Annotated in this window: 39 protein-coding genes and 3 pseudogenes (1 of these 42 running past the window's edge); 26 read left to right on the top strand and 16 right to left on the bottom strand. The window is 60.5% G+C overall.

Annotation, left to right across the window (positions count from 1 at the left end; all coding sequences use genetic code 11):
• On the bottom strand, positions 1 to 167 hold a 167-nt coding region (locus tag FHT85_RS27610), incomplete at its 3' end, for a GntR family transcriptional regulator (RefSeq protein ID WP_183774612.1).
• A 194-nt stretch (positions 168 to 361) separates the two neighbouring features.
• Here FHT85_RS27610 and FHT85_RS27605 point away from each other — a divergent pair.
• The 6 genes and pseudogenes from FHT85_RS27605 to FHT85_RS27580 all read left to right on the top strand — a co-directional run.
• A complete protein-coding gene (locus FHT85_RS27605; protein WP_112411170.1) occupies positions 362 to 2,308 on the top strand; it encodes an ABC transporter substrate-binding protein in 1,947 nt (648 codons plus the stop codon).
• A gap of 91 nt (positions 2,309 to 2,399) precedes the next feature.
• Positions 2,400 to 3,386: an ABC transporter permease gene (locus FHT85_RS27600; protein WP_112411167.1), complete on the top strand. Its 987-nt coding sequence runs from the start codon at positions 2,400 to 2,402 to the stop codon at positions 3,384 to 3,386.
• A 9-nt stretch (positions 3,387 to 3,395) separates the two neighbouring features.
• A complete protein-coding gene (locus FHT85_RS27595; RefSeq protein WP_112411166.1) occupies positions 3,396 to 4,517 on the top strand; it encodes an ABC transporter permease in 1,122 nt (373 codons plus the stop codon).
• Positions 4,518 to 4,524: 7 nt separating this feature from the next.
• The gene (locus FHT85_RS27590) at positions 4,525 to 6,246 is read left to right on the top strand and encodes an ABC transporter ATP-binding protein (RefSeq protein ID WP_112411165.1); all 1,722 of its coding nucleotides are present in this window, start codon (positions 4,525 to 4,527) and stop codon (positions 6,244 to 6,246) included.
• A 126-nt stretch (positions 6,247 to 6,372) separates the two neighbouring features.
• Positions 6,373 to 7,560, top strand: a complete 1,188-nt coding sequence (locus FHT85_RS27585; protein WP_112339213.1) for a galactarate dehydratase — start codon at positions 6,373 to 6,375, stop codon at positions 7,558 to 7,560.
• Between the two features lie 114 nt (positions 7,561 to 7,674).
• Positions 7,675 to 7,848 (top strand): annotated as a pseudogene (locus FHT85_RS27580) (alkane 1-monooxygenase); the annotation flags it as partial.
• A 134-nt stretch (positions 7,849 to 7,982) separates the two neighbouring features.
• Here the strand turns inward: FHT85_RS27580 and FHT85_RS27575 are convergent.
• The 4 genes from FHT85_RS27575 to FHT85_RS27560 are packed head-to-tail and all read right to left on the bottom strand — an operon-like array spanning position 7,983 to position 11,414.
• A complete protein-coding gene (locus tag FHT85_RS27575) occupies positions 7,983 to 8,969 on the bottom strand; it encodes a branched-chain amino acid ABC transporter permease (protein WP_162709677.1) in 987 nt (328 codons plus the stop codon).
• Positions 8,966 to 9,874 carry a branched-chain amino acid ABC transporter permease gene (locus tag FHT85_RS27570; RefSeq protein ID WP_112339215.1) on the bottom strand — a complete coding sequence of 303 codons (909 nt, stop codon included), beginning with the start codon at positions 9,872 to 9,874 and terminating at the stop codon, positions 8,966 to 8,968. The genes FHT85_RS27575 and FHT85_RS27570 overlap by 4 nt, the downstream gene beginning before the upstream one ends.
• Entirely contained in the window at positions 9,871 to 10,620 is a 750-nt protein-coding gene (locus tag FHT85_RS27565; protein ID WP_112411164.1) for an ABC transporter ATP-binding protein, read from the bottom strand. Before FHT85_RS27565 ends, FHT85_RS27570 begins: the two co-directional genes overlap by 4 nt.
• Positions 10,617 to 11,414, bottom strand: coding sequence for an ABC transporter ATP-binding protein (locus FHT85_RS27560; RefSeq protein WP_112411163.1), 798 nt, complete (start codon positions 11,412 to 11,414; stop codon positions 10,617 to 10,619). Before FHT85_RS27560 ends, FHT85_RS27565 begins: the two co-directional genes overlap by 4 nt.
• Before the next feature lie 121 nt (positions 11,415 to 11,535).
• Between FHT85_RS27560 and FHT85_RS27555 the strand changes: the two genes are divergently transcribed.
• From FHT85_RS27555 to FHT85_RS27520, 8 genes are all read left to right on the top strand, one after another.
• Positions 11,536 to 12,270 carry a GntR family transcriptional regulator gene (locus FHT85_RS27555; RefSeq protein WP_112411162.1) on the top strand — a complete coding sequence of 245 codons (735 nt, stop codon included), beginning with the start codon at positions 11,536 to 11,538 and terminating at the stop codon, positions 12,268 to 12,270.
• A complete protein-coding gene (locus tag FHT85_RS27550; RefSeq protein ID WP_112411161.1) occupies positions 12,267 to 12,755 on the top strand; it encodes a DUF3830 family protein in 489 nt (162 codons plus the stop codon). Before FHT85_RS27555 ends, FHT85_RS27550 begins: the two co-directional genes overlap by 4 nt.
• A gap of 1 nt (position 12,756) precedes the next feature.
• Complete coding sequence (locus FHT85_RS27545) at positions 12,757 to 13,110, top strand: TIGR04076 family protein (protein ID WP_112411160.1); 354 nt, start codon at positions 12,757 to 12,759, stop codon at positions 13,108 to 13,110.
• A 5-nt stretch (positions 13,111 to 13,115) separates the two neighbouring features.
• Positions 13,116 to 14,171 (top strand): aldo/keto reductase, encoded by a 1,056-nt coding sequence (locus tag FHT85_RS27540; protein WP_112411159.1) that lies wholly within the window; start codon positions 13,116 to 13,118, stop codon positions 14,169 to 14,171.
• Positions 14,168 to 14,596 carry a hypothetical protein gene (locus FHT85_RS27535; RefSeq protein WP_112411158.1) on the top strand — a complete coding sequence of 143 codons (429 nt, stop codon included), beginning with the start codon at positions 14,168 to 14,170 and terminating at the stop codon, positions 14,594 to 14,596. The genes FHT85_RS27540 and FHT85_RS27535 overlap by 4 nt, the downstream gene beginning before the upstream one ends.
• Positions 14,597 to 14,648: 52 nt before the next feature.
• Positions 14,649 to 15,905: an ABC transporter substrate-binding protein gene (locus FHT85_RS27530; RefSeq protein ID WP_112411157.1), complete on the top strand. Its 1,257-nt coding sequence runs from the start codon at positions 14,649 to 14,651 to the stop codon at positions 15,903 to 15,905.
• A 135-nt stretch (positions 15,906 to 16,040) separates the two neighbouring features.
• Positions 16,041 to 17,339 (top strand): NAD(P)/FAD-dependent oxidoreductase, encoded by a 1,299-nt coding sequence (locus tag FHT85_RS27525; protein ID WP_112411156.1) that lies wholly within the window; start codon positions 16,041 to 16,043, stop codon positions 17,337 to 17,339.
• 719 nt (positions 17,340 to 18,058) lie between these two features.
• Positions 18,059 to 18,763, top strand: coding sequence for a DUF899 family protein (locus tag FHT85_RS27520; protein WP_112339224.1), 705 nt, complete (start codon positions 18,059 to 18,061; stop codon positions 18,761 to 18,763).
• 697 nt (positions 18,764 to 19,460) lie between these two features.
• Here FHT85_RS27520 and FHT85_RS27515 read toward each other — a convergent pair.
• From FHT85_RS27515 to FHT85_RS27505, 3 genes are read right to left on the bottom strand one after another with little or no spacing between them, the layout of a single operon-like run.
• A complete protein-coding gene (locus tag FHT85_RS27515) occupies positions 19,461 to 21,767 on the bottom strand; it encodes a xanthine dehydrogenase family protein molybdopterin-binding subunit (RefSeq protein WP_112339225.1) in 2,307 nt (768 codons plus the stop codon).
• Positions 21,764 to 22,753: an FAD binding domain-containing protein gene (locus FHT85_RS27510; protein WP_112411169.1), complete on the bottom strand. Its 990-nt coding sequence runs from the start codon at positions 22,751 to 22,753 to the stop codon at positions 21,764 to 21,766. The genes FHT85_RS27515 and FHT85_RS27510 overlap by 4 nt, the downstream gene beginning before the upstream one ends.
• Complete coding sequence (locus FHT85_RS27505) at positions 22,750 to 23,283, bottom strand: 2Fe-2S iron-sulfur cluster-binding protein (RefSeq protein ID WP_112411154.1); 534 nt, start codon at positions 23,281 to 23,283, stop codon at positions 22,750 to 22,752. The genes FHT85_RS27510 and FHT85_RS27505 overlap by 4 nt, the downstream gene beginning before the upstream one ends.
• A 475-nt stretch (positions 23,284 to 23,758) precedes the next feature.
• Between FHT85_RS27505 and FHT85_RS27500 the strand changes: the two genes are divergently transcribed.
• Genes FHT85_RS27500 through FHT85_RS27465 form a run of 8 tightly spaced genes read left to right on the top strand, consistent with a single transcriptional unit; the run spans position 23,759 to position 32,122 of the window.
• Positions 23,759 to 24,793 carry an ABC transporter substrate-binding protein gene (locus FHT85_RS27500; RefSeq protein ID WP_112411153.1) on the top strand — a complete coding sequence of 345 codons (1,035 nt, stop codon included), beginning with the start codon at positions 23,759 to 23,761 and terminating at the stop codon, positions 24,791 to 24,793.
• 5 nt (positions 24,794 to 24,798) lie between these two features.
• Positions 24,799 to 25,614, top strand: a complete 816-nt coding sequence (locus FHT85_RS27495) for an ABC transporter ATP-binding protein (RefSeq protein ID WP_112411168.1) — start codon at positions 24,799 to 24,801, stop codon at positions 25,612 to 25,614.
• Entirely contained in the window at positions 25,611 to 26,444 is an 834-nt protein-coding gene (locus tag FHT85_RS27490) for an ABC transporter permease (protein WP_112339229.1), read from the top strand. Before FHT85_RS27495 ends, FHT85_RS27490 begins: the two co-directional genes overlap by 4 nt.
• A 28-nt stretch (positions 26,445 to 26,472) precedes the next feature.
• A complete protein-coding gene (locus FHT85_RS27485; protein ID WP_112411152.1) occupies positions 26,473 to 27,831 on the top strand; it encodes an FAD-dependent oxidoreductase in 1,359 nt (452 codons plus the stop codon).
• Positions 27,828 to 28,985 carry a CaiB/BaiF CoA transferase family protein gene (locus FHT85_RS27480; RefSeq protein WP_112411151.1) on the top strand — a complete coding sequence of 386 codons (1,158 nt, stop codon included), beginning with the start codon at positions 27,828 to 27,830 and terminating at the stop codon, positions 28,983 to 28,985. Before FHT85_RS27485 ends, FHT85_RS27480 begins: the two co-directional genes overlap by 4 nt.
• Entirely contained in the window at positions 28,982 to 29,758 is a 777-nt protein-coding gene (locus tag FHT85_RS27475) for an enoyl-CoA hydratase-related protein (RefSeq protein ID WP_112339232.1), read from the top strand. The genes FHT85_RS27480 and FHT85_RS27475 overlap by 4 nt, the downstream gene beginning before the upstream one ends.
• A gap of 35 nt (positions 29,759 to 29,793) precedes the next feature.
• Complete coding sequence (locus tag FHT85_RS27470; protein WP_112339233.1) at positions 29,794 to 30,717, top strand: LysR family transcriptional regulator; 924 nt, start codon at positions 29,794 to 29,796, stop codon at positions 30,715 to 30,717.
• Between the two features lie 7 nt (positions 30,718 to 30,724).
• Entirely contained in the window at positions 30,725 to 32,122 is a 1,398-nt protein-coding gene (locus FHT85_RS27465; protein ID WP_112411150.1) for an amidohydrolase family protein, read from the top strand.
• A gap of 16 nt (positions 32,123 to 32,138) precedes the next feature.
• Here FHT85_RS27465 and FHT85_RS27460 read toward each other — a convergent pair whose 3' ends face one another.
• From FHT85_RS27460 to FHT85_RS27430, 7 genes are all read right to left on the bottom strand, one after another.
• Positions 32,139 to 33,029 carry a dihydrodipicolinate synthase family protein gene (locus FHT85_RS27460; protein ID WP_112411149.1) on the bottom strand — a complete coding sequence of 297 codons (891 nt, stop codon included), beginning with the start codon at positions 33,027 to 33,029 and terminating at the stop codon, positions 32,139 to 32,141.
• A gap of 19 nt (positions 33,030 to 33,048) precedes the next feature.
• Complete coding sequence (gene fdxA / locus FHT85_RS27455; RefSeq protein WP_112411148.1) at positions 33,049 to 33,393, bottom strand: ferredoxin; 345 nt, start codon at positions 33,391 to 33,393, stop codon at positions 33,049 to 33,051.
• Between the two features lie 358 nt (positions 33,394 to 33,751).
• A complete protein-coding gene (locus FHT85_RS27450) occupies positions 33,752 to 34,177 on the bottom strand; it encodes a type II toxin-antitoxin system VapC family toxin (RefSeq protein ID WP_112411147.1) in 426 nt (141 codons plus the stop codon).
• On the bottom strand, positions 34,177 to 34,431 hold the full coding sequence (locus FHT85_RS27445) for a type II toxin-antitoxin system Phd/YefM family antitoxin (RefSeq protein WP_112411146.1): 255 nt from the start codon (positions 34,429 to 34,431) through the stop codon (positions 34,177 to 34,179). The genes FHT85_RS27450 and FHT85_RS27445 overlap by 1 nt, the downstream gene beginning before the upstream one ends.
• A 1,235-nt stretch (positions 34,432 to 35,666) precedes the next feature.
• A complete protein-coding gene (locus FHT85_RS27440) occupies positions 35,667 to 36,338 on the bottom strand; it encodes a GNAT family N-acetyltransferase (protein WP_112411144.1) in 672 nt (223 codons plus the stop codon).
• 189 nt (positions 36,339 to 36,527) lie between these two features.
• Positions 36,528 to 37,319, bottom strand: coding sequence for an aldolase (locus FHT85_RS27435; protein ID WP_112411143.1), 792 nt, complete (start codon positions 37,317 to 37,319; stop codon positions 36,528 to 36,530).
• A gap of 17 nt (positions 37,320 to 37,336) precedes the next feature.
• Entirely contained in the window at positions 37,337 to 38,038 is a 702-nt protein-coding gene (locus FHT85_RS27430; RefSeq protein WP_112411142.1) for a haloacid dehalogenase type II, read from the bottom strand.
• Positions 38,039 to 38,127: 89 nt separating this feature from the next.
• Here FHT85_RS27430 and FHT85_RS27425 point away from each other — a divergent pair, with 89 nt between their 5' ends.
• The 3 genes and pseudogenes from FHT85_RS27425 to FHT85_RS27415 all read left to right on the top strand — a co-directional run.
• Positions 38,128 to 39,003 carry a LysR substrate-binding domain-containing protein gene (locus FHT85_RS27425; protein WP_112400618.1) on the top strand — a complete coding sequence of 292 codons (876 nt, stop codon included), beginning with the start codon at positions 38,128 to 38,130 and terminating at the stop codon, positions 39,001 to 39,003.
• Between the two features lie 84 nt (positions 39,004 to 39,087).
• Positions 39,088 to 39,305 (top strand): annotated as a pseudogene (locus FHT85_RS27420) (chromate resistance protein ChrB domain-containing protein); the annotation flags it as partial.
• A gap of 10 nt (positions 39,306 to 39,315) precedes the next feature.
• Positions 39,316 to 39,588 (top strand): annotated as a pseudogene (locus FHT85_RS27415) (chromate transporter); the annotation flags it as partial.
• Between the two features lie 94 nt (positions 39,589 to 39,682).
• Here FHT85_RS27415 and FHT85_RS27410 read toward each other — a convergent pair.
• Positions 39,683 to 40,405: an SDR family oxidoreductase gene (locus FHT85_RS27410; protein ID WP_112401154.1), complete on the bottom strand. Its 723-nt coding sequence runs from the start codon at positions 40,403 to 40,405 to the stop codon at positions 39,683 to 39,685.
• Positions 40,406 to 40,545: 140 nt separating this feature from the next.
• Here FHT85_RS27410 and FHT85_RS27405 point away from each other — a divergent pair, with 140 nt between their 5' ends.
• Positions 40,546 to 40,990, top strand: partial view of an AraC family transcriptional regulator gene (locus FHT85_RS27405; protein ID WP_112401158.1) — the beginning only. Its footprint extends 476 nt past the window's final position; the window shows 445 of its 921 coding nt (coding positions 1-445); it begins with the start codon at positions 40,546 to 40,548; its stop codon lies beyond the right edge, outside the window.

Raw genomic sequence — 40,990 nt, 5'->3', positions numbered from 1 at the left:
ACAACAGGCCGTGACGCGCCGAACATTTCCGCGAGCTTGGCTTCCGCCGGCAACCGCTCGTTCACAGGAAAGGTTCCATCCGCAATCATCGCGACGATCCTCTCATAGATGATGTCGCCGAAGCGCGTCACGCCCACACCGGAATCGTTGGCGACAGAGAGTTTCATCATCGTCCTTCGTGAATGGCGGCGCAGGCATAGCGCACCTGCGCGTTCAGAATTACAAAATATGTAAAAATATGTCAACTATTGTAATTATCTGAGAATGTAATATGGTCGCGACGCGGTGCATGGCGACGGGACGGGAGCCGGTCGCATCGGTCGAGGCAAAGCCCGGCCGAAATCAAAATGGGAGGGATTCGATGCGCGATGAAATATTGTCCCGCGGCGTGAGTAGACGCGCCGTCCTGGGAGGTATGGCGGGGATGGCAGCCCTGTCTCTGGCCGGTCGTGTCAACGCTGCCGATGCAGGTGGCGAGGCGCCCGCCCTGGCTGCGCTCGTCAAGGAAGGCAAGCTGCCGCCGCTGGCCGACCGCTTGCCGAAAAAGCCAATGGTGATCACCCCTTACGAGAAGGTCGGAACCTATGGCGGCACACTACGGCGTGGCTTGCGCGGCTCGTCCGACCATAATGGCATTCTGCGCATGGTGGGCAATCAGAGCCTGGTGCGCTGGAACCTCGAGTTTACCCAGGTCCTGCCGAACCTCGCCGAACGCTGGGACGTCAATGCCGACGCTTCGCAATTCACCTTCTACCTCATTCAAGGCGCTCGCTGGTCCGACGGCCATCCCTTCACGGCCGACGACGTCGTTTTCGCCATCGAAGACTGCGTCAAGAATACCGATCTCTATAGCGCGGCGCCGGCGCAACTGTCCGTCGCCGGCAAGGCCGTCAGTGTCACGAAGATTGACGACTATACGGTGAAATTCACCTTTGCCGCTCCGAACGCGCTCTATCTGGAAAATCTCGCAACCCCGCTCGGCCAGCACCCGACGCTGTTTCCGAAGCACTATTGCAGCCAGTTCCTGCCTAAATACAATCCGAACATCGCCGAGGATGCGAAGAAGGCCGGCGTCAGCAATTGGCCCGAACTCTTCCGCGCCCGCTGCGGCGACATCGAAATCCCCTCGCGGTGGGGCAATCCCGACAAACCGACGCTCGATCCCTGGGTCGTCAAGGAACCCTATACCGGCGGTGCAACCCGCGTCGTCATGACGCGCAACCCATACTTCTGGCAGGTCGATACATCAGGCAACCAGCTTCCCTATGTCGACGAGATCAATTTCGGCATCTCGCAGGATGTGGAATCGCTGATGCTGAATGTCATCTCCGGCAAGATCGATATTCAAGAGCGCCATATCAGCGTGCTCGCCAACAAGCCGACGCTTTCGCAGAACATGAAGAAGGGTGACTATCGCCTTCTAACTCTTATTCCTTCTACTTCGCAGCAATGCCAGATCTACCTCAACATCACCCATAAAGATCCGGCCATGCGCAAGATGTTTGCAGACAAGTCGGTCCGGCAGGCGCTCTCGCTCGGTATCAACCGACAGGAGATCATCGACATCGTCTACTTCGGGCAGAGCCAACCCTACCAGGCCGGGCCGCGACCGGAGCATCCCTGGTACAACGAGAAATATGCTCGCCAGTTCACCGACTACGATCCGGACAAGGCCGGCGCCATGCTGGACCAGGCCGGTTATGGCAAGAAGGATGCGAACGGCTTCCGGCTCCGGCCGGATGGTCAGAAGATGTTCTTCACCGTCGACGTCATTCCGACCCTCTATCCCGATCTGGTCGATGCTCTCGAGCTGGTGAAGGCACATTGGGCACAGATCGGCGTCGACATGAAAGTCAACACGATCGAGCGGGCGCTCTACTATACGCGCGGCGACGACAACGCCCATGATGCCCAAGTCTGGCCAGGCCCTGGCGGCCTCGATCCGATGCTCGATCCGCGCGACTTCTTCGCTTTCCACCCGCAAGGCTCGCGCTACGCAATCCCATGGTCGGTCTGGTACACCTCGAACGGCAAGCAGGGCGAGGAACCGCCGGAAAGCCAAAAGAAGCGTATGAAACTTTTCGATGAGGCGCGCTCGACGGCCGATCTCGACAAGCGCGGCGCGGTCATGAAGCAGATTTTTGATATCGCCGCCGAAGAATTTGAAACTGTTGGCCTTTGCCTCGCCGTCGGCGGGTTCGGCATCATCCGCAACAATCTGCACAATGTTCCCGAAAAGCAGCCGGACAGCTGGTCGTGGCCCAATCCGGGACCGGCCATGCCGCAGCAATTCTTCTTTACCAGCTGATCACACCGATCCGGCGCCGCCTTGCATGGGCGGGCGGCGCTTTCCCATCATGCGGAGCTGCCCGCGGCAGCGCTCACTGCGAGAAACAGCCATGCTGGTCTTCATCGGTAAACGCCTTTTATGGATGATCCCATCCCTTTTCGCGGTCAGCTTTCTAGCCTTCGTGCTGATCCAGCTGCCTCCCGGCGACTATGTGACGACATATATCGCCACGCTCGCCTCTTCGAATGAAGTGGTCGATCAGAACACGGCCGCGCAGCTACGCGAGCGCTTCGGCCTCGATCAGCCGATGCTCATTCAATATCTGAAATGGATGTGGGGCATTCTTTCGCGCGGCGATTTCGGTATCTCGTTCGAATGGCAACAGCCGGTCTCAGGCCTTATCTGGGAGCGCATGGCGCTGACGCTCATTCTGGCGCTTGCGGCGCTGATTGCCACCTGGGCGATCGCGCTGCCGATCGGCGTCTATTCCGCCGTCAAGAAATACTCGATCGGCGATTATCTCTTTACCGCCTTCACCTTTCTCGGACTTGCCATTCCCTCCTTCCTGCTGGCGCTGGTGCTGATGTATATCGCCGCGGTCGAGTTCGGCCAGGATGTCGGCGGCCTGTTTTCCTCTCAGTTCGAGACGGCACCCTGGAGTATCGCCAAGACGGTGGATCTCCTGTCGCATTTGTGGCTGCCGGTCGTCATCCTTGCAGTTTCATCGACCGCAAGCCTCATCCGCGTCATGCGCGCCAATATGCTGGACGAGCTGCCAAAACCCTATGTGACGACGGCACGGGCAAAAGGCCTCTCCGAGTTCCGGCTGCTGGTCAAATATCCGCTGCGCATTGCCCTCAATCCGTTTATTTCCACCATCGCTTGGCTGCTGCCCAATCTCATTTCCGGGTCGGTCGTCGTGGCGATCGTCCTCAACCTGCCAACGGCGGCGCCCTTGCTGCTGCAGGCGCTGATGGCACAGGACATGTATCTCGCCGGCGCTTTCGTGCTGCTGATCTGCGCGCTCACGCTGATCGGGTCACTCATCAGCGACATTCTGCTTGCCCTCGTCGATCCCCGCATCCGGTTGGAATAGGAGCAGCCCATGGCCGATATCGCCGTCACGACCCTGCGCCCCGACCGCGCCGCCGTCGCCTCGCAATGGCAGCTGATCTGGTGGGCCTTCCGCCGCCACAAGCTTGCCATGGTCGCCCTTATCGTCACCGTGATGATGTATATCGTCGCGATCGTGCCGGGCTTCTTTGCCATAAACGATCCCAATCAGCAAAACGCGCGCGCAACCTTCCACCCGCCGCAAAGGGTGCATTTATTTGACACGGATAACGGCTTTTCCCTCGGGCTTCACTATTATCCGCTGAAGCTAACCCGCGATCCGGAGACACTTGCACCGATCTTCAAGGAGGATACGACGAAGCCCGTCTCCATCAGCCTGTTCGGGAGAGGCTATGAGTATTCCGTGCTCGGGCTCTTCACGAGCAACATCCATCTCTTGGCATCTTCCGACAAGTCGACGCCTCTTCTTCTGTTCGGCGCAGACCGGCTCGGGCGCGACGTCTTCAGCCGCACCGTTCAGGGCTCACAGATTTCACTGTCGATCGGCCTCGTCGGCGTCTTCTTTTCGCTTCTGCTCGGTATCGTTCTTGGTGGGGTTTCCGGCTATTACGGTGGAAAGCTCGACTTTTTCATCCAGCGCCTGATCGACTTTGTACTGTCGCTGCCCACCATCCCCATCTGGCTCGCCATGGCGGCAGCGCTACCGCAAGGCTGGCCGGCGGCACTGCAATATATGATGATCACGATCATCCTGTCCTTGACCGGCTGGGCTCAGCTTGCCCGCGTCGTACGCGGCCGCTTCCTATCGCTGCGGACGGAAGAATTCGTCGCCGCCGCAAGGCTCGACGGCGCCAGCGAGGGGCGCATCATCTTCCGCCACATGCTGCCGAGTTTTGCCAGCCACATCATCGCTTCCATCACGCTTGCCGTGCCGGCGATGATTCTGGCCGAGACGTCGCTTTCCTTCCTCGGGCTCGGCCTCCAGCCGCCGACCATCTCCTGGGGTGTGCTGCTGCGCGAGGCGCAAAACATCCGCTCGATCGCAACGGCACCGTGGCTCTTCCTGCCGGGTGTCGCCGTCGTCATCGCCGTCATGGCCCTGAACCTTCTCGGCGACGGCTTGCGCGACGCGGCCGATCCCTACAACAAATGAGGCGGGAATGACCGATATCGTTTCCATGAACACCGCTCGTCCGCTGCTGCAGGTCAAGAATCTCACCGTCGACTTCCCGTTGCGAACCGGCACCTTTCGCGCGGTCGACAATCTCTCCTTTGCCATCGAGCCGGGAAAGACGCTCTGCGTCGTCGGGGAGAGCGGATCCGGCAAATCGGTCACCGCGCGCTCTATCCTGCAGATCGTCGACGCCCCCGGCCGCATCACCGGCGGCTCGATCATTCTCAACGGCATCGGCGGCAGTTCGGTCGATCTCGCCAAGCTCAATCCGCGCGGGCGGCACATCAGATCCATCCGCGGGCGCGATATCGCCATGATCTTCCAGGAGCCGATGGCCTCGCTCTCGCCGGTCCACACGGTCGGCGACCAGATCATGGAGGCGCTGCGTCTTCACACGCGCATGAGCAAGGCGGAAGCACGCGCCGAGGCGATCTCGCTTCTAAAGCAGGTGGAAATCCCCGCTCCGGAAAAAGCCATAGACCGCTACGCCTTTCAATATTCGGGCGGCATGCGCCAGCGCGCCATGATCGCCATGGCGCTTGCCTGCAAGCCGCAGCTGCTAATCGCCGACGAACCGACAACGGCGCTCGACGTGACGACACAGGCCGAAATCCTCGACCTCATTGCCCGGCTGCAGAAGGCCACTGGCATGGCGGTGCTGTTCATCACCCACGACATGGGTGTGGTCGCACAGATCGCCGACGACGTGCTCGTCATGCACAATGGCGTGGTTAAGGAATATGGTCCGGTCGAGCAGATCTTCCATGCTCCGAAGGACGATTATACCCGCATGTTGATCGGTTCCGTGCTGAAGCTCGAAAGGAAGGCGGAAATCCGTCTGGCGCGACCGCCTCTCGATAAAGGCGCAGCCCCGATCCTCGAGTTGCGCAATGTCTCGATGGCCTTCGGCGAGGTCCGCGCCCTCGATGATGTCTCGATCTCGCTCTTGCCGCGCGAGACGCTCGGCATCGTCGGCGAGAGTGGGTCCGGCAAAACGACGATGGGTCGCTCGATCATGCGCCTTATCGATCCAAGCGCAGGCGAAATCCTTTATCGCCGCGCCGATGGCGATATCACCGACTTGGCGCGCGCAAAGGGGGCGTCCCTTGCGGCCGCACGCCGCGAGCTGCGCATGGTGTTCCAGGACCCGTTCGGCTCGCTCAATCCGCGCATGACCGTCTCGCAGATCATCGGCGAACCATTGCTCGTCAACGGCGTCGCCAAGGGCCACGCGCTCGATGAGCGCGTCTGCCATCTGATGGAGCAGGTCGGGCTCGATCCAAGGGCGCGCGAGCGCTATCCGCATGCCTTCTCCGGCGGCCAGCGCCAGCGTATCGGCATTGCCCGCGCCATCACGCTCAATCCGCGCATCATCGTTGCCGACGAGGCGACATCGGCTCTCGATGTCTCCGTGCGTTCACAGGTCCTCGATCTTCTGATGCGCCTGCAGGACGAACTTGGCCTCGCCTATATCTTCATCAGCCATGATATCGGCGTCATTCGCTACATGTGCGACCGCGTCGGCGTCATGTACAAGGGCCGCCTGGTCGAGGTTGGCGATGCCGACAAGGTCTGCAATTCACCCGACCATGCCTATACGCAGGCGCTGATTTCGGCGATCCCGCGCCCCGACCCTCGCGATCGCGATCGCTCGCGACGCTTTCGCTATGTCGAGCCGGAAACCGTGAAGAACGGAAGCGCTGCGTGATGGCCTTATTCAACCAGGCCGGAACGCTTATTTGCCGCGCTCGGATTTCGCCGCAGCACGGCAAGGATCTCCCCACCTGCGGCACCTCCCATGCCGCATTTATAACCACCGATAGAAGGAAGTAAGATGAAGATCGACCGCATGCGGGTATTCATGACCCGCGACAAGGATCGCCCGCGCGTTATCGTGGCGCTGGATACGGATGACGGACTGACCGGCTGGGGCGAGTGCTACAACCACGGCCCGGATTTGGCGCTGCCGCCGATCCTCGACTATCTCTATGGCTTCATCGCCGGCCAGGATCCGAGCCGGATCGACTATCTCATCAACCTCTTGATCCAGCAGAGCCGCTTCCCGCCCGGCGCGCTTGGCCTTTCGGCCATTTCCGCGCTCGACCATTGCCTTTGGGATCTCTCGGCAAAGGCTCTCAATGTCCCGGTCTACAAGCTGCTCGGCGGTGCGGTTCGCGATCGCATCAAGGTCTATGCCGGCGTTTATACCGCACCGGATGCGCCAGCGGCACGCGACGAGCTCGATCGACTGAACGTCGAATGGGGTTTTACCGCCTTCAAGCTCAGCCCCTGGCGCATCGACATGCATGCCCATCGCTGGGGCAATGTCGTGAAGGCATCGGCTGACTATTTCCGCTCGCTGCGCGAGACCGTGCGCGACGATTATGAGATCGCCTTCGACGCCCATGCCAAGATCTTCGAGCCGATCGCCGCCCGCCAGCTTGGCAATGCGCTGGCGCCCTATGACCCGCTCTTCTACGAGGAGCCGCTGCGTCCGGAAAACATCGAGATGTGGGGCGAACTGAAACAGGGCCTCAATTGTGTGCTCGCGACCGGCGAGTCCCTCTATAACCGCAACGAGTTCCTGCGTCTGCTGCAGGTCAAGGGCGCCGACCTCATCCAGCCGGATATCTGCGTGGTCGGCGGCATCAGCGAGATGCGGCGCATCGCGACGATTGCCGAAGCGCATTTCGTCGGCGTCGCTCCACACAACCCGATGGGGCCGCTCGCGACCGCCGTCAATGTGCACTTCTCCGCCGCCGCGCAGAACTTCAAGATCCTCGAATACCGGCTGCCGAAGGGCCAAGCCTATGTCTATGGCGGCAACGAGGTCGAGCAGCGGCAGGGGGAAACCCGCTATGTCGTCGATCCCTATCTGCCGAAGGACGGCTATCTCGAGTTGAGGCCGGACCGACCCGGCTGGGGCGTCGACATGGATGAGAAGGCCATGGAAGAGGAAGGCTATATTCATTGGCAGCGGCGCGTGCCGAAGCGTCCGGATGGTTCGTATGCCTTTGCGTGAGCTTGGCATCAGCGTCACCTGAAAAATCGGGGCGGCCATTGGGCCGCCCCTCTCATTTGGTGGATGCTTTTGCTCGCGTGCGTTTGGCGAGAGCGTCCTCGAGAAGGAGCGTTGAGGATAGGCTCCGGCGGAGTGATGCTGCAGCATTACAGCGCCTATAGGGTTGCTGAGAACTTCAATCTGCTGGCGGCGCTAGCGCCGGGCCGCGTCGATCTCGGAGTCGGCAAGGCGCCAGGCGGTCTTCCGCTTTCGACCGGTGCGCTTCAGAAAGCATATGATCCCGCCCGCCTCGCACCTGCCCTCTCCTGACGAAAGAAGGTCAATTTAGCGCGACTGTTTCATGGCCTACCAGAAGTCAACACGTTTTGCGCCTGCGCCAAGCCGAAAGCTGGATCAACGCTCCAACTCCTTCAGGCGCTGGGCTATGAGCCGGCGCTGCTCTCATCCACTGCCGGTTTTTGTTGCGGCGCGGCCGCCAAGCGCCGCCGCGGCATATCGCCGAAGAGGCCGCCGGGACGCACCAGCAGGATGATGCAGAGCATGACGCCGATTGCTACGATCTGCAGCGATGCCGCACGAGCCTGCTGCTCTGGCGAAAAGAGGATACTCGTCAGCGCACCGGAGCCGGCCCAGATCGCCCAGACCAGAACACTGCCGATGATAGCACCCTTGTTGCTGCCAGAGCCGCCGACGATCAACATGACCCAGACCTGAAAGGTCAGGATAGGAAGGTAATTGTCCGGTGCGATGAAGCCGATGAAATGTGCCTGCATGGCGCCGGCCAGTCCCATGATCGCACCGCCGACGGCAAAGGCCTGTACGCGATAGAAGCGAGCGTTTTTGCCGAGAGAAATGGCGGCGCGCTCGTCCTCACGCAACGCCTTGAGAACACGCCCCCAGGGGCTTTTCGCCAGATGCTCCAGCGCAAAATAAACGATCAGCATCACGACAGTCACGACGCTGAGATTCGCCAAGTTGAAAAGAAGTGGCGTTTCAGCAAGGCCAGAAAATGGGCGAGGAATGAAGCCGATGCCAAAGGGGCCGCCGGTCAGCTTCTGCGCATTCAGCGCCACGAGCTGGACGACGACTGCCACGCCGAATGTGGTAATCGCCAGATAATCGGATTTCAGCCGGAGCGTCGCCACGCCGATGACGGCGGCGGCAAGACCGGCGACAATCATCGCACCGAGCCAACCGACGAGGATCGGCAGATCGAACCCGCCGAACCGCCCGGCCGTATCGGGCGTCGTCAGCAGGGCCGAGGTATAGGCGCCGATCGCTACGAAGCCGGCGAGCCCGACATTGAAGAGGCCGGTCAGGCCCCATTGCAGGTTCAGGCCGAGCGTAATGAAGGAAAAAATCAACGCGGTCGTCAGGAAGAAAGCGCCGTATCCAATAATGTCCATCATCGCTCCTTCACTCCGAAAAGGCCGATCGGCCGGATGAACAGCACCGCCATCAGGATGATGAAAGAGATGGCGGCACGCCATTCCGCGCCGATAAGCTGAACCGCGGCCGCTTCGGCAAGGCCGATGATCAAGCCACCGAGAACCGCGCCCGGCACGCTGCCGATACCGCCGAGAATGGCGGCGGCAAACATCGGCAATAGCATGTCGAAACCCATCAGCGGACGGATCTGTACGAGAATGCCGATCATGACGCCGGCAACGCAGGCGAGCCCTCCACCGATCAACCATGTGACGCGCACGACCTTGGCGACATCGATGCCAACGACACGGGCAAGTGCCGGGTTTTGGCTCAGCGCCTGCATGGAGCGGCCCGTCTGCGTCCTCGTCATCAGCATATGCACGCCGAAGACCAGAAGCGCCGTGACGATCAAAAGAGCAATCTGATCGGGCGTGATGCGAATGCCGAAGCCGATGGGCATGGCGATCTGGATGGCGCGGCTAAAGTAGGTCGGGCGCGATGTGAAGAGAAACTCAAGAAGGCTGCGCAGCGCCATGGAAGCACCAAAGCTCGCCATGACGACGATAATCGACTGGCCCTTGGCGCGCAGTCTCGCAAACAGCACCTTGTCGAGCGCGAGGGCAAGGAGGCCGGTAAAGCCCATCGCCACGATCACGGCCACGATCAGCGGCCAGCCGAAGGAGAGCGGGCCGATGGGTGCGACCTTACCAAAGATTGCGCCGATGGCGCTCACCACAGCAAGCGTCGCATAGGTGCCCCAAGCCATGAAGTCGCCATGGGCGAAGTTCGAGAAACGCAGGATCGAATAGGTGAGCGTCACGCCGATGGCGCCAAGACCGATCATCGAGCCCGTCAGCAAGCCGTCGACGATAAATTGCAGATTCATGCCGAACCTCCCTTTATGGAAGATGCTGGTCGCTGACCGAGATAGAGTTCGGCAACGACAGGGTCGTTCCAAAGCTCGGAAGCCACGCCTTCATGCCTGTCCTTGCCCTCGACGAGGACATAAGCGCGATCGCCAATCGCAAGTGCCGCCTTGGCATTCTGCTCGACCAGCAGAATAGTGACGCCAGATTTTCGGATTTCCGTCAGCATGTCGAAGACCATCGAAACGAATTTTGGCGAGAGGCCCGCCGAGGGCTCATCGAGCACGAGAAGCTTCGGGTGAACGATGAGGGCGCGCGCGACGGCCAGCATCTGCCGCTGCCCCCCGGAAAGATTGCCGGCGGCGATGCGGCGATGACGAGCAAGATCCGGAAAGGTCGCATACATTTCTTCGATGCGAGCAGGCACGTCTTTCGGCTTCAAAATGCCGCCGGCGACCTTCAGATTATCCTCGACGGACATCAGCGGAAAGACATTCTCCGTCTGCGGCACGAAGGCGAGGCCGAGCCGCACCATGATGTGCGCAGGCGTACTCGTAATATCCCTGCCGGCCAGTTCGACCGTGCCGCTTTCGACCGGAACGAGACCGGCAATCGCCTTGATGAAACTCGATTTGCCGGCGCCATTGGGGCCGAGCACAACGACGATTTCCTTCTCCCCCACCGCAATCGAGGCACCGCGCACGATCGGAACACCCGGCTCGTAGCCGGCAATGAGATTTCGAACGCTCAAAACCGGTTCGCTCACGCCGCGCCTCCCAAGTAGGCCTCGATCACACGCGGATCGCGGGCGACCTCTTCCGGCGTGCCCTCGCAAAGAAGCTGGCCGCTCGCCATCACAAGCACGCGGTGACACAGGCGGGTGACCATATCGATATTGTGTTCGATCAGAAGAAAGGTGACGCCGCGCTGATTGATATCGCGGATGCGGTCGATGATCGTCTCGAGAAGCGTCGCGTTGACGCCGGCGGCTGGCTCGTCGAGCAGGATGAGGGCAGGATCGGCCATCATGACGCGGGCAAGCTCCAGAAGCTTGCGCTGGCCGCCCGACAACACGCGGGCCGGCTCGTGCGCCAGACGCGTCAGGTGAACGAGGTCGAGCAACTCCATCGCCTTGGCATGGGCGGCCTTCTCTTGCGCGACGACTTTCCACGACCGCAGGAAATTCGACAGCAGCTGCTCTCCCGCCTGGTCCTGGGCAGCCAGCATGACATTGTCGAGAAGCGTCAGATTGGGAAAAGGCCGCGGGATTTGGAAGGTACGACCGAGGCCGCGACTAATCCGGCGATGCGCCGCCTCGCCTGCGACTTCGGCGCCGTTCAGAACGATTTCGCCGCTGCTCGGCGCAACACTGCCGGCCAAAAGGTCGAACATCGTCGTCTTGCCGGCGCCGTTCGGACCGATCAAGCCGAGGATCTCGCCCTGGCGCACATGCAAGGAAACGTCGTTGACCGCCACGAGACCGCCGAAACGCCGCACTACGTTTCTGGCTGTCAGGACGGGCCGGGCTTCCTCCCCATGCCGTTCAGTTGTCGTACTCATGAGATCCCTCTAGCCGGAAGCGATCGTTGCCACTCCCTGATTATTTGATTTGTGATCACACTTGCATTGATCACGCTAATCAGCTTTAATCCTCTTCGCAAGCCGAAAAAAGGGATTTCGAATGCAAAAGGCCACCGCCGACAAGAGCGATCCGATTGCCGCACAGCTTGCGCCAGTGGGGCGAGAAACCGTTCAGGACCGGGTCTATCTGGAGCTGCGCCGCGCGCTGATCGGCGGGCTGTTCGAGCCGAGCCAGGTGCTGACGATCCGCGGTCTTGCCGACGCGCTGATGACCAGCACCATGCCAGTGCGCGAGGCTCTCGGTCGGCTGATCACGGAAAAAGCGCTGGAAGCTCTCCCCAACCGGTCCGTTCGCGTACCGCCGATCACGCTGGAGCGCATGGACGACCTTCTGCGCGCCCGCATCTTGATTGAGGGCGAGGCGATCGCGCTTGCAGCAACCCGCATGACACCGCGCCAGATTACGACGATCGAGAGCATGCTCGGTGAATGGGACGAGATGCGCGCGCTGAAGCACAAGAAGGACGTCGACCGCGAGGTGACGCTCAATCAAGCCTTTCATTTCGAGATCTATCGCGCCTGCGGTTCGGCCGTGCTGATCCCGATGATCGAAAGCCTTTGGCTGCAATCCGGCCCCTGTATCCGCGTCGCCATTTACGCCTTCTCGGATGCCGGCGAGGTCGACACCGCCCATTATCACCGCACGATCGTCAAGGCGATCGCCGCGCAGGATGCAAAGGGAGCCCGCGATGCGCTGGTGGCAGACATCAGCCGGCCGTTCACCTTCCTGCGCAGCAAACTGGAAGCCGAAGCCAAGAAGGGCCAATCCGTATGAGCCAACGCGCCATCAAGATCTCCGAACCCCGCTCCGGTCTCAGTCTCTTGGCACCTCTGCTGGAAGCCAAGGCGCCCGATAATGCCGCCTTTTTCTGGAATTATCTCAGTGAAACGCGCGTAGTCGGTGGCATTCACGCCATGTGGACCGGCCCGGAAATCTCATGCCCGATCCCGCCGGCGCATCTGAAGGGTGCTTCCTATGCGAACGCCCTGCCCGCCGAAAACGCAACGCTGACGCCGCAGCCAGGTGATATCGTGCTGAGCTACGTGCCGCCGCGCATGTGGGGCGGCAATCCAGATGCGATCTTCGATATCGGTCTGTTCTATGGACCCGGCGCCCGCTTGCTCTTCCCGATCGGCTGGCTTGCCGGCAGCGTCGTCGCACAGGTGCGCCCCGAGGAGCGCGAGCACTTCGCGGCAGCCTGCGGCGTCATCCGCCGCAACGGCGCCTGCGACGTCACCTTCGAGCGCGCGGAGATCTGAGATGACAGCTGCAAGCGACGACAGTTTCGAGCTCTTCGACCTTCGAGTGGAAGCGGTCATTCCCGAGGGCAAGCCGATCTATTGCGGCGCCAAGCCGGGCGACTATTTCGAACTCAAGGGCGAAATGCTGTCCCTGCCTGCGGGGCAGGGCTTTTCGATCTACTCCATTTCAGCCGTCCTGCCGCTGCTGGCGGCCAAGCAACGGCCCACTCACAAGAACGACTGGATGACCTCGGACGCGGAAATCGCCTGCCCCGACCCGAACTGCGCGAGCCGGCTGCGCATCGTCAGGACGGGCAAGCGGCGGTTCAGCCATGCCGAAACGACGGCTGTGCCGTTGCCCGAAGGAGAATGAACGGTATGACCGCCAAGATTTTTGAGCTCAGCCCCGGATACAGGATTTCCCGCGTCATCCGCGGTGGCTGGCAGCTTGCCGGAGGACATGGCGCCATCGATCGTACCCAGGCCGTGACCGACCTGATCGCCGCTTACGACGTCGGCATCCGCACCTATGACTGCGCCGACATCTATACGGGCGTCGAGGAGCTGATCGGCGAGGCGCGCGAGCGGCTTCGCAACGAGCGCGGCACGCAAGCCGCAGGTGCGATGAAGGTCCACACGAAGCTGGTGCCGGATCTGGAAAAGCTCGCAACCATTAGCCGCAATTATATTCGTGGCATCGTCGACAAGTCGTTGCGAAAGCTGAAGACCGAACAGCTTGATCTGGTCCAGTTTCACTGGTGGGACTACTCCACGCCCGGCCATCTCGAAGCCCTGAGCTGGCTGGACGAGATGCGCCGCGAAGGCAAGGTCCGAAATGTCGGCACGACCAATTTCGATACGCCTCATATTGCCGAGATTCTGAAAGCCGGCATTCCACTCGTCAGTCAGCAGCTGCAATATTCCGTTCTCGACCAGCGGCCATCGCGTAGCCTCGCGAAACTAGCGGCGGAGAACGACGTGAAGTTCCTCTGCTACGGTTCGGTGGCCGGCGGCTTCCTGAGCGACAAATGGCTGGGGCAGCCGGAACCGGAAATGCCGCTCGAGAACCGCTCTCTCGTCAAATACAAGCTGATCATCGATGACTTTGGCGGCTGGGAGCTGTTTCAATCACTGCTCGGCACGCTGAAAGCCGTCGGCGATCGTCATGGAGTCGATATCGCCACGATCGCCAGCGCCTGGGTGCTGGAGCAGCCGCAGGTGGCCGCAGTCATCGTCGGCGCCCGTAATCAGGCACATGCGCTCGCCAACGCCAAGATCATGGATATCGCCCTATCGGACGACGACCGCCGGCAGATTGCGAGCATCATCGCCCAAAGCCCTGGCCTTGAAGGCGATGTCTACACGCTGGAGCGCGATCGCACCGGTAGGCACGGTTCAATCATGCATTACAACCTGAATGCGGGGAAGGTATGAGCCAGCAATCCCCCCTCTTCCAAAAGGCCAGCGCCGAGGTCCGCGATTTCCATCGCTTCTTCGAAGCCTGGTATGACGCCGCAACCGCCGACAAGACCGATTTCGGCCGCTGCGAGCGCACCTTCGGCCAGGCTTTTCACATGATCCCGCCGACCGGCCGCGTCTTCGACCGCACTGAGACCATCGAGCTGATCCGGGCAAACCGGGCGACGTTTCGGGGTAATTTCACCATCGAGATTTCGGATATCCGCGCGAGCTACGAAACCGTGGATACCATCGTCCTGACTTATGTCGAAGCGCAGATGCGCGCCGGCAAATATAGCCGGCGGCAGGCGAGCGCGCTTTTCACCGCAAGTTCATCGGCACCCAACGGCGTCGAATGGCAGCATCTGCATGAAACCTGGCTGCAGATGCCGGAGACCTGACAGGTTCTAAAAAACAGAAATGAAAATCGTTGACCGAACAAGGGGAACAAAGATGAAGAAGACGATATTTCAAATCACCACGGCTCTGGCCCTTCTGACCGCAGCCGGTGCCGCCAATGCCGCCGACTGCAACGTGACGGTCGGCCTCGTGATGGAACTGACCGGCCCGGCCGGCGAATACGGCCAGGCGGGCGCAAAATCTGTTGAGATGGCCTTCCGCGACCTCAACGCCGCCGGCGGCGCCCATGGCTGCGATCTCGTGACGGATACGCGCGACAGCCAGAGTCAGGGCAATGTCGCGGTTGATGCCGCGACCCAGCTCGTGCAGGTCAAGAAGGTACCGGCCATCATTGGCGGCATCATTTCTTCGGTGACGATCCCGATTCTGACCTCGGTCACCGCGCCGGCCAAGATCGTGCAGGTATCACCGGCCGCCTCTTCGCCGACACTGACGGCGCTCGGCCGCGACGGCAAGACCAACGGCATCTTCTTCCGCACTATCACATCGGATTCGCTCCAAGGTATCGCCGCCGCCAAATACGCGATCGACAAGGGCTTCAAGAAGCTCGCGATCATCCACGTCAACAACGATTTCGGCGTCAACATGGTTGCCGAATTCTCAAAGGCCTATAAGGCGCTCGGCGGCACGATCGTCTCGACGACGCCCTACAATGAAAAGCAATCGAGCTATGCATCGGAAGTTACCGCCGGCATGGGCGGCGATCCGGACGGCCTCTATCTCGTCAGCACACCCGTCGACGGCGCGACCATCGCCCGCACCTGGATCTCGCAAGGCGGACCACAGAAATTCCTGCTCAATGACGGCATGAACAGCCCTGATTTCATCGATTCCGTCGGTGCCGACTATCTGAAGGACGCCTATGGCACCTCCTCGGGCACGACGCCGACGCCATCGACCGACTATTTCAACAAGAACTACAAGGATTTTTCGGGCATCGAGCCGACCAACCCGGCCGCAGACCGCGCCTATGATGCCGGCGCGATCGTCGGTCTCGCGCTGGCAATCGCCGGCGACGACACATCCAAGTTGAAGGATGACATCTACAGGGTCGTCGATCCCAAGGGCACACCGATCTATGCCGGCAAGGAAGAATTCACCAAGGCGCTCGGCCTGATCAAGGAAGGCAAGCCGATCCGTTACGAAGGCGTCATCGGTCCGGTCTCCTTCGATCAGTATGGCGACATCACCGGCCCCTTCCGTCTCTGGAAGATCGCCGACGGCAAGGTCACCACCGATGGCGAGCTGAAGATGGAAGACGTTTCAGCCCTGAAGGATAAGATCAAGTAGGCGACACTCTACTTTGCAAAAAGGCGAGGGGCACTCATCGGCGCGCCTCGCTTGAAATCATCCTGGCGCAATCCTTTCAGCGGCTGATCTACGGTGACAGCTATCTGGCGTAGTTTATTGAGAGACCCTCCGCTGATGCCCAGCAGTGCCGCCCGCCCTACCAATCCGACCCTGTGGACGCTGACAGCCGACCCCGCCCCTGAACTTTCCCGCGGCCTGCCTTCCCGCTCAGACGTCGTCGTGATCGGCGGTGGCTTCACCGGCCTGACCGCTGCACTTCATCTTGTTCGCGCCTGCCGCTCTGTCATCGTCCTCGAAGCCGGACGATTGGGCGCCGGTGCCAGCGGCATGAATGCCGGTTTCGTCGTTCCCAATTTTGCCAAGGCCGATCCGGCGACCGTCCGTCAGAAGCTGCCGCGCGGCAAGGCAGACGCGCTATTGTCGCTCGTCGGTGCGGGTGCCGACGAGATCTTTGCGACCATCGCGGAGGAGCAGATTTCATGCGATGCCGCGCAGACCGGTTGGCTGCAGCCCGCGTATGGCGACGACATGGCTGCGATCCTGCGCCAACGGGCGAAGGACTGGACAGAGCTTGGCCGTCCAGTCGAATTTCTCGATGCCGGCGCCATTCGGAGCGAGACCGGTATGGAGATCTATTCCGGAGGATTGATCGATCACTCCGGCGGCACCCTCCATCCCCTGAACTATCTCTATGGGCTCGCGGGCGCGGTCATGCGGCGCGGCGGCAATATCCGCGAAAACAATGTGGTCGAACACGTCGAGCGACATGGCGGCACCTGGCTCGTCGGCCTCGGTGGCCATGAAATCGAAACGGATGTCGTCATCCTGGCCACCAACGCCTTCACAAGCGGCATAGCCGCGCGCATGGGCCGAACGGGCGTGCCGTTAAAGGTGTATCAAGTGGCAACGAAGCCGATCGATGCCGAAATCGTTGCACGGATCGCCCCAAATCGCCGGCCTGTCGGCGATACACGCTCCAACCTTTTCACTTACCGGCTCGATCGTGACAACAGGTTGATCAGTGGCGGCATGGCGATCAATCCAATCGGCGCCTTCGAGCGTGTCGGCCGCGCTGTCGTCGACCGGCTCGTATCCGAACTCCGCCTGCCGCGCCATCCCGGCATGGAGATCGTCTGGACCGGAATGGCGATCATGACGCCAGATTTCCTGCCGCGTCTCTACCGTTTCGGCGACGGCTTCTTCGGAGGAATCGGCTGCAACGGCCGCGGCATCGCCATGACGGCGCAACTCGGCCGGACACTGGCGAGACTGGCGCTGGGTGAAATCGCCGAATCCCTGCCGATCCCGCTGCAGTCCAGCCGGGCGCTGCCATTTCACCGGCTCATGCCTGTCGTTGCCTCGCTTGCCTTGACGCATGCACGCTTCGAAGATTGGCGAAATGGCCCTCGATAAAGCGCTGGTGTCGCTTTGCCTTTAATTCGGAGATTTTTCGCGTTTTGCGTCGACTGACGCCGCTTTTTGCCCTCAAGTACGAGACGACGATCAGCTTCGTTCGAAGTATTTGATGTTGAGACGCGACGTCGTTCTCATCTGACGGCCGATCTGGTTGACGGTTGCGAGCAAGCGGTCGTCCTTTTGATAACTTCGGAGCAAGGCGACCGCGGCGAAGTCATCGATACCAGTGGTAAACAACGCCGCTTTGAGTAGCGGATGTCTCTAGACCACTGCAATATAGGCCGGATTTCCTCGGCGATAAGTCAGATCTTCAGGCCTTCAGCCGTCCCTACGATTGCTGTGCGAGTGGCAAGAGCTCGCGAGATCGCTTTTTCACATTTTGAGAACACAGACCCAAAGCCGGTAAGTTTTCGCTCCCTCGGAAAGTCTGAGCGCATCAATGAAGGTTGATGTCGATGACGCTTGTTTCGACAAGCCCAAACTTGACTATTCTCGAAAGCTTCACAGGTCCGGTTGAGTGAGCGCCGGCGGTCTGGGGAAGAACCCTCGCGAAAAAAACGATTTGTCCTTGTCGAGAACGGATCTCCTCGTGCGTCTATAGAGGCAAGGGCGCGAAAACCACGATGCGCGCTCGCCCGCTTCAGACAGCAGACGCGAAAACGCCGAAAGGCTGATTGGATCGCGGGACGGTCGGAATGGATCAAAGGAGCAAGTACATGGACATGACCGAGTTGAGACCAGCGAAGGAACTGGCGGAAAAGCGCGCGAGCAGATTCACGAATGAATCCCCGGATTACGCCGAGGCAAGGACGGCCCTGCTGGCGGAGGAAATCGAAGTCCGGCGACATCTCACGAGGCTTGCGGAGCAACGCCGCCGTCTGCCTCCAGGCCCGGTGGTCCAAAAAGACTATCGCTTCAAGGACGAGAACGGCGACGAGGTCGGTCTCGCGGACATGTTCGGTCATCACGATACGCTAGTAACGTACTTCTGGATGTTCGGCCCGCAGCGCGAACGGCCCTGCCCCATGTGCACGAACTTCCTTGGCGGAGTGAACGGCAACGGCGCCGATGTCAAGCAACGGGTTGCCTTCAAGATCATCGGTCGCAGCCCGGTGGCACGGCAGCGCGCTTTCGCCATCGAGCGGGGCTGGCGCGACCTGGACTTCGTCCAGACCGTCGGCGACGACTACGCCCGTGACCTAGGCCTGCTGAATGACAACGGATCTGAAAACCCCGGATTCACCGTCTACCAGAAGGATGGGAAAGATGTCCGCGTCTTTTACAATGGCGAGATGCCGACCGCAGCGGCGGACCCGGGCCAGGATCCAAGGGGGGCGGTCGACATCGCGCCACTCTGGAACATTCTTGACATGACGCCTGCCGGGCGCGGTGCGGACTGGTACCCGAAGCTCAGTTACTGAACACGATCATTGCAGTCACCGATCTCGACGCTATGAGTCAGAAGTCACGTGGGGCGACAGGCGGCACCAACTCCTCCTTTCAACCTCGGCGAGCTGCATGCCGGCCCCACAAGGCGAGGTCTCCGCAGGCTGGGCATGGAGTTCCGGCCAGATCTCGCGTGCCTGTGGAACGATCGACTGCATGGATTATCGCGGTGCGGGGACCCGCGAACCGTCGTTACCGTTGCAACGCCTGCGAACATTCCCGCCGCCTGTCAGAGCTGCTGCCGGACCAAGCGTCTTTCCAGCTCGAGCATCGCGTCGTGGCGCGTCCGCCGTTGCCGCGCCGCAAGACTTAAGGCACTCGCGAGAAACCTATCCACGATGCGGGTTCCTAACCGCGATCCTTGAACTGGGACCTTGCCGCGCTTTTACGGAAATGGCCGCTGTCGCCCCACCTGCCGGCAAGATTCGCACGGCAATGCCACGACCTCCATATGGTTCAATGTCATAAACGCTTGGCTTACCTGCCTCCGGGGCTTGCATGGCTCCATTAAGTCTCACACGCTTCGACGTTTAGTAGCTGCTTCAGGATAAGCTGCCTCACGCGTCTGTCGCGGCGGGTTGCGCGCGGACCGGTGAGACCGCGACAGGCAACAACATGGATGCGCTGCCAGTCCTGGTTCATCATCGTACAAAGGCCGCTTTTTATTTCCTGCTACGCACTGGCAGGTATTTTACTCAGCAACTTATCTAGCGTGATCGGCAGATCACGAACCCGAATTCCGGTCGCGTTGTAAACGGCATTGGCAACGGCGGCGCCGACACCGGTAATGCCGATTTCGCCAATGCCGCGTGCGCCCATAGGCGCCTGCGGATCGGGTTCATTGGTATAAAGGATATCGATCTTCGGAACATCCATCTGAACCGGCACATGATATTCGGCGAGCGAAGCATTCACGACACGGCCGGTGCGCTCGTCGAAATTGGTTTCCTCGGTGAGCGCCAGACCAATACCCATAACGATACCACCCTTGAACTGGCTGGTCGCCATCTTGGCATTGAGGATCTGGCCGGCATCGAAGGAACCAAGGAAACGCGACACGCGAATTTCGCCCGTGAGTGCGCTGACCCTGACCTCACAGAACTGCGCGCCGTAGGAGTGCATGGAGAACGCTTCCATTTCCGCCGGCGCCGGTGCGTCCGCTTGGCAGACCAGTTCGTTGCGGCCAGACCGGCCGAGAATGGACTGATAGCTTTCAAAGCGATCAGGATCGTCGCGATGACCAAGACCACCATTCCGTGGTTCAACTTCGGCAAGCGAAAGCCCGGCGAGTGGTGAGTCGTTGCCGGCGAGTTTGATCAACTCCTCGATAAAGGCTTCTGTCGCCGCGATCACAGCGCCGCCGATTGATGCCGTCTGGGTTGAACCACCGGCAATAACCCCGCGCGGCAGGCTGCTGTCGCCATATTCGAAAGTGACGTTTTCCAACGGCACGGCCAATCGGGCGGCGATATGCTGAGCCTGAGCCGTCGCCGTCCCCATGCCCATGTCATGTACAGCGGTCGAGACGGTTACGTGACCATCCGCCGTTAGCTTGATCTTGGCAGCGCCACCCGGGAAGCGATGATAGGGATAGGTCGCGGTGGCGCATCCCATGCCGATCAACCATTCGCCATCGCGTTTCCGCCGCGGCGTCCGACTGCGGTTCTTCCAGCCGAAGCGTTCCGCGCCCGCCTCATAAGCCTCGATCAAGTGGCGTGACGAAAACGGCTTGCCGGTGGTCGGGTCCTTTTCCGGCTCGATACGGCGCCGCAGTTCGATCGGATCCAGATCAAGCTTTTCCGCCAGTTCGTCCAGCGCGCATTCGAGCGCGAAGGTCCCGACGGACTCACCGGGCGCGCGCATGAATGTGTTGGCGAGCATGTCCATGTCGGCGACATCCTGCGCGAGCTTGAAGGTTTTTGCCGCATAGAGATGCCGCGCCGGGAAGGTAAACTGTTCCGGGCAGGAATTGTGCAGTGTCATGGCTGCGGTGCCGGTGTGGATGAGCGCATCCAGCTTGCCATCCGCACGCGCACCGAGCGCCACACGCTGCTCCGTCACCGTACGGCCGCCAACGATGCGGAACACGCCTTCGCGCGACAGCATGATGCGCACCGGCCTCTTGGCCAGTTTCGAGGCTGCAATGGCAAGGATCTGATGATCCCACAGACATTTTCCGCCAAAACCACCACCGACATAAGGCGAGGTCACGCGTACTTTGCCCGGCTCAAGACCGAAGATATCACAGAGCTGCCCGGCAGTCAGGTCAAGCAACTGACTGGCATCGTGCACGCGCAATTCGTCACCGCTCCAGGCCACCGTTGCCGCATGCAGTTCGATGGCATTGTGGTTGTGGCGCGGCGTTCGATAGATGAGATCCACCTTGACCTCGGCATTGGCGAGAGCCGTTTCAGCATCGCCGATTTCCAGCACGGGTGGCTGCCCAAGCAGCGTTTCCAACTGCCTTGGCGTTTTCTTTGCCTCGTTGAATACTGTCACGGCTGGCAGACTTGCGTAGCGCGCCTTGATCAGGGAGGCGGCGTAATCTGCCTGTTCTTGCGTTTCGGCCAGAACGAGTGCTATCGGCTGACCATTCCAGTGGATTTCATCATTCTGCATCACCGGCAGATCGCTCGCGCCAGCAGCGGTCGGCGACGACATCATCAGCGACGGCGCCTTCATGCGCGGCGCATTGTGATAGGTCATAACGAGGATGACCCCGGGCGCTGCTTCCGCAGCCGCCACGTCGAGTTCGGTGATGCGGCCGCGCGCGATGCTGCTGAAGGCAAGTGCTGCGTAACTGATGTTCTCATAGGGAAACTCGGCGGCAAAACGCGCCTTGCCCTGCACTTTCAAGGAACCATCTACACGCGAGAAGGGCTGCCCGAGAGCGCCATGTTTGCGCAGGAGCGGATCAGGCGTGACGGCCGGCTGCCAGCGGCCCGGCTTGTTGGTATCGGCTTGAGGGTTGACGCTCATGCGTTTTCTCCCTTCAATTCGTCGAGCACGGCGACAATCGTGCGTTTCGCCAGTTCGATCTTGAATGCATTTTCACGGAGAGGAACGGCATCGGCGAGCTCAGCTTCTGCCGCAGCCCGGAAGGCTTCCGTGCCGGCCACCCGCCCCTTCAGCGCAGCTTCCGCCTTCGCCGCCCGCCATGGCTTGTGTGCCACACCGCCGAAGGCGAGGCGCACATCGCGCACGATGCCGGCGTCGTCGATATCCAGAGCAGCCGCGACCGATATGAGCGCAAAGGCGTAGCTGGCGCGGTCGCGAACCTTTCGGTAGGTCGAGCGGCGCGCAAACCCGAGAGGCGGGATTTCGATCGCCGTGATCAGTTCATCCGGCTGCAGTTCCGTTTCGACCTCTGGCCGATTGCCCGGCAGGCGATGCAGCTCGGTGAGCGGCATGCTGCGGGTACCCTCCGAGCCCTGCAGGTGAACCACTGTACCGAGCGCGACAAGGGCGACACACATGTCTGACGGATGGGTGGCGATACAGGAATCGGACGCACCCAGAATGGCGTGGTAGCGATTGAACCCTTCAAGCGCATCACAACCAGCCTGCGGCTGGCGTTTGTTGCAGCGTGCTGCGTTGTCATAAAAATACCGACAGCGGGTGCGCTGTAGGATATTGCCGCCGACCGTCGCGACGTTGCGTATCTGCGCACTTGCGCCCGCTAGAATGGAACGCGACAGCAGGGGGAAATCGGACCGGATGGCCGGATGCGCTGCAAGCGCCGTATTCTTGGCCACCGCACCGATCAGCAGACTGCCATCGGCGCGCTGATCGATCTCTCCAGGCAGATGCGTGACGTCCACCAGTGTTTCCGGCTTTTCGACGGTCTCGCGCATGAGATCGACTAGATTGGTGCCACCGCCCAGATATTTTGTGGCGGGACCGGATTTCTTCAGGGTGACGGCGGAAGTGGCGTCCGACGCCTGCCGGTAGGAAAAGATGTTCATGCCCATTGCCTTTCCTCGGTGGGGGCCGCTATCTGATGCGCCAGCGTTTCGGCAATGGCCTCGACGATGCCGTTGTAAGCCCCGCATCGACAGAGGTTGCCGCTCATGCGTTCGCGGATTTCACGCTCGTCGATCGGGATAATGGCGGCGGCGAGATCACCCGTGACGATGCTCGGGATGTTGCGCTCGATTTCGCCAGCCATCCCGATAGCGGAACAGAGCTGGCCCGGTGTGCAATATCCGCATTGAAAGCCATCGTGCTCGACAAAGGCCTGCTGTAGCGGGTGAAGATTGCCATTGGCGGCAAGCCCTTCGACGGTGGTGATGTCACGTCCCTGATACTGAACGGCCAGCGCCAGGCAGGAATTGATGCGCTCGCCATCCACAAGGACAGTGCAGGCGCCACACGCGCCCTGATCGCAGCCCTTCTTGGTTCCCGTGAAGCCCAGATAGTTGCGCATGAGGTCAAGCAGCGACGTGCGGATATCCGCCTCGACATCGATTGCTTCTCCATTGACGATAAAATGCATAAGGACATCTCCCTTGGCTAAACAGCATTGGCGATGATGAACCGCAGGGTTAGAACGAATGTCTGCGGTCAGTTGATCCCCCAGCGAGAGAATATTTTTATCGGTCCCGGCAGGTAACTCGGCGTGCAGGCCCACCGAACAGCCCAATCGGCGCCTTGATTCGGTCGTTGACCTCCTGCGAACGCCCAGGGTCCAGAAGGCGCTGCATCCGCTTTCATGGGTCCGGCCGCTGTCCAGCGCGCCCAGATAGAACGTGCGGTGCCTGCAAGGCAGCGTCCCGTCCGGAACCTCCGCCGGCGGCCCGACCCGGTCTCCGCATCGACCGAAACGAACCCCAAAACATCGTTGCCTTTTTGGCAATCAGTAGTGCGCATAATTGTTCTTTATTAGAACGCTGAATTCCCCCATCATCCCTGCCATTGGTGGATAACGAGACGAAAAGTCCGATCGCCCAATCAACAGGGGAACTATCAGCATGTCTCAATTCATGATGAATCGTCGTCGTTTCCTGTCCAATGCTGCCTTGGTCGGAGGTCTTGCTGCGAGCCAGACCTTCGTCGGCATCCGTGCCGGCAAGGCCGCCGATGTTGCCGAAGTGCGCATGCAGCTCGGCTGGCTTGCGTCCAACGGACTCATCGGCGAAGTCGCAGCACAGAAGAAGGGCTTTTTCACCGAACAGGGCATCAATCTCACCATCGTTCCCGGCGGCCCGAATGTCGATGGCGTTGCGGGCGTTGCGGCCGGCCAATCGACCATCGGGCAGATTTCCTCCAGCCCGTCCGTCATGCTCGCGCGCTCGGCCGGCATGCCGGTCAAGGCGTTTCTGGCTGGATACCGTAAGCATCCCTTTACGTATTTCTCGCTGAAAAGAGCGCCGATCCGCGAGCCGAAGGACATGATCGGCAAGACGATCGCCACGCAACCGACCGCCTTCATCCTGCTGCGCGCGCTCCTCGCCAAAAACGGCATTCCGGAAGACAAGGTGAAGATGGTCAACATGGGTTCCGACATGAACCAGCTGATGACCGGCCAGGCCGATGCCGTCACCGGCTGGGTCACGAACACCAATGCGCTGAAGGTGCTCGGCGACGAACGTGTCGACATGATGCTCTGGGATGCCGGCCTGCAGCTCTACGCCAACGTCTATTATACGACCGACGAACAGCTCGACAAACATTCCGACGTGCTGGTGCGCTTCACCAAGGCTGCCGCCAAAGGTTGGGGTTACGTCCGCGACCATCCGGAAGAAGCCGTCGGCATGCTGGTCGACGCCTACCCCAATCTCGACAAGGCCAGCGAGCTTGAAGCCGTCCACCCGGTCATCGATTTCTCCTTCGGCGATAGCACCAAGCAGACCGGCTGGGGCGCGATGAACAAGGACAATTGGGCAGCGCAGATCAAGGCTTACGCCGATCTTAAGCAGTTTGCGGGAGCAATACCGACCGTCGATGACGTCGCCACCATGGCGATCCTCGACGCGACGACCGATATCCGCAAGCAGATCGGATGAATGCCATGATGAGCGCCGCCACCATCAAGCAGCAGCCGCTACCGGTCGCCGAAACGGCAAGGCTTGCCGTTTCCATTCGCGATCTCGACATCCGCTTCGGCGACAAGGGCAACGAGTTCACCGCTCTGTCCAAGGTCTCCGTCGATATTCCCGAAGGTTCGTTCGTCACCATGCTCGGGCCGTCTGGCTGCGGCAAGTCGACCTTGCTGCGCTGCATCGCAGATCTCGTTGACATCAGCGACGGGTCGGTCTCCGTGTTCGGGCGACCACCCCGCCAGGCGCGCGAAGGCCGCGATTTTGCCTTCGTCTTCCAGGAGGCAACGCTTTTGCCATGGCGGAGCGTCATCGACAATGTCCGCCTGCCGCTCGAAGTCGGCAGGCACGACAAAAGCTCCTACGCCGATCCCATGGAACTGCTCGCCCTCGTCGGTCTCAAGGGTCGCGAAAATGCCCTGCCGCACGAATTGTCCGGCGGCATGCGCCAGCGTGTCGCCATCGCCCGTGCCCTGATAACCAAACCGCGCATCCTGCTGATGGACGAGCCCTTCGGCGCTCTTGATGAAATCACCCGAGACAAGCTCAATGAGGAACTGCTTCGCATCTGGCGCGAAACGGGCACGACCATCGTTTTCGTCACCCATTCCATTCCGGAGGCAGTCTTCCTCGGTCAGCACGTGCTGATGCTGCAGGCCCATCCCGGCCGGGTGAAGGAGTTCATGAGGGTCGACCTTCCCTATCCCCGCGCCCTTGCGATGCGCGACACGGTCGACTTCATCAAAGTGACCGCGCATCTGCGCGCGCTGCTGGAGGAATGCATATGAGCAACGCCGTGCACTCCGACATCGGCCACATCGCCAAGGCGCCGCGCAAGGTCGCCATCCTCGACGCAACCGTCGGCGTTTTCTCCTCGCACATGCCGGCGATCCTTGCGGCACTCGGCTGCATCGTGCTCTGGCAAGCGGTCATCTGGATCTTCAAGATCCCGACCTTCATGGCGCCGAGCCCGCTCGATGTTCTCTCCGCCTTTCGCGACAATGCCGCGACGCTGGCGCGAAACTTCCTGCCGACCGTGCTCGAGGCCGTTCTCGGTTTCGTCTTCGGCAATCTTGTCGCCATCCTGCTGGCGATCTGGTTCGTCCACAGCGCGACGGCCGAGAGGGCCTTCTATCCGATCGCCGTCTTCGTCAAGGCAATCCCGATCATCGCGCTTGCGCCGATCCTGGTCCTGATCTTCGGTAATGGCGTCGCTCCTAAGATCATCATTGCCGGCCTCATCTGCTTCTTCCCGACGCTGGTCAACATGGTGCAGGGCCTCCGCTCGGCCAGCCCCGCAATGCTCGACCTGATGCGGGTGCTTTCGGCCAGCAATTCGGAGATCCTCTGGAAGGTCCGCCTGCCAAGCTCGCTGCCATTCCTGTTCGCCGCACTGAAGATTGCCGCAACAAGCAGTGTCATGGGCGCGATCGTCGCGGAATGGATCGGCTCCAGCTTCGGGCTCGGCGCGCTCATCATCGAGGCGACCTACAATTTCCGCTCACCGCTGCTTTACGCGACGGTGGTCATTGCCGCGCTGCTGGCCGTGATCCTCTTCTTCATCGTCTCGGTCGCCGAGGCGAAGATGATCCGCTGGAAGCCGGCTGGCCAACACTAAAGCCTTAGAAAACATCGAGGGAACTCCAATGGAACAGGTTATTCACCAGCCTGCACGGGATATCCGTGTCGTCGATCGATCCGATGTCGTCGTGGTCGGCGGCGGCCCGGCAGGGATTGCCGCGGCCGTCTCGGCCGCACGCAACGGCGCCAGCGTCACGCTTCTCGAACGTTATCCCTATGTCGGCGGGCTTGCCGCCGGCGGCATGGTGCTCGTGCTCGACGACATGATCAACGAGCTCGAAATCACCGTGCGCGGCATCTGCATGGAGATGATCGAGCGCATGAAGCGCTGGGGACTCTGCGTGACCCCGAGCGATCGCGATCGCCTGATAGAATTCCGCGATACGCCGGAGGCCTGGCAGCGCTGGGCGCGCTGGGGACTCTTCGACTTCCACACCCAGTCGATGCCGCATCCGATCTGCTTTTCGGCCGCCTTCGATCCCGACGCCTTCAAGCGCGCCGCCTATGACATGATCAGTGAAGCGAAGATCAAGCTCAGGACCCATAGCTGGTTCTCCTCCGCGATCGTCGAGGGTGGCGCAATCAAGGGCGTGATCTGCCAGACCAAGGAAGGCATGCAGGCGATCCTCGGCGACGTCGTCATCGACACGACGGGCGATCTCGATGTCGCAGCAAGCGCGGGCGCTACCCATGTCGAATCCAACTTCATCCTGACGACGGTCTCGCGCTGGGGTGGCGTCGATACGGAAGCAGCGGAGCGTTTCGAACAGCAGGAGCCGGAAGCCTTCAAGGCGCTCGATCACGAAGCCAAGCGGCTGATCGGCGGTTGCTGGTCCTTCTGGTGGCTGAAGACGCCGCTGCCTGGCGTCGTCTGGCTGAACTGCCCGCATATGCCGACGCTGAGTGGTCTCAAGGTCGACGACCTGACCAAAGCGGAGATGGAAGGCCGCTTGCGGATCGCAAAGCTGCTCGATTTCGCGCGCGAAAAAATGCCCGGCTTCGAGAATGCCTATGTCGTCGATTTCGCGCCACAGACCGGCGTGCGCCAGACGCGGCTGTTGCAGGGAGATTATGTCGTGACGAAGGACGACGTCATGACCCGGCGGCATTTTGCCGACACGGTCTGCCGCGGCCGCGATTACTACACGCCCTACCGCGCCATGCTGCCGAAGGAGATCGACCAGCTGATCGTTGCCGGCCGGCACTATTCGGCAACACCACAGGCGCAGAAATCCAGCCGCGAGATCCCGCCCTGCATGGCAATGGGCGAAGCGGCAGGCGTCGCCGCAACGGTTGCTCTCAATGCCGGAACGACCGTTCGCAAGGCCGATATCCAGGCAATTCAGAAGCAGATGCGGGCACAGGGAGCCGATCCGGGCGATATCCCTTCAGAGAACGCGACATATTTGGAGGCTGCAGAATGACGACTTTGCCACTCGACGGAATCCGCGTGATCGATTTCACGCAGGTCATGCTCGGACCTTCCTGCACGCAGGTCCTGGCCGACTATGGCGCCGAAGTCATCAAGATCGAGAAGGTCAAGATCGGCGATCTCTCGCGCTGGTCACTCGGCTCCGATCCGGATGGGCTCAACAATCCGGTCTTCTGCTCGCTCAACCGAAACAAGAAGAGCCTAGCGTTGGATCTGAAGGATGCCAGCGCTCGCAAGACCGTGCAGGCGCTGCTTAAGATCGCTGATGTTGTCGTCAGCAACTTCCGGCCCGGTGTCATGGAACGCATGGGTTTTGGCTACGAGGATCTCAAGAAGATCAATCCGCGCCTGATCTATGCCGTCGGTACAGGCTTCGGGCTAATCGGCCCCTATCAGCATAAGGGCGGCCAGGACGTGCTGGCGCAAGCCGTCTCTGGCGTCATGCGCCGCAAGTCGGACAACAGCCACCCGACCTCGATCTATGCCACCCCGTTGGCTGATTATTCCGCCGGCATGCACCTCGTCCAGGGCATCCTGCTCGCCCTGCTGCAACGCGATAAGACCGGCGAAGGCCAACAGGTCGCCGTCAGCCTCTACAACTCCATGATCGCCATGCAGATGCAGGAGGGCACGACACATCTGATGCGGCAGAAGGACCTGAACTGGGGCGCCTTCCCGCTGACGGGTGTTTTCGAGACAACGGACAGCGCGATCGTCATGGTCGGCGCCTTCAAGCCGAACCCCTTGCGCAACATCTGCGAGGCGTTAGAGATCGAGGACCTCTCGCAATATCCGCACTACAAGGATTTCGATGCGCAGATGGCGCGGCGGCCGGAATTGCAGGCGATCTTCCGCGATAATTTCGCCAAGAACAGCACCGCGCACTGGATCGCGCGGCTGGAAGGCGTCGACATCCTCTGCGCGCCGGTGCGTTCGCTCCCCGAGGCGCTGAAGGACGAGCAGACGATCATCAACAAGATGATTCTCGAGGCAGGCGAAACTGCAGCCGGTCCGATCCGCCTGATCGGCTCGCCGATCGACATGTCGGCCGCGCCGGTCACTGTGCGAATTTCTCCACCGCAGCTCGGCCAGCACAATGACGAAATTCTAGCTTCGCTTTCCCAAGTGCGGGGAGATGCAGCATGAGCGTCTCCTTCACCGTAGGAGAACGCGTCGCCCGCGTCACGCTGGACCGGCCCGACCGGATGAACGCAGTCGATGCCGAGACGGAAGCCGAACTTGAGTCGATCTGGACGGAGATCGAGAAGCGCGACGATATCAGCTGCGTCGTTCTGACAGGCTCAGGCGAAAAGGCTTTTTGTGCAGGCGCCGACCTCAAGGGCGGCAGCGGTAGTTCCGGCGTCGATTACTGGACCATCGGCCGGGAAAACGGCTTCGGCGGCCTTGCGTTCCGTCGCTCGCTCGACGTGCCCGTCATCGCCCGCGTCAACGGCTACGCACTGGGCGGCGGCTTCGAGATGGTGCTCGGCTGCGATATCGTCATTGCGGTGGAGACGGCGCGCTTCGGCCTTCCGGAAGCCCGCGTCGGCCGCATGCCGCTCGATGGCGGTATGGTGCTCCTGCAACGCAAGATCCCGTTCAACCGCGCCATGGCCGTTATGCTGACGGGGCGGCAATTTAGCGCGAATGAGATGGCAAGCTATGGCGTCGTCAATGAAGTCGTATCGGCAGGAGAGCTGGATGCCGCCGTCGATCGCTGGGTCGCAGACATCGTCGCTTGCGCGCCGCTATCGCTCCGGGCCATCAAGCAGACGGTCAATCGTACCGCGCATTTGAGCCCGGCCGAGGCGCAGGCATTGCGGACGCCGGCACTCATCAAGGCGTTGAAGAGCGAGGACGCCATGGAAGGCGTGGCGGCTTTCCGCGAAAAGCGGCCGCCCGTTTGGCGCGGCAGGTAGGCATGGTATAGCTCCGAGATTGCCGAGGGCCATTCATGCATGCCAGCATCCTGAAATATTTCACAGAGGTCGCACGTTCCGGATCGATCCGCAAGGCATCGGAAGAGCTGCATGTCGCGACCTCCGCCGTCAGCCGCCAGATCAAGAAGTTGGAGGACGAGCTCGGCACGCCGCTGTTCGAGCGCTTCTCCGATGGGCTGCGGCTGACATCGGCCGGCGAAATCGTGCTGCGCCACGCAAAGGAGACGCTGCAGGACTTCGAGGTCATGAAGTCCAATCTCGGTGACCTTCAGGGAAAGAATACGGGCCGCGTCCACATTGCCGCCCTCGACAGTCTGCTCGTTACGTTTCTTCCTGATTTCATCAAGAGGTTTCATAGGCTGCATCCTGCGGTCGACTTTCGCGTCCGAGCCGGAGCCTACAACAATATTTTCCATTTCATGGCGGCTGGCGACATTGATATCGGCATCAGCTTTGACCTTGCGACCCCACATGACCTGAAGCTTGTGGGCTCAATCCGCACAGCTTTCATGGCCATGGTGGCTTCATCGCACCCATTGGCGCGGGCGAAATCGGTGACGTTGCCAGAATGCGCCCAATACAAGCTGCTTCTCGCGCTCGACAGTGAAGTCGTCAGTTCAGCGATAGCAGTCGAACTTGCAGGGCTCAATCGAGTAGGGCGAACGTTGGTCGCATCCAACAATCCAATCCTCCTCAAACCACTGATCATGTCGGGAGATGGCATTGGTTTTTTTACTCCGGTTGGCCTCTGGCCCGAAATCCAGACGGGCGAAATCGTTGCCATCCCGATCCGGGACTTCAAGCTCAGCACTGTCGATATCGGTATTTTCGTGCCGCGCGACCGGCATCTGACCCATGCCAGCCAGGCGGTCATTGATCTGCTCAACACCGAGCTGCGCAGGTTCGGCGAGGATTTGAGAGCCATCGTCAGCAGATGAGAAAAGCATGAAGAAGATTCGCCTGTTAAAATGTCCCGGCTATGTCCCGGCCACGCGCGTCGACAGATTGACAGACCTACCATTGCAATTCGACGCCATGGTTGCGCAACCCGGCGACCTCGTCCTCCCCTCGCCCGTTAATGCTCACGACCATGGCTACGGCATCCGCACTCTTGATTTCGGCGCGGTCGACGACGCGCTTGAGGTGTGGATACCGGGCTTGAGGCTGCGGCCGCGCACCGATCCCTATCTCGAGGCGCTTGTCGCATTCGGTCGGCTGGCCAAAACCGGAGTCGGCGCGACGATGCACTGCCATAACTCTCTCAACATCGATCGTCTGGTCGATGAGGCGAGCGCTGTCATGCGGGCCGCAGGCGATGTCGGCATTCGGCTTGGCCTCTCCTGCCCACTACTCGATCACGATGCCTGGGCCTATGATGGCGGGCCGCGGCGATTGCGCCCGTTTCTCTCCGAAGGCGATTGGGAGGCGCTCGCCGGCACGATTCCGAACTATGCGCCCATTCACGCACAGCTTGATGCCGTCGAGACTATCGCCGCCGCCAATACCAATCTGCTCGTCGATGTGCAGTATGGTCCGATCGGGCCACAATGGTGTTCGAACGCACTTCTGGAAGCGATTGCCGAAGCTTCCTCGCGCCATGATCGACGTATCCACATGCATCTGCTTGAGAGCCGGCGCCAACGCGCTTGGCTCGACCGCCGCTTTCCCGAAGGTGTCGTTACCTACCTCGACAAGATTGGCTTCCTCTCACCAAGGCTTGCCGTTGCTCATGGCGTTCAGTTGCGCCCCGATGAGCTGGAGCTGCTTGCCGATCGCGGCGTACAGGTCGTCAGCAATCCCACGGCCAATCTGCGGCTGCGCTCGGGCGTCGCGCCCATCGCATCGATGATCGGGCGCGGTGGCCCAGCCTTTGCAATCGGCCTTGATGGTACCGGATTGGACGACGATCAGGATCTCTGGCGCGAGATGCGGCTTCTCTATCTCTTGCACGGCGGGCGAGGCCTGACCCAACAGTTCACGGCGCAAATGCTCTTCGATGCGGCAATCAAGGTCGGCCGGCAGGTCATCAATGCGTCAGATGTGCAGGATTTCACCATCGTCGATTACCAGGCGCTGATTGCCGATGCACTGTTCGACGATGTTGATGAAGCGGAAGTCCTGCTGACTCGTATGAGTGCCAGATTTGCCAAAAAGCTGTTCGTTGCAGGTCGAGAGGTCATGCGCGACGGGAAACTAACGGGCATCGACTTCGATGCCGCGCTGTCGGAGCTGCTCGCCCACGCGAAAGCCGATTTGCCGAGGCTTGAAAGGCAACGCCCTCTCGTCAGTGCCTTGTCTGCGGCCACCCGAACTTATTATGCGACTTGGCCCGGCATCGACTGAAGCGGGTAAAAGCAGATCATGCTTTAACCAGTGCGCCAATCCGCAATGCATTGAGACCTTCGAGCCTCTTTGCGTCGGTGATCGGCAATTGTGGAAGCAGGACACGATTCCAGATCGCATTTCCGGTGCGTTTGCCGACGAGATATTTGACTGCCGGAATGAGGGGATTGGTGGCGATCGTCTGCCGGAAGCTGCGGACATGATCGAGGATGCCGGCATTGGCCTGGTCGTGCCACAGACGTTGCGACGAACGCGGGTCTATATTCACCGTTGCGGAGATACAGCCGGCATACCCATCGCGGCCGGCATCGGCAAGCGCCGTTTCGCTGCTCGGAAAGACACGAAAACCAGGAATCTTGGCGAGTTCCCGCGCATAGGCGAGGTTACCGGAGCTATCCTTCGCTCCATGAATTCGCTCGGGAAACGCTCGCGATAGCCGAGATGATAGAGCCGGCGAGAACTCGATGCCCGTCAATTGCGGGAAGTTATAGAGGTAAATCGGGACCGGCGTTTTAGCGGTCATTCTCACCAATTCGGCAAACCACGCAAAAAGACCATCCTCCTCGAGAGGTTTGTAATAATAAGGCGGCAGCACGAGCGCGGCCGCAAAGCCGAGATCGAAAGCCTTACGCGTCAGGGCAACCGTCGTTTCAAGGTCCGGCGTGCCCGTGCCGATCATAAGCCTGCTGCCATCCAATTCCCGTGCCGCCATTGTCATCAAGGCGCTGCGTTTGGTAGCACAAAGCGAGTTTGCTTCGCCGGTCGTCCCAAGAACATTTAGAAAGTCACAGCCATTGCTTAGGCACCAGCCCGCATGCTCAAGGAAGGCATCGCCGTCAATCTCGCCATGAACATTGATTGGTGTCGGCACGGCGGCGATCACGCCGGCAATCCGGGTTTGCGTCACGAGAAAGCTCCTGCCATTATCAAGATATTCGGGCTTCGGACGGGCGCTGATAGGCCGTGACGAAGGGGTGATCCAGGCTCGTAGTACGGCTCTTGTCCCAACCACCGGGCGCGCCCCAACCGGTGACGTCCTCAGCGAAAAAGTCGCGGTTGACGTCGCGCAGAAACAGCCTCTCGGCCGGCATTTCTTCATCCCACAGGATAGCGTCAACCGGACACACGGAAAGACAGAGCCCGCAATTGATGCACTCTTCCGGCTGGATATAGAACATCCGGCCGCCCTCATAGATGCAATCAACCGGACATGCGACGGTGCAAGCGCCATCCTTTGTATCGATACAAGGCTCGGTAATCACATAAGCCATGACGTTCGCCTTTCAACGCTCTCAGGGCGCTTCGCGCAAACTATGGCAAACAAGCGTGTTCTGAAGAAGCGCCGATTTTCGGCTCTTTCCTTGCCGAAACGGCAATGCTCGCCCGAGCGAGTGGGTTAGAAAGACAGACGGTGCGGGTCTTCATTGGCGCATCGGCGCCGGTCGGCATTGCCGTCGGCACTGTCACTGCGGCCCGCTCGCGTAAATCCGGTTTGCTTGGCCACCGCTCGCCTGCGGCTCGAAAACGGGTCCAGATATAACTGCGCCGCATAGGCAATCACCGAAAATTAAGGGTGACTGCGTCGGGTCCGGTGGGAATAGAGAGAGATTCCGTTGGAATCTGAAACTGTTACGCCGGCATATCCCACGGATTCACGAGGTTCACTCCCATGCCCTCGAAATCTTTGACGTTTCGCGTCACCAGTGTCATGCGCTTGGTGAAGGCTGCTGCTGCGATGTAAGCGTCATTGATCGGCCTGGGATTGGGTACATGCCATTTCGCTGCCTGAACAGCCGCCGCCTCGTCCAGGGGCAGGATACGGCCGGAAAATGTCCCGAGGACCGTGTTTTCCAGCCAGTTGCGCAGTACTTTCCCGGCGACGGCGTCATTGTGCTCCACCAGCCGCACGCCAATCTCCAGCTCATGCAGAACCACGGATGAAATGAAGGTTTCGGCCGGATCGACGGTTTCGTTCCAGACGGCAACATTGGGATCGGCCTTGCCATTTGCGACCTTGCGGAGTTCAGACACGACATTGGTATCAAGTAATAGCATCAGGACAGGTCAACCAGCATGGCATGTTCAGTGCGCTGCGGGAGCGGCAAGTCAACGTCTTCTGCTCCCGGTGCGGCCAGCATATCACCGAGCGTCCGCATTTTACCGGTAAGCCGCTTGTACTCATCAAATGACAAGAGGACATGCGCCGGCCGTCCCCTGTCAGTGATAATGACAGGGCCGTCCTTGGCGGCGCGCTTTGCGCGACCTAGATCGTGATTGAGTTCACGGCCTGAAAGCGTGGTGACGGTCATGGCAAACTCCAACGTTCGTAGCCCCGTTTGTGGTTACGTAACCACATTTAATTCACCGAAGTTAGAATTGCAAGAAGGAGTCACGGCCGCCGATCGTGCCGAGGTAAAACGAGCGAGGCGCGATCCGGAAATGATGGAGAGTATCAGAGAAATCAGCGCGAGCGCCAGCCGAAGGCAGGGATTTCGGAAATTCTCGGCGCGCGCGAGAGGAACAAGGGCTGCCGCAGGAGCTTCAACATAGTGGCCCGAAGGGGAAGCGGGACCGTTTGCCCCCGCACCTTGCGCTCCGTATTTCATGGGCGGGCGGGGCGTTCCGACGGGTTAGGCGCCGGGGCACCCCTCGCCCCTGTTCCGTGCCGCTTGGATAGCGGCCCGGGACAGGCAAGCGGCAGGATCGATATCCATCTGGCGAAGGCCTGACGTAGCCTCCGCCTCACAAGGGTACAAGTAGAAAAGCCTGAACTGATCAGTCCTTTCAGCATCAAATGACGGTAGCTTTGGTTCTGTCGGTTGCGCACGATCACGTCCGGACGCTGCGGGCGTAGCCGCAGCGCAGCGCCTTTCCCTTTTTGTTCGGCTCTCCGGAGCTTCGCGTTCCAGCTGCCCATGACATGGCCCGGAGTGTGCCACTCCTCGTGAAATCTCATAGCAAGGCTGTCACCGACCAGAAGGGTCGCGGGGATATGAGGAAGTGAAATTCGGATATACCCCATGTGAGCGCCGCGGCGATCGATGTCCACGGCGGTTACATGAAGGGAACGCTGGTAGTTGAAACCGGCGTCCCGTAGGGCGTCGGCCAGCGCCACGATCATTGCGCCGCTGCTAACGGCGGGCTCGTGTGCGATCATGAAGCCGCGTCTTACAATGGTCCCGCCAATCTCCTCCTTGCTGCCCACAAGCGTCAGCGCCATTACTCGGCAAGTGGCGTAGGGCGTGAAGAACTGTCCGCGCGCCTTGTTGTGCGGTTCGAGCCCATGGAATGCCGCCCCAAGGATATTCCTGAAGCCCGGAGTGCCCGCCTTGAGCGGATTCGAACCAGTAATTCCGAATAGCAAGAATGTGGACGCCCGACATCGCAGGCGATGAAGGACTGCCGGTGGCATCGGGTCAAGATCCGATATTTGTGCTTTGTTGCAATTCGGCGAGCAGAACTCGCTTGCCCGGTTATTACTCCGATATGAAATGGGTCAGCTTCGAAACGCTTCCTGAACATAATGCGCATCGGGAACTCGCCCCTAGAGTTGAAATGCCTGGCGAAGCGTTATTCTTTGCCCGCCGTCCTGTTCAAAATTTTCGGGATCTAGCCATTTGAGATACCCCTCGCGCAACGTTTCCCATTCAGAGTCGATGATTGAAAACCAAGCTGTGTCGCGATTCTCGCCTTTGACGATCATGTTCTGTCGAAATATGCCTTCAAATTTGTATCCAAATCGTTCGGCGGCCTTCCGAGACGGAGCATTTCGCGAATTGCAGCGCCACTGATAACGACGGTATCCCAGCTGAAAGACATAGTCCGCAAACAGAAAGAAAGCTTCTGTAGCGAGGCGCGTGCCGGCCATTCCTAGGCCCCATAAAATATGCCCGATCTCCGCACAACCGTGCGCGGTGCTAATATCCATCAAAGCTTGCCGCCCCACCACCCGGCCGGTAGCCTTATCAAGGACGACGAAAAAGAGTGGGTCGATAGATGCCGCCTTTTCTGCTAACCACCCCTGAAAGGCGTTCCTATCTTCCGGCACTTTGTCTGGAAGCCAGCGATGCAGCCGTTCAGCATCAGGCCCACAGACGGCCTCGAACAAATGGTCACCATGTTTGTCGGCATTCAGCGGCTCGAGACGCACATAGCGCCCATCGATAGCTACTCTTTCCGGAGCAGGCACACCATGCCAGTTTGTTAGGTCAGTCATTGTTTGAACCTCCAAACGCGGACCGGCTCTATCCACAAGCATTACGGCCGCACACTTTCGTTTTCTTCTTAAGATTGCGAGTAGCGTGCCGGCACTTGCTCTTGAACCGCATCCTCGAAGCGCCAGACACTGAAACGATCAGATCGACTTGAGGAATTTTGCATCTGCCGGACGGCTTGAATTGACCAATCACTCTCGGTAGCCCGGCTCCTGCCTGTCAAGAACTCGGCGAATGCTTTCGAGATGCATGCGCGCGCTTTCCGGATCGCCTTCCCGCATCTGGCGGGCGGTGGCCGTGGCTATGTCGGCGGATACCGCGAGCAGGCGGCGGCCGGTGCTCATGGCTTTTAGTTGTACCTCTGCCGCACGCTCCAGGTAGTAGAGGTCGTCCCATGCCTCGGCAATGTTCGGGGCGCAGACCATGACGCCGTGGTTCTTCATGAACAGGATGTCGTTATCGCCGAGCGTTGCAGCAATCCTGTCACCTTCGCGCTCGTCCAGTGCGAGACCATTGTAGTGCTCGTCGACACCGGTGCGGCCATAGAATTTCAGAGCCGTCTGACCGGCCCACACCAGCGGTTCGCCCTCGACCATGCTGAGCGCCGTGGCGTTCGGCATATGGGTATGGAAGGCGGCGCCGACGCGGGGCAGCATCTTGTGCAGGCGTGCGTGAATGAAGAAGGCGGTTGCCTCCGGCACGCCGTCACCGGCAACGACATTTCCTTCAAAATCACAGATCAGCAGCGATGAGGCCGTGGCTTCCTGAAAAGCCCAGCCCAGTCGGTTGACCAGGAAGAGGTCCGGATGCCCGGGCACAACGGCCGAGAAATGGTTGCAGATACCCTCTTCGAGCCCTAGCCTGGCCGCTGTGCGCAGACAGGCCGCGAGATCTCGCCGCGCATTCCAGATCTCCTCGGTGTCGAGCGAAGCGTTTCGCAGGATGGCCGGCCTTGCGCCGGCAATGTTCAATTCATGGGCCATCTGTGTTTTTCTCCGCATTACATCCAGCCGGCGGCCTTCAGCACGCCGGGCACATGATCGAGTGCGGCAACCACCGCGCCCGGTCGATAATCGTCGAGCGGCTTGCGGCCGGTTCCACGATCCACCCAAATCGTACGAAATCCGAGTTCGCGTGCCGCCGCAAGGTCGAGATGCGGGCTGGCGCAGACATGCACCAGATCATCGATCCCGGTCCCAAGACCGTCCCAGGCATGATGGAAGATCTGCGACGAGGGCTTGTAGGCGCCGGCCTGTTCAGCCGTAATAACTCGATCGATGTAGCCACCCAGCTGGGCGACATTGCCGGCAATGATGCCATCGTCGGTATTCGAGATGATCGCGAGGCGAAAGCCGGCACCCTTCAACCGACCAAGCGTCTCGACCACCTCGGGGAACGGCGGCATCCGGCTGATCGAGCTGGTCAGGATATCGGCGTCGCCAGGATCGAAGCGCAGGTCGAACTGAGCCATTGCCCGCTCGAGCGCCTTCGCACTCACCGTCTTGAACGACTGGTGCGGCCGCTTCTCCTCCAGCTGGTGCTCGTGGCGATCATAGACGCCGATGAAGGCTACGGGATCGATCGTGCCGCCCTTTCTAGACAGGATTCTATCAACGGCGGCCAGCAGCCCTTCATCCCATTGAATGAGAGTGCCATAGCAGTCGAAGGTCAGCCAGTTAGGGCGTTTTCCGTTAAAGGTCATGTCAGGGTATCTCCTTTACCACTTGATTTTGACAAGGATCACCTTCATTGAGAAATTAAATGTTCTAATGTCATAAAGTTGGTATTCGAATGAGCGATATCGTCGATCTTGACCTGTTACGGACCTTTATGGCTGTGGTTGATTGCGGCAGCTTCACCCGGGCCGGCGCACGCGTGCATCTGACACAATCGACCGTCAGCCAGCAGATCAAGAAACTGGAGGCGAATGTCGGCCATGTGCTGCTCGTACGCAACAAATCGACCGGCAGTGTACAGACCACCGAGCAAGGCGAGCTTCTACTCGGTTACGCACGCCGGTTGCTGGCCACGGCAGCCGAGGCGATGGACATCATGCGCAAGCCCATGGCACCGAAGACAGTGCGCCTCGGTGTCCCCGAAGATTTCGCCGGTCGACGGCTTATCGATCTGCTCTCCAGTTTCTCCGTTGCGTCGCCGCAGATCCGGCTCGACACGACGAGTGGCTGGAGCGTCGAGTTGCGCAGACTGCTCGATGCAGGCGAGATCGATCTAGCATTGATCAAGCGAGAGGCCGGCGACGGCGCCTGCCTGGCGAGCTGGAAAGAGGAGCTGGTCTGGGTTGGTGGCGGCAGCTGCAAGGTTGATCCCGATCCGGTGTCGCTTGCGGTCTTTCCGGTCGGCTGCATCTACCGCGAGCGCGCGATCCGCGCGATCGAAGCGCAGGGTCGCCGCTGGCGGATCGCCTACACAAGCCAGGGCCTGATGGGCGTTCAGGCGGCCGTCGCCTCCGGGCTGGGGGTCAGCCTGCTTCCGTCAAATGCGTTGCTACCGGAACACCGCAAGCTGTCGCCGGCGGATGGCTTCCGAGCTGAGCGTGGATCCGAAATGGCCCTGGTTAAGGGTCGCATGCGGCTTTCGAGGGAAGCCAAGCTCCTTGCAGAGTTTCTTTCCGAGCGACTTACCCCGGCGGCCGCAGAATTGGCATGAGGCGGACAGATTAAGCGGAGCTTCTTTGCTGTCCTTGGGCCAACGGATCTCGACATAGGCCGGGGCTGTCGTACCACTCCGGCCCCTCTTCCGCGCCTCGCGACGATCGTCCGAGGCGCGGACACGGGATGACCGGAGCTTGCCCCGGAAGTGGCAGGGCTGCTTGCAGCGTCGCTCGGGTTGTCCCGGATGTTCACGACGACCTCGAGCAGTTGGAGGCGGGCCTGACGCTCTACGACGCTTTCTATCGCTGGTGTCGCGACGCCGCCGGGGAAACCCACAACTGGCCGAACGCCGAGGCGGGCCAGCGATATGGCAACCGTGGAAAAGGAAGAAACCGCCGCGCGCGAAGCGGTCGAACACGGTCTGCCGTTCTCGGAGGCCTTGAAGGTCTGGGCGCAGATGGCCGCGCTGAGCTTCGGCGGACCTGCCGGCCAGATCACGGTCATGCATAGGATCATCGTCGAGGAGAAGCGTTGGATCGGCGAGGAACGCTTCCTCCATGTCCTGTTCTTCGGCCTGAAGTCTGCCGTTCTTGCCATCGTTCTCGGGGCGGTTCTCCGCATTGGCAGCCTGGCACCGCGGCAGATATGGCCGCTGGCACGGCGCGGCACACGTCTCCTCTCCGGGTTTCGCGCCATCCATAGAGGGGCGATGCTCCTCTTCTGAGGAGACGCGTCTACACAAGGGTTCCTCCTCCATCCGCAACCACTGATTGTCCAGTCGTATAGTCGCTCCGCAGAAACGAGAGGTAGGCTTCCGCTACGTCGGCAGGTCTTCCTACGCGGCCGACGGGGAGCTTTGCCGCAGTCTCGCGGAATATGTGCTCGCGCGCTTCCGAGGGGATGCCAGACCAAAGATCCGTGACGACCATGCCCGGGAGCACCGCGTTAACCCGGATCGGCGCTAGCTCGATCGCCAGTGCACGCGTCAGGGACTCGATCGCTCCGCAGATGCTCGCCGCGAAGGCAAACCCTGCGGGTGGGCGCCTGGCCGATGTTCCGCTTGTTAGAACAATTGATCCGCCGCTTCGGATGTACGGCCGGGCCGCCTGGATAGCGGCAACCGCGCCCCAATAGCGCAATTCGAAGAAACCGCGCGCGATCGTGAGATCGGTGTCGGCGACACGCGGACCAAACGGAAGCGGCTCCCCTGCCGTATAGACCAGATGATCGAATGCGCCAATTTCCTCAAAGAGCGCCCTTACGGCGTCGGTGGATCTGAGATCGACAGCTCTGCCCGTGGCCGTGCCTTGGGGTAGCCTGGCCACGGCGCCGGTGACACCCTTCTCCTGGCTGGAGACGATGACGACGCTGGCCCCTTCTCGCACGGCCTGCTCGGCCACGGCAAAGCCGATGCCTCGGGATCCACCGAGAACGACGACACGCTTTTCCTGCAACATCGATAAACTCCTTGATGAGATGCGCAGCAGGCCGATCTGAGCCTGCCGGTCGCCAAACACTTGATTGTCGGCCAATGATAGATCGCGCCTCTGCACGGTCGATAGCTGACAAGCCGGAAGAGTTTATCTATCGTCCAAATATGGACCCGCTTCTCGATCTCATCAACTTGCTTCGACCGCGCGCCACTCTCTGGGGAGGCATTGATGGCGTTGGGCGGTGGGGAGTTTCTTTCCGACCGAGAAACGACCTGCTGTTCTGCTGGCTCGAGCAAGGAGAATGTCTCTTGACGCAGCCGTCCCCCCTGCCGCCGATCCGGCTGGCCCCAAGCGATTTCCTTCTCATCCGCGCGACGGTTCCGTTCGCTCTCACCACGGACGCGGCCATCGAGCCGACGGACAGCGAGACGGTAACCGCGGCCACGAACGATCCGAGGATTAGAATAGGTTCAGGTGGCGGCCCGATCAGCACTTTGCACGCCGGCAAGTTTGTCTTTGACTCCGCCAACGAGGAGCTACTCGTCGAGTTGCTGCCATCGCTGGTCCACATCCCGGCAGGTCAGACATCATCGTCGCGCGTTCGCGCTC

Origin of the sequence: Rhizobium sp. BK312 (genome assembly GCF_014193605.1) — a bacterium.
Lineage (GTDB): Bacteria > Pseudomonadota > Alphaproteobacteria > Rhizobiales > Rhizobiaceae > Rhizobium.
Note: the sequence above shows the minus strand (reverse complement) of the source record. Positions and strands in the feature narration are given on the sequence as shown.

What these genes read in the sequence shown, in the direction of transcription:
- FHT85_RS27605 (WP_112411170.1), top strand. Translation starts at nt 362, where the DNA reads ATGCGCGATGAAATATTGTCCCGCGGCGTGAGTAGACGCGCCGTCCTG.
- FHT85_RS27600 (WP_112411167.1), top strand. Translation starts at nt 2,400, where the DNA reads ATGCTGGTCTTCATCGGTAAACGCCTTTTATGGATGATCCCATCCCTT.
- FHT85_RS27595 (WP_112411166.1), top strand. Translation starts at nt 3,396, where the DNA reads ATGGCCGATATCGCCGTCACGACCCTGCGCCCCGACCGCGCCGCCGTC.
- FHT85_RS27590 (WP_112411165.1), top strand. Translation starts at nt 4,525, where the DNA reads ATGACCGATATCGTTTCCATGAACACCGCTCGTCCGCTGCTGCAGGTC.
- FHT85_RS27585 (WP_112339213.1), top strand. Translation starts at nt 6,373, where the DNA reads ATGAAGATCGACCGCATGCGGGTATTCATGACCCGCGACAAGGATCGC.
- FHT85_RS27575 (WP_162709677.1), bottom strand. Translation starts at nt 8,969, where the DNA reads ATGATGGACATTATTGGATACGGCGCTTTCTTCCTGACGACCGCGTTG.
- FHT85_RS27570 (WP_112339215.1), bottom strand. Translation starts at nt 9,874, where the DNA reads ATGAATCTGCAATTTATCGTCGACGGCTTGCTGACGGGCTCGATGATC.
- FHT85_RS27560 (WP_112411163.1), bottom strand. Translation starts at nt 11,414, where the DNA reads ATGAGTACGACAACTGAACGGCATGGGGAGGAAGCCCGGCCCGTCCTG.
- FHT85_RS27555 (WP_112411162.1), top strand. Translation starts at nt 11,536, where the DNA reads ATGCAAAAGGCCACCGCCGACAAGAGCGATCCGATTGCCGCACAGCTT.
- FHT85_RS27550 (WP_112411161.1), top strand. Translation starts at nt 12,267, where the DNA reads ATGAGCCAACGCGCCATCAAGATCTCCGAACCCCGCTCCGGTCTCAGT.
- FHT85_RS27545 (WP_112411160.1), top strand. Translation starts at nt 12,757, where the DNA reads ATGACAGCTGCAAGCGACGACAGTTTCGAGCTCTTCGACCTTCGAGTG.
- FHT85_RS27540 (WP_112411159.1), top strand. Translation starts at nt 13,116, where the DNA reads ATGACCGCCAAGATTTTTGAGCTCAGCCCCGGATACAGGATTTCCCGC.
- FHT85_RS27535 (WP_112411158.1), top strand. Translation starts at nt 14,168, where the DNA reads ATGAGCCAGCAATCCCCCCTCTTCCAAAAGGCCAGCGCCGAGGTCCGC.
- FHT85_RS27530 (WP_112411157.1), top strand. Translation starts at nt 14,649, where the DNA reads ATGAAGAAGACGATATTTCAAATCACCACGGCTCTGGCCCTTCTGACC.
- FHT85_RS27525 (WP_112411156.1), top strand. Translation starts at nt 16,041, where the DNA reads ATGCCCAGCAGTGCCGCCCGCCCTACCAATCCGACCCTGTGGACGCTG.
- FHT85_RS27520 (WP_112339224.1), top strand. Translation starts at nt 18,059, where the DNA reads ATGGACATGACCGAGTTGAGACCAGCGAAGGAACTGGCGGAAAAGCGC.
- FHT85_RS27515 (WP_112339225.1), bottom strand. Translation starts at nt 21,767, where the DNA reads ATGAGCGTCAACCCTCAAGCCGATACCAACAAGCCGGGCCGCTGGCAG.
- FHT85_RS27510 (WP_112411169.1), bottom strand. Translation starts at nt 22,753, where the DNA reads ATGAACATCTTTTCCTACCGGCAGGCGTCGGACGCCACTTCCGCCGTC.
- FHT85_RS27505 (WP_112411154.1), bottom strand. Translation starts at nt 23,283, where the DNA reads ATGCATTTTATCGTCAATGGAGAAGCAATCGATGTCGAGGCGGATATC.
- FHT85_RS27500 (WP_112411153.1), top strand. Translation starts at nt 23,759, where the DNA reads ATGTCTCAATTCATGATGAATCGTCGTCGTTTCCTGTCCAATGCTGCC.
- FHT85_RS27495 (WP_112411168.1), top strand. Translation starts at nt 24,799, where the DNA reads ATGATGAGCGCCGCCACCATCAAGCAGCAGCCGCTACCGGTCGCCGAA.
- FHT85_RS27490 (WP_112339229.1), top strand. Translation starts at nt 25,611, where the DNA reads ATGAGCAACGCCGTGCACTCCGACATCGGCCACATCGCCAAGGCGCCG.
- FHT85_RS27485 (WP_112411152.1), top strand. Translation starts at nt 26,473, where the DNA reads ATGGAACAGGTTATTCACCAGCCTGCACGGGATATCCGTGTCGTCGAT.
- FHT85_RS27480 (WP_112411151.1), top strand. Translation starts at nt 27,828, where the DNA reads ATGACGACTTTGCCACTCGACGGAATCCGCGTGATCGATTTCACGCAG.
- FHT85_RS27475 (WP_112339232.1), top strand. Translation starts at nt 28,982, where the DNA reads ATGAGCGTCTCCTTCACCGTAGGAGAACGCGTCGCCCGCGTCACGCTG.
- FHT85_RS27470 (WP_112339233.1), top strand. Translation starts at nt 29,794, where the DNA reads ATGCATGCCAGCATCCTGAAATATTTCACAGAGGTCGCACGTTCCGGA.
- FHT85_RS27465 (WP_112411150.1), top strand. Translation starts at nt 30,725, where the DNA reads ATGAAGAAGATTCGCCTGTTAAAATGTCCCGGCTATGTCCCGGCCACG.
- fdxA (WP_112411148.1), bottom strand. Translation starts at nt 33,393, where the DNA reads ATGGCTTATGTGATTACCGAGCCTTGTATCGATACAAAGGATGGCGCT.
- FHT85_RS27450 (WP_112411147.1), bottom strand. Translation starts at nt 34,177, where the DNA reads ATGCTATTACTTGATACCAATGTCGTGTCTGAACTCCGCAAGGTCGCA.
- FHT85_RS27445 (WP_112411146.1), bottom strand. Translation starts at nt 34,431, where the DNA reads ATGACCGTCACCACGCTTTCAGGCCGTGAACTCAATCACGATCTAGGT.
- FHT85_RS27440 (WP_112411144.1), bottom strand. Translation starts at nt 36,338, where the DNA reads ATGACTGACCTAACAAACTGGCATGGTGTGCCTGCTCCGGAAAGAGTA.
- FHT85_RS27435 (WP_112411143.1), bottom strand. Translation starts at nt 37,319, where the DNA reads ATGGCCCATGAATTGAACATTGCCGGCGCAAGGCCGGCCATCCTGCGA.
- FHT85_RS27430 (WP_112411142.1), bottom strand. Translation starts at nt 38,038, where the DNA reads ATGACCTTTAACGGAAAACGCCCTAACTGGCTGACCTTCGACTGCTAT.
- FHT85_RS27425 (WP_112400618.1), top strand. Translation starts at nt 38,128, where the DNA reads ATGAGCGATATCGTCGATCTTGACCTGTTACGGACCTTTATGGCTGTG.
- FHT85_RS27410 (WP_112401154.1), bottom strand. Translation starts at nt 40,405, where the DNA reads ATGTTGCAGGAAAAGCGTGTCGTCGTTCTCGGTGGATCCCGAGGCATC.